Source organism: Parasporobacterium paucivorans DSM 15970 (genome assembly GCF_900141895.1).
GTDB classification, from domain to species: Bacteria; Bacillota; Clostridia; order Lachnospirales; family Lachnospiraceae; genus Parasporobacterium; species Parasporobacterium paucivorans.
This window is the reverse complement of sequence record NZ_FQYT01000006.1, coordinates 1-57,671: the sequence shown is the minus strand read 5'-3', so window position 1 is coordinate 57,671 and position 57,671 is coordinate 1. Positions and strand designations below refer to the sequence as shown.

The 57,671-nt window shown below is 45.7% G+C and carries 60 protein-coding genes and 1 riboswitch (1 of these 61 running past the window's edge); of the genes, 7 read left to right on the top strand and 53 right to left on the bottom strand.

Annotated elements, in window-relative coordinates; translation table 11 throughout:
• From BUA79_RS03780 to gap, 12 genes are all read right to left on the bottom strand, one after another.
• Positions 1-830, bottom strand: partial view of a cation-translocating P-type ATPase gene (locus BUA79_RS03780; RefSeq protein ID WP_073993033.1) — the start only. The gene continues 1,828 nt to the left of window position 1, outside the view; only the first 830 of its 2,658 coding nucleotides appear in the window; the start codon lies at positions 828-830; its stop codon lies beyond the left edge, outside the window.
• A 267-nt stretch (positions 831-1,097) separates the two neighbouring features.
• Complete coding sequence (locus BUA79_RS03775; protein WP_073993032.1) at positions 1,098-1,532, bottom strand: amino acid-binding protein; 435 nt, start codon at positions 1,530-1,532, stop codon at positions 1,098-1,100.
• A gap of 16 nt (positions 1,533-1,548) precedes the next feature.
• Positions 1,549-2,847: a phenylacetate--CoA ligase family protein gene (locus BUA79_RS03770; protein ID WP_073993031.1), complete on the bottom strand. Its 1,299-nt coding sequence runs from the start codon at positions 2,845-2,847 to the stop codon at positions 1,549-1,551.
• A gap of 18 nt (positions 2,848-2,865) precedes the next feature.
• On the bottom strand, positions 2,866-3,444 hold the full coding sequence (locus BUA79_RS03765; RefSeq protein ID WP_073993030.1) for an indolepyruvate oxidoreductase subunit beta: 579 nt from the start codon (positions 3,442-3,444) through the stop codon (positions 2,866-2,868).
• 1 nt (position 3,445) lies between these two features.
• Positions 3,446-5,185 carry an indolepyruvate ferredoxin oxidoreductase subunit alpha gene (gene iorA / locus BUA79_RS03760; protein ID WP_073993029.1) on the bottom strand — a complete coding sequence of 580 codons (1,740 nt, stop codon included), beginning with the start codon at positions 5,183-5,185 and terminating at the stop codon, positions 3,446-3,448.
• A 174-nt stretch (positions 5,186-5,359) separates the two neighbouring features.
• Complete coding sequence (smpB, locus tag BUA79_RS03755; RefSeq protein ID WP_073993028.1) at positions 5,360-5,827, bottom strand: SsrA-binding protein SmpB; 468 nt, start codon at positions 5,825-5,827, stop codon at positions 5,360-5,362.
• Positions 5,808-7,961 (bottom strand): ribonuclease R, encoded by a 2,154-nt coding sequence (gene rnr / locus BUA79_RS03750; protein ID WP_073993027.1) that lies wholly within the window; start codon positions 7,959-7,961, stop codon positions 5,808-5,810. The genes smpB and rnr overlap by 20 nt, the downstream gene beginning before the upstream one ends.
• Positions 7,962-8,027: 66 nt before the next feature.
• Positions 8,028-8,291 carry a preprotein translocase subunit SecG gene (gene secG / locus BUA79_RS03745; protein ID WP_073993026.1) on the bottom strand — a complete coding sequence of 88 codons (264 nt, stop codon included), beginning with the start codon at positions 8,289-8,291 and terminating at the stop codon, positions 8,028-8,030.
• Between the two features lie 56 nt (positions 8,292-8,347).
• Positions 8,348-9,886, bottom strand: coding sequence for a 2,3-bisphosphoglycerate-independent phosphoglycerate mutase (gene gpmI, locus BUA79_RS03740; RefSeq protein WP_073993025.1), 1,539 nt, complete (start codon positions 9,884-9,886; stop codon positions 8,348-8,350).
• A 23-nt stretch (positions 9,887-9,909) separates the two neighbouring features.
• Entirely contained in the window at positions 9,910-10,653 is a 744-nt protein-coding gene (tpiA, locus tag BUA79_RS03735; protein WP_073993024.1) for a triose-phosphate isomerase, read from the bottom strand.
• 11 nt (positions 10,654-10,664) lie between these two features.
• Positions 10,665-11,855 (bottom strand): phosphoglycerate kinase, encoded by a 1,191-nt coding sequence (locus tag BUA79_RS03730; protein WP_073993083.1) that lies wholly within the window; start codon positions 11,853-11,855, stop codon positions 10,665-10,667.
• A gap of 81 nt (positions 11,856-11,936) precedes the next feature.
• A complete protein-coding gene (gene gap / locus BUA79_RS03725) occupies positions 11,937-12,950 on the bottom strand; it encodes a type I glyceraldehyde-3-phosphate dehydrogenase (protein WP_073993023.1) in 1,014 nt (337 codons plus the stop codon).
• Between the two features lie 164 nt (positions 12,951-13,114).
• On the opposite strand from gap, the gene BUA79_RS03720 reads away from it, so the two are divergent.
• Entirely contained in the window at positions 13,115-13,915 is an 801-nt protein-coding gene (locus BUA79_RS03720; RefSeq protein ID WP_073993022.1) for a histidinol-phosphatase HisJ family protein, read from the top strand.
• Positions 13,916-13,920: 5 nt separating this feature from the next.
• Here BUA79_RS03720 and BUA79_RS03715 read toward each other — a convergent pair whose 3' ends face one another.
• Positions 13,921-14,523, bottom strand: coding sequence for a histidine phosphatase family protein (locus tag BUA79_RS03715; protein WP_073993021.1), 603 nt, complete (start codon positions 14,521-14,523; stop codon positions 13,921-13,923).
• A 104-nt stretch (positions 14,524-14,627) separates the two neighbouring features.
• Here BUA79_RS03715 and BUA79_RS03710 point away from each other — a divergent pair, with 104 nt between their 5' ends.
• A complete protein-coding gene (locus BUA79_RS03710; protein WP_073993020.1) occupies positions 14,628-14,816 on the top strand; it encodes a ferredoxin in 189 nt (62 codons plus the stop codon).
• A gap of 46 nt (positions 14,817-14,862) precedes the next feature.
• Here BUA79_RS03710 and BUA79_RS03705 read toward each other — a convergent pair whose 3' ends face one another.
• The 3 genes from BUA79_RS03705 to BUA79_RS03695 all read right to left on the bottom strand — a co-directional run bounded on the left by BUA79_RS03705 (position 14,863) and on the right by BUA79_RS03695 (position 18,682).
• Positions 14,863-16,038 carry a cation diffusion facilitator family transporter gene (locus BUA79_RS03705; RefSeq protein ID WP_073993019.1) on the bottom strand — a complete coding sequence of 392 codons (1,176 nt, stop codon included), beginning with the start codon at positions 16,036-16,038 and terminating at the stop codon, positions 14,863-14,865.
• Between the two features lie 220 nt (positions 16,039-16,258).
• Positions 16,259-17,899 (bottom strand): hydroxylamine reductase, encoded by a 1,641-nt coding sequence (hcp, locus tag BUA79_RS03700; RefSeq protein WP_073993018.1) that lies wholly within the window; start codon positions 17,897-17,899, stop codon positions 16,259-16,261.
• Positions 17,900-18,022: 123 nt separating this feature from the next.
• Positions 18,023-18,682, bottom strand: a complete 660-nt coding sequence (locus BUA79_RS03695; RefSeq protein WP_073993017.1) for a Crp/Fnr family transcriptional regulator — start codon at positions 18,680-18,682, stop codon at positions 18,023-18,025.
• 114 nt (positions 18,683-18,796) lie between these two features.
• On the opposite strand from BUA79_RS03695, the gene BUA79_RS03690 reads away from it, so the two are divergent.
• Positions 18,797-19,417, top strand: coding sequence for an NUDIX hydrolase (locus tag BUA79_RS03690; protein WP_073993016.1), 621 nt, complete (start codon positions 18,797-18,799; stop codon positions 19,415-19,417).
• Here BUA79_RS03690 and BUA79_RS12195 read toward each other — a convergent pair.
• A complete protein-coding gene (locus tag BUA79_RS12195; protein ID WP_094757287.1) occupies positions 19,414-20,262 on the bottom strand; it encodes a L,D-transpeptidase family protein in 849 nt (282 codons plus the stop codon). The two genes, BUA79_RS03690 and BUA79_RS12195, sit on opposite strands and share 4 nt — an antisense overlap.
• A gap of 85 nt (positions 20,263-20,347) precedes the next feature.
• On the opposite strand from BUA79_RS12195, the gene BUA79_RS03680 reads away from it, so the two are divergent.
• The gene (locus BUA79_RS03680) at positions 20,348-21,070 is read left to right on the top strand and encodes a M15 family metallopeptidase (RefSeq protein ID WP_207647309.1); all 723 of its coding nucleotides are present in this window, start codon (positions 20,348-20,350) and stop codon (positions 21,068-21,070) included.
• Here BUA79_RS03680 and BUA79_RS03675 read toward each other — a convergent pair.
• From BUA79_RS03675 to BUA79_RS03650, 6 genes are all read right to left on the bottom strand, one after another.
• Positions 21,060-21,872, bottom strand: coding sequence for a lantibiotic ABC transporter permease (locus BUA79_RS03675; RefSeq protein WP_073993015.1), 813 nt, complete (start codon positions 21,870-21,872; stop codon positions 21,060-21,062). The two genes, BUA79_RS03680 and BUA79_RS03675, sit on opposite strands and share 11 nt — an antisense overlap.
• Before the next feature lie 95 nt (positions 21,873-21,967).
• The gene (locus BUA79_RS03670; RefSeq protein WP_073993014.1) at positions 21,968-22,303 is read right to left on the bottom strand and encodes a hypothetical protein; all 336 of its coding nucleotides are present in this window, start codon (positions 22,301-22,303) and stop codon (positions 21,968-21,970) included.
• A 107-nt stretch (positions 22,304-22,410) separates the two neighbouring features.
• A complete protein-coding gene (locus BUA79_RS03665; RefSeq protein ID WP_073993013.1) occupies positions 22,411-23,466 on the bottom strand; it encodes an NAD(P)H-dependent flavin oxidoreductase in 1,056 nt (351 codons plus the stop codon).
• A 21-nt stretch (positions 23,467-23,487) separates the two neighbouring features.
• Entirely contained in the window at positions 23,488-24,720 is a 1,233-nt protein-coding gene (fabF, locus tag BUA79_RS03660) for a beta-ketoacyl-ACP synthase II (protein ID WP_073993012.1), read from the bottom strand.
• A gap of 24 nt (positions 24,721-24,744) precedes the next feature.
• The gene (locus tag BUA79_RS03655; protein WP_143147870.1) at positions 24,745-24,951 is read right to left on the bottom strand and encodes a hypothetical protein; all 207 of its coding nucleotides are present in this window, start codon (positions 24,949-24,951) and stop codon (positions 24,745-24,747) included.
• On the bottom strand, positions 24,944-25,525 hold the full coding sequence (locus BUA79_RS03650) for an RNA polymerase sigma factor (RefSeq protein ID WP_073993010.1): 582 nt from the start codon (positions 25,523-25,525) through the stop codon (positions 24,944-24,946). Before BUA79_RS03650 ends, BUA79_RS03655 begins: the two co-directional genes overlap by 8 nt.
• Positions 25,526-25,747: 222 nt before the next feature.
• Here BUA79_RS03650 and BUA79_RS03645 point away from each other — a divergent pair, with 222 nt between their 5' ends.
• Positions 25,748-26,644 (top strand): LysR family transcriptional regulator, encoded by an 897-nt coding sequence (locus BUA79_RS03645; RefSeq protein ID WP_073993009.1) that lies wholly within the window; start codon positions 25,748-25,750, stop codon positions 26,642-26,644.
• A 133-nt stretch (positions 26,645-26,777) separates the two neighbouring features.
• On the top strand, positions 26,778-28,148 hold the full coding sequence (locus tag BUA79_RS03640) for a GntT/GntP/DsdX family permease (RefSeq protein WP_073993008.1): 1,371 nt from the start codon (positions 26,778-26,780) through the stop codon (positions 28,146-28,148).
• 64 nt (positions 28,149-28,212) lie between these two features.
• Here BUA79_RS03640 and BUA79_RS03635 read toward each other — a convergent pair whose 3' ends face one another.
• The 11 genes from BUA79_RS03635 to BUA79_RS03585 all read right to left on the bottom strand — a co-directional run bounded on the left by BUA79_RS03635 (position 28,213) and on the right by BUA79_RS03585 (position 38,807).
• Positions 28,213-28,575, bottom strand: coding sequence for a DUF6954 family protein (locus tag BUA79_RS03635; protein ID WP_073993007.1), 363 nt, complete (start codon positions 28,573-28,575; stop codon positions 28,213-28,215).
• Positions 28,576-28,602: 27 nt separating this feature from the next.
• Positions 28,603-29,220: an ECF transporter S component gene (locus BUA79_RS03630; RefSeq protein WP_073993006.1), complete on the bottom strand. Its 618-nt coding sequence runs from the start codon at positions 29,218-29,220 to the stop codon at positions 28,603-28,605.
• A 15-nt stretch (positions 29,221-29,235) separates the two neighbouring features.
• Positions 29,236-30,912: an ABC transporter ATP-binding protein gene (locus BUA79_RS03625; protein ID WP_073993005.1), complete on the bottom strand. Its 1,677-nt coding sequence runs from the start codon at positions 30,910-30,912 to the stop codon at positions 29,236-29,238.
• Positions 30,885-31,781, bottom strand: coding sequence for an energy-coupling factor transporter transmembrane component T (locus BUA79_RS03620; RefSeq protein WP_073993004.1), 897 nt, complete (start codon positions 31,779-31,781; stop codon positions 30,885-30,887). The genes BUA79_RS03625 and BUA79_RS03620 overlap by 28 nt, the downstream gene beginning before the upstream one ends.
• Before the next feature lie 9 nt (positions 31,782-31,790).
• On the bottom strand, positions 31,791-32,321 hold the full coding sequence (locus BUA79_RS03615) for a DUF4430 domain-containing protein (RefSeq protein WP_073993003.1): 531 nt from the start codon (positions 32,319-32,321) through the stop codon (positions 31,791-31,793).
• Between the two features lie 59 nt (positions 32,322-32,380).
• Complete coding sequence (locus BUA79_RS03610; RefSeq protein ID WP_073993002.1) at positions 32,381-33,556, bottom strand: hypothetical protein; 1,176 nt, start codon at positions 33,554-33,556, stop codon at positions 32,381-32,383.
• A gap of 113 nt (positions 33,557-33,669) precedes the next feature.
• A riboswitch (cobalamin riboswitch) is annotated at positions 33,670-33,886 on the bottom strand.
• Positions 33,880-36,351: a CoA-disulfide reductase gene (locus BUA79_RS03605; RefSeq protein ID WP_073993001.1), complete on the bottom strand. Its 2,472-nt coding sequence runs from the start codon at positions 36,349-36,351 to the stop codon at positions 33,880-33,882. Its footprint overlaps the riboswitch before it by 7 nt.
• A complete protein-coding gene (locus BUA79_RS03600) occupies positions 36,344-36,643 on the bottom strand; it encodes an ArsR/SmtB family transcription factor (RefSeq protein WP_073993000.1) in 300 nt (99 codons plus the stop codon). Before BUA79_RS03600 ends, BUA79_RS03605 begins: the two co-directional genes overlap by 8 nt.
• A gap of 104 nt (positions 36,644-36,747) precedes the next feature.
• Complete coding sequence (locus tag BUA79_RS03595; protein WP_242941633.1) at positions 36,748-37,194, bottom strand: DUF1893 domain-containing protein; 447 nt, start codon at positions 37,192-37,194, stop codon at positions 36,748-36,750.
• Positions 37,157-37,699 carry an ECF transporter S component gene (locus BUA79_RS03590; protein ID WP_073992998.1) on the bottom strand — a complete coding sequence of 181 codons (543 nt, stop codon included), beginning with the start codon at positions 37,697-37,699 and terminating at the stop codon, positions 37,157-37,159. Before BUA79_RS03590 ends, BUA79_RS03595 begins: the two co-directional genes overlap by 38 nt.
• Positions 37,700-37,703: 4 nt before the next feature.
• On the bottom strand, positions 37,704-38,807 hold the full coding sequence (locus BUA79_RS03585; RefSeq protein WP_073992997.1) for an aldo/keto reductase: 1,104 nt from the start codon (positions 38,805-38,807) through the stop codon (positions 37,704-37,706).
• A gap of 148 nt (positions 38,808-38,955) precedes the next feature.
• On the opposite strand from BUA79_RS03585, the gene BUA79_RS03580 reads away from it, so the two are divergent.
• Complete coding sequence (locus BUA79_RS03580) at positions 38,956-39,138, top strand: ribbon-helix-helix domain-containing protein (RefSeq protein WP_073992996.1); 183 nt, start codon at positions 38,956-38,958, stop codon at positions 39,136-39,138.
• A gap of 82 nt (positions 39,139-39,220) precedes the next feature.
• Here BUA79_RS03580 and BUA79_RS03575 read toward each other — a convergent pair whose 3' ends face one another.
• The 19 genes from BUA79_RS03575 to BUA79_RS03485 all read right to left on the bottom strand — a co-directional run bounded on the left by BUA79_RS03575 (position 39,221) and on the right by BUA79_RS03485 (position 57,289).
• Positions 39,221-40,141: an AEC family transporter gene (locus BUA79_RS03575; protein ID WP_073992995.1), complete on the bottom strand. Its 921-nt coding sequence runs from the start codon at positions 40,139-40,141 to the stop codon at positions 39,221-39,223.
• Positions 40,142-40,224: 83 nt separating this feature from the next.
• Entirely contained in the window at positions 40,225-41,028 is an 804-nt protein-coding gene (locus BUA79_RS03570; RefSeq protein WP_073992994.1) for an arylamine N-acetyltransferase family protein, read from the bottom strand.
• Positions 41,029-41,053: 25 nt separating this feature from the next.
• Positions 41,054-41,281 (bottom strand): hypothetical protein, encoded by a 228-nt coding sequence (locus BUA79_RS03565; RefSeq protein WP_073992993.1) that lies wholly within the window; start codon positions 41,279-41,281, stop codon positions 41,054-41,056.
• Between the two features lie 19 nt (positions 41,282-41,300).
• The gene (locus tag BUA79_RS03560) at positions 41,301-42,005 is read right to left on the bottom strand and encodes a demethylmenaquinone methyltransferase (RefSeq protein ID WP_073992992.1); all 705 of its coding nucleotides are present in this window, start codon (positions 42,003-42,005) and stop codon (positions 41,301-41,303) included.
• Positions 42,002-42,928, bottom strand: a complete 927-nt coding sequence (locus tag BUA79_RS03555) for a prenyltransferase (RefSeq protein ID WP_073992991.1) — start codon at positions 42,926-42,928, stop codon at positions 42,002-42,004. The genes BUA79_RS03560 and BUA79_RS03555 overlap by 4 nt, the downstream gene beginning before the upstream one ends.
• 13 nt (positions 42,929-42,941) lie before the next feature.
• Positions 42,942-43,790, bottom strand: a complete 849-nt coding sequence (locus BUA79_RS03550) for an FAD/NAD(P)-binding protein (RefSeq protein ID WP_073992990.1) — start codon at positions 43,788-43,790, stop codon at positions 42,942-42,944.
• The gene (locus BUA79_RS03545; RefSeq protein WP_073992989.1) at positions 43,783-44,781 is read right to left on the bottom strand and encodes a 4Fe-4S dicluster domain-containing protein; all 999 of its coding nucleotides are present in this window, start codon (positions 44,779-44,781) and stop codon (positions 43,783-43,785) included. The genes BUA79_RS03550 and BUA79_RS03545 overlap by 8 nt, the downstream gene beginning before the upstream one ends.
• A 10-nt stretch (positions 44,782-44,791) precedes the next feature.
• Positions 44,792-45,655: a 4Fe-4S dicluster domain-containing protein gene (locus tag BUA79_RS03540; RefSeq protein ID WP_094757282.1), complete on the bottom strand. Its 864-nt coding sequence runs from the start codon at positions 45,653-45,655 to the stop codon at positions 44,792-44,794.
• Entirely contained in the window at positions 45,648-46,103 is a 456-nt protein-coding gene (locus BUA79_RS03535; RefSeq protein ID WP_073992988.1) for a hydrogenase iron-sulfur subunit, read from the bottom strand. Before BUA79_RS03535 ends, BUA79_RS03540 begins: the two co-directional genes overlap by 8 nt.
• Positions 46,094-48,076 (bottom strand): CoB--CoM heterodisulfide reductase iron-sulfur subunit A family protein, encoded by a 1,983-nt coding sequence (locus BUA79_RS03530; protein WP_073992987.1) that lies wholly within the window; start codon positions 48,074-48,076, stop codon positions 46,094-46,096. The genes BUA79_RS03535 and BUA79_RS03530 overlap by 10 nt, the downstream gene beginning before the upstream one ends.
• Positions 48,073-48,966: a CoB--CoM heterodisulfide reductase iron-sulfur subunit B family protein gene (locus tag BUA79_RS03525; RefSeq protein ID WP_073992986.1), complete on the bottom strand. Its 894-nt coding sequence runs from the start codon at positions 48,964-48,966 to the stop codon at positions 48,073-48,075. The genes BUA79_RS03530 and BUA79_RS03525 overlap by 4 nt, the downstream gene beginning before the upstream one ends.
• 11 nt (positions 48,967-48,977) lie before the next feature.
• Positions 48,978-49,538 (bottom strand): 4Fe-4S dicluster domain-containing protein, encoded by a 561-nt coding sequence (locus tag BUA79_RS03520; RefSeq protein WP_073992985.1) that lies wholly within the window; start codon positions 49,536-49,538, stop codon positions 48,978-48,980.
• A gap of 39 nt (positions 49,539-49,577) precedes the next feature.
• Positions 49,578-50,597: a polyprenyl synthetase family protein gene (locus tag BUA79_RS03515; RefSeq protein WP_073992984.1), complete on the bottom strand. Its 1,020-nt coding sequence runs from the start codon at positions 50,595-50,597 to the stop codon at positions 49,578-49,580.
• Positions 50,594-51,016: a hypothetical protein gene (locus tag BUA79_RS03510; protein WP_178138524.1), complete on the bottom strand. Its 423-nt coding sequence runs from the start codon at positions 51,014-51,016 to the stop codon at positions 50,594-50,596. The genes BUA79_RS03515 and BUA79_RS03510 overlap by 4 nt, the downstream gene beginning before the upstream one ends.
• A gap of 4 nt (positions 51,017-51,020) precedes the next feature.
• Positions 51,021-51,866 carry a 4Fe-4S dicluster domain-containing protein gene (locus tag BUA79_RS03505; protein WP_073992982.1) on the bottom strand — a complete coding sequence of 282 codons (846 nt, stop codon included), beginning with the start codon at positions 51,864-51,866 and terminating at the stop codon, positions 51,021-51,023.
• The gene (locus tag BUA79_RS03500) at positions 51,866-54,868 is read right to left on the bottom strand and encodes a molybdopterin-dependent oxidoreductase (protein WP_073992981.1); all 3,003 of its coding nucleotides are present in this window, start codon (positions 54,866-54,868) and stop codon (positions 51,866-51,868) included. The genes BUA79_RS03505 and BUA79_RS03500 overlap by 1 nt, the downstream gene beginning before the upstream one ends.
• A gap of 158 nt (positions 54,869-55,026) precedes the next feature.
• Complete coding sequence (locus BUA79_RS03495; protein WP_073992980.1) at positions 55,027-55,371, bottom strand: diacylglycerol kinase family protein; 345 nt, start codon at positions 55,369-55,371, stop codon at positions 55,027-55,029.
• A gap of 17 nt (positions 55,372-55,388) precedes the next feature.
• Positions 55,389-56,984 carry an ABC1 kinase family protein gene (locus BUA79_RS03490; protein WP_073992979.1) on the bottom strand — a complete coding sequence of 532 codons (1,596 nt, stop codon included), beginning with the start codon at positions 56,982-56,984 and terminating at the stop codon, positions 55,389-55,391.
• Positions 56,985-57,010: 26 nt separating this feature from the next.
• Complete coding sequence (locus BUA79_RS03485) at positions 57,011-57,289, bottom strand: phasin family protein (protein WP_073992978.1); 279 nt, start codon at positions 57,287-57,289, stop codon at positions 57,011-57,013.
• Positions 57,290-57,671: the final 382 nt, after the last annotated feature.

Genomic DNA, 57,671 nt, shown 5'->3' with positions numbered 1-57,671 from the left:
GCCAGCGAAATGGCTATCATAAACATCTGGAATATATCCCTATGCTGGAAAACAGCAATCAGGAACATGGCAAGGCAGACCCCAAGAGCAATGAATCCAAGAATTTTTCCAATATCGGCAAGTTTTTTCTGCAGGGGAGTCTTTTGATCCGGCTGCTTCAACATATTTGCTATATGTCCAATTTCCGTCTCCATACCGATGGCAATCGCAACACCCATACCTCTTCCGCTTGTTACCAGAGTGGAAGAAAACGCCATATTCTTTTTGTCGCCCAGAGGTATATTCTCATCACTGATTACGAGCTTTGCGTTTTTGTGGACAGGAACAGATTCCCCAGTAAGTGCAGATTCTTCCACCTGCATATTGATGCTTTCTATAAGCCTTATATCGCAGGGAATATATCTTCCGGCGTCGAGCACAACAATATCGCCGGGTACGATTTCAACAGAATCCACTTCTACTGTCTCCCCATCCCGGACGACGTAAGCTTTTGGAGATGTGAGTTTCTGGAGAGCTTCCATGGCTTTTTCCGCCTTTGCTTCCTGTGACAAGCCGAGTATCGCATTTAATATTACTACGAGGGCAATAATAATTGTATCATTCAGCTCTCCCAGTATACCCGAAACAATTGCAGCGATAATCAGGATGAAAATAAGCGGATCGTTCAGCTGTTGTAGAAAAAGTACGACAAGGCTTTTTTTCTTGCCTTCCTCAAGCTTGTTGGGTCCGTACTTTTCTTTTCTAGTCTGTACTTCAGCGTTACTCAGGCCCTTCGCAGCGTCTGTCTGCTGCTGCTGTATTACTTCTTCGATTTCCTGATTGTAAAACATAATTAGCTCCTTCCTTGTCCTGATTACATGCCTGCCATTATTTATTTGTAAATAATAAAAAAGGGGACAGCCATTATACGGGGCTGTCCCCAATCCGGCATGCTAATCTAAAGACCTTTAGTTTTTCTTTTTACAGTCTAAAAGTCTGGCAATTTAATAATTATCCGGGATTTCTCCGTATTGACGAATAATTAGCGTATTTAACGCATGCTACTCCCTTTTATTAACCTTAGTATTATATAACGGTTTTTGTCAATAAATCAATCTCTATTTTCCAAGGTTCATTATTTCCTCAAAAGTATATACTGTAATATTATTCGAATCCAGAATCTGCAACGCCTTTTGTGCATCCGAGAACTTGGTTATAATAGCTGAGCCACCCTTAACCGTGGATAAAACATACATATATTCAATATTAAGTCCGGCACCTGAAACCGCTTCCAGCAGTTTGTTCAGATCTCTGAAATAGTCGCTCATCTTGACCGCAAGAACATCTGTAAGCATGGAGGAAAATCCATTTTCTTTAAGGACAAGTCTCGCTTTTTCCGGATCTGATACTACCATCCGGAGCATTCCATACTCTGTGGTATCCGCCAGGCTGAAGGATATGATATCTACCTGGTTTTCATGAAGGGTCTTAATGACATTGTCCAGTCTGCCTTCTCTGTTTTCCATGAATACGGCTAATTGTTTAATACACATTTTCCTTCTCCTCCCGCTATATAAGTTTTCTCTTGTCTATAACGTGTTTTGCCTTGCCTTCACTTCTTTCGAGTGTTTTCGGTTCCACAAGCTTAACCTTTACCGCAAGTCCCAATGCCTGCTGCAGAGTGTGGGCAATCCGTTTTGTCAGACCTTCCAGATTCTTGATTTCATCTGAAAAGAATCTCTCCTCCACCTCTACCCAGACCTCCAGGGAATCCCAATTGTCAATCCTGTCAACAATCATAAGATAGTGAGGACTCGTCTCCGCCATCTCCAGAAGGGCTGTTTCAACCTGAGATGGGAACACATTGACTCCGCGGATAATCAGCATATCATCTGAACGCCCTTTAAATCTGGAGAGACGGGCAAGGGTCCTCCCGCATTCGCATTTATCGTAAGTGATGCTTGTCAGGTCCTTTGTGCGGTATCTGAGCAGTGGAAGGGCTTCCTTGGTCATGGAGGTGAATACCAATTCTCCTGTTTCTCCCGGGGCAAGGGGCTCCAGAGTTTCAGGGGATATTATCTCCGGAATAAAATGGTCTTCGTATACGTGCATTCCACTGTGGAACTCACAATCCGCGGCAACACCCGGTCCCATAATCTCACTCAGTCCATAGATATCATGCGCTTTGATATTGAGCTTCTGTTCAATCTCTTTACGCATATTTTCCGTCCAAGGCTCCCCGCCTAAAATAGCAGACTTCAGCTTGATCTTGCCGATAGCACCTTCATCTTCCAAAGCTTCTGCAATGTGCAGAAGATAGGATGGTGTACAGGCCATACAGGTCACTCCAAAATCCTGCATCATGGTAATCTGTTTTTTTGTATTGCCGGTGGAGATAGGAACCACGGTTGCTCCAAGGTTTTCGGCTCCATAGTGCATACCGAGGCCTCCTGTAAAAAGCCCGTATCCATATGAAATCTGTATTATATCCTTTTTGGTAACACCAGCCATGGCAATAACCCTTGCCACACATTCCTGCCAGATTTCAATATCCCTTCTGGTATATCCAACAACTGTAGCTTTTCCGGTCGTTCCGCTCGATGCGTGCAGGCGGACCACTTCGGATTGAGGTACGGCAAACAAGCCAAAAGGATAATTATCCCTCAAATCGTTTTTGTTCGTAAATGGCAGTTTTCTGAGATCTTCCAGGCCTTTGACGTCACCTGGCTCTATCCCCATTTCCTGCATTTTTTTTCTGTAAAATTCAACATTATGGTAGACTCTTTTCACCATCTTTTTAAGACGTTCACTCTGCAGCGTATACATCTGGTCTCTGCTCATGCATTCTTTCGTTTCATTCCAAATCATGATATGCCTCCGGTTCTATTACAATTGAAGTCCCGAATACCCGGTTTCAAATGCTTTCTTATTTATTTCCACAGTCTTTTTGGGTACCATTTCCTCAATCACCTGAAGCCAGTCCTCTTTCTTGAAGTCCATAAACCTTGCAGCCAGTCCCAGTATGATAATATTGAAAACCTTTGTATTTCCAAGTTTTTTGGACTCTTCCAACGCATCTGCCGCCAGAACCTTGTATTTTTTCTTGAGAGTTTCAACAATACCTTCCGGATATTCCCTTGCTCCGGTGACCACGGTAATCGGATCAATCCGCTGGTCATTCAGGATAATCACTCCGTCTTTTTTCAGGTAATGCGCATATCTTAATGCTTCCAGTCTTTCAAACGCAATCAGCACATCTGCCTGTCCTTCTTCCACGATTGGTTCATAAACTTTTTCGCCATATCGTACAAAAGTAACAACACTGCCGCCTCTCTGGGCCATGCCATGCACTTCAGACAGTTTTACATCGTATCCGGCCTTAAGGGTAATTCCGCCAAGGATCCGGCTCGTCAGCAGTGTGCCCTGTCCGCCCACACCAACAATCATAATATTCTTTGTCATCATTTTACACACCTGCTTTCTCTAGTGCCCCAAACTTGCACAGGTCCACGCAGAGACCACAGCCATTGCACATAGTATCATTTATTGCAACCGTACCGTCCGCCTGTTTTGTAATGGCAGGACATCCGGGTTTCAGACATGCTCCACATTTCTTGCATTTTCCCGGAACAACCTTTGCCTGTACAGTACAAGGGGATTTATCCAGCAGGACACAAGGTGCAACTGCTATAATAACGGAAAGCTCTTCTTTTGCCGTTTCTTCCTTCAACGCAGCCTCCAGCCCCTTCAGGTCAAAGGCATTCACAACCATGACATTCTTAACGCCTATGCTTCTGCAGAAATCCGGAATGCTGATAGACGCAGTCGCTTTTCCTTTAAGAGTCTTCCCGGTGGCGGCATTATCCTGATGGCCTGTCATAGCTGTGATGGAATTATCCAGGATCACAACTGTTCCGGTCCCCTGGTTATAAACCATGTTTATGAGGGAATTGATGCCGGTATGGAAAAAAGTGGAATCGCCGATTACGGCTACCCAGTTCTTGACATAGTCCTTTCCTTTTGCTTTTTCCATTCCATGTAAGGAACTGATACTGGCGCCCATACAGATGCTGGTATCCAGTACGCTCAGTGGAGCCAGGGCTCCCAGGGTATAACAGCCGATGTCGCCTGCTGCATGGATTTTCAGCTTGGACATGACCGAATACACACTTCTGTGGGGACATCCCGGGCAGAGAATGGGTGGTCTTGCCGGTACATCCGCTGGCTGTGTAAGTTCTATCTTCTCTCTAAGTACTGCAGATTTGATCATGTTGGCGCTGTATTCACCCTGAACAGTTAAGATATCTTTGCCGACCGCCTGGATTCCCCAGGACTTGATCTGCTCTTCCATAACCGGTTCAAGCTCTTCCACAATGTAGAGTTTATCCACGCTTGCCGCGAACTCCTCAATCAGTTTTCTTGGCAGAGGATGTACCATTCCAATCTTTAAAACAGAAGCATTCGGCAGGGCTTCTTTCACATAAAGATATGGAATCCCTGAGGTAATGACGCCAATGGATTTATCCCTGTACTCCGTCCGGTTCACCTTAAAATCACAGCCATCCGCAGCAAGAGCCTTCATTCTCTCTTCTACAGCGATATGTCTATTTTTAGCCATAGCCGGCATCATAACCAGTCTGCTGATATCTCTTTCATAAGGCTTATCGTCCACCTCGACCCTGTCCTGCTCCTCAACAAGTCCCTGCGAATGGGAAAGTCTTGTAGTTGTCCTTAACATTACTGGGCATTCATATTTTTCACTGACTTCAAAAGCGAACTTCATAAATTCCTTTGCTTCCTGACTGTCGGCTGGTTCAAGAACAGGTACCTGGCCCGCCCTGGCAACCGCCCTGCTGTCCTGCTCGTTTTGGGAGCTGTACAGACCAGGGTCATCACAGGCAACAATGACAAGCCCTCCGTTGATGCCCATGTAGGCCGCTGTAAACAAAGGATCGGCAGCCACATTTACGCCTACGTGTTTCATGGATGCCATCGCTCTTACGCCGCTGATGGAGGCACCAATAGCCACTTCCATGGCAACCTTCTCATTTGTAGACCATTCCGCATATATTTCATCATATTGTGCGATACTTTCGCTTATTTCTGTACTCGGGGTCCCCGGATAGGCAGCAGAGACTTTGACTCCTGCCTCATAGGCACCTCTGGCTATCGCTTCGTTGCCCAACATCAATTTTCTTTTGACCATTTATCAATATCCGTCCTTTCTGTAACACAGCTAATATTATCATCCGACTATTGTACCAAAAATCTCTATAAATGTCTCCATGATTTATAACTTTTATAATGACATCTTTGATGTACCTAAAGGGCTTCTGCCTGTACATTTATAACAAAAAAGGACCTATCCGGTCCATTTTTGTCAGTTCAGGTTTTTGACTTTAAAATCCTTTTCAGCTTCTCTTTTCTGGTCTTTCTTTGCAATATCCTGTCGTTTGTCATACAGCTTCTTGCCTTTTGCAAGTCCTATTTCCAGTTTTACTTTTCCGTCCTTGAAATAGACCTGAAGCGGCACAATTGTGTATCCGTCCCGATCCATGGAGGATGCGATTTTCCGGATTTCATATTTGTGCATAAGCAGCTTTTTTACCCGCAGGGGGTCTTTATTGAAGATGTTGCCTTTCTCATATGGGCTTATATGCATATTATAAATATACATTTCACCCCTTTCAATTTTAATAAATGACTCCTTTATACTGCATTTACCCATTCTAAGGGATTTGACCTCTGTTCCATGCAGCACGATTCCTGTTTCAAAGGTTTCCTCTATAAAATAGTCAAATCTCGCTTTTTTATTATTGGCAATGAGTTTAAACGATTCCTTCGCCACTGTCCTCTCCTCCTTCTGTCAACTCAAAATCAATGTTGCGCAGAAGCTTGTCCGCTTTGACCAGCTTCACCCGGACATTTTGTCCCAGTTTATATCTTTTGTTGGTGGCTTTTCCCACCATTTCATAATGTTCCTCATCGTAGTCAAAATAATCTCCTGGGATGGCCGAAATGTGAACCATGCCTTCCACCGTGTTGGGCAGTTCCACGTACATTCCCCATTTGGTAATCCCGGATACGACACCATCAAACTCTTCTCCGACAAACTGCTGCATATATTCGACTTTTTTGAGTTTGATTGTCTCTCTTTCAGCTTCTTCTGCCCTTCTCTCCGTAACACTGCACTGGGAGGCAACAGTCGGCAGTACAAATTCATAATGGGTTATCCGTCTCTCATTAAGCCTTCCCGAGAGATTTTCCTTGATAATCCGGTGTATCTGCAGATCCGGATATCTCCTGATGGGGGAAGTAAAATGACAGTAGTATTTTGTTGCCAGGCCGAAATGAGTGGTCTCAGTGGTAGAATATCTCGCCTGTTTCATGGATCGAAGCATCAGGCGGCTTATCATCATTTCTTCATCGGATCCCTCAATCCGGTCAAGAAGTTTCTGCATTTCTTTGGGATGCATCTCCTGCTGTCCCACATGGATGCTGTGTCCGAAATTATTTATGAACATCCCCAGTTTCAGCACTTTATCCGGATCCGGTGCCTCATGGCTTCTATACACAAAGGGCAGTTCCTGCCAGAAAAAATCTTCTGCCACTGTCTCATTGGCAATCAGCATAAAGTCCTCGATGATTTTGGTTGCAATGTTTCTGTCATACGGCTTGATTTCGATTGGCTTTCCGTTCGGATTGAGGATAATTTTGGTCTCCGGAAAATCGAAATCAATGGAGCCTCTGTCTCTTCGCACCTTTTTCAGAATCTGTGCCAGGCTTCTCATCTCCTTAAACATGGAAACGAGATCGATGTATTTTGAAATCTCCTCAGGATCTTCATCCTCGAGTATCTTCTTAACGCTGGTGTAGGTCATCCGGCGGTCCACATGAATCACGGTTTCCGCAATTTTATGGGAAGTAACCTTTCCCTCGCTGTCGATTTCCATTATGCAGCTCAGGGCCAGCCTGTCCTGTCCTTCATTCAAAGAACAGATTCCATTGGAAAGCTTATGGGGAAGCATAGGGATAACTCTATCTGCCAGATATACGCTGGTTCCGCGGATCAGAGCCTCTTCATCCAGGGGAGAATTTTCTCTTACATAATGGGTTACATCCGCAATATGGACGCCCAGAGTGTAGCGGCCGCCCTCACTGCTGAGTGTTATGGCATCATCCAGGTCCTTTGCATCTTCTCCATCAATCGTAACCGTTTTCCAGCTCCGGATATCCATCCGTCCAGCATATTCTTCCTCTGTCACTTTCTCCGGCACATCTTTGACCTGTTCCATGACCTCCTGAGGGAACTCCATGGGAATGTTCTTGTCCAGGACAATAGAAAGGATATCCACCCCCGGATCATTGATATGGCCAATAATACGGATGATTTCGCCTTCCGGATTCTGCCCGGATTTTCCATAATCGATAATTTTCGCGATTACCTTGTGCCCATTAATCGCTCCCATGGATTTTTTCCTCTGGATAAATATGTCTTTAAAGATTTTCGGATTATCCGCCACGACAAATCCGAAATTTTTACTTTCCTGATAGAGACCTACGACTTCCGTGGCAGACCGCTCCAGTACCTTGATAACTTCCCCTTCCTGCCTCTTCCCATTTCTTCCGGGTCTTACGACAACGATTACACGGTCATTGTTCATGGCAGTTCCAGTAGCATTTTCAGGTATGAATATGTCCTCTTCTTCCCCTTCGATGGACACAAATCCGAAGCCTCTTGCATTTCCGGTAAAGATTCCCTCTTTTTTATTTTCTTCGGGTTTGCCGTATTTTCCTTTTTGGGAGAGGCTTATCAGGCCTTCCTTGACCAGGAGTTTCAGGACGGCCTCCAGGTCCTTTCTCTCATCTTTCGGAATATTGAGAAGGATCGCTATTTCCTTTATTTTCATTGGTACATACTTTTCATTATTTACCAGATCCAGAATCAGTTTCTTCCTTATCTGTATCAATCTCTCATCCATATTATCCACCTTTTCTTTACGGATTAAAAAACACCCTCATTAAAGTCTGAGAGTGTTTAAAATTTCTTATTGCAGAAAGCCCATGCTTAACACTATCGCTAGAACCATGAAAGCCAATGCTAAAAACTTTGTTGATTTTTCTACAGCTCCTTCTACGGAACGACCCTTGTTCTTACTCCAGTAGGTATCAGAGCTTCCTGTAATGGTTGACGTCAGCCCGGCGGATTTTCCCTCCTGCAGCAGGACAATTACTATCAGAACGATGCTTACAACAACTAAAATAATGCTTAAAATTAATTTGAGCAAATTAACACACCTCCAGGCCCACATTTATATAATATGGTAACATACAAAACCACACTTATCAATAGTTTTATTAAATACGACTATCTGACCAGCAGGGATCTTCCCGTCATTTCCTCCGGCTTTTCCAATCCCATCAGGTCAATCAGAGTCGGTGCAATGTCGCACAAAGCTCCGCCTTCCGCCAGTTTATAAGTTGGATTGGCATTGCATAATATAAAAGGAACTGGATTGGTGGTATGGGCTGTGAAACATTCCCCTGTTTTTTCATCTATCATCTTTTCAGCATTCCCATGATCTGCACAGATAAACAGGATTCCCCCTGCCTCCTTGATGGAATCGAAGGCTCTTTTCACACAGATATCCACTGTTTTCAGGGCTTTCCACACGGCAGACTGTACACCGGTATGTCCCACCATGTCCGGATTTGCGAAGTTCACGATAATCACATCATACACATTAGACTGTACGGCTTCCACCAGTGCATCGCAAACCTGAACTGCACTCATCTCCGGCTGCAGGTCATATGTGGCAACCTTAGGGGAACTGATCAGAATCCGGTCTTCTCCTTCGTTAGGCACCTCTTTGCCTCCATTGAAGAAAAAGGTTACATGGGCGTATTTTTCCGTTTCAGCAAGTCTCAGCTGTTTCAGATGGTTTTCTGCCAACAGCTCTCCAAAGGTATTCGTTATGTCTTTGTCCTTAAAAGCGACCAGTTTGTTTTGAATGGTGACGTCATAGTCCGTAAAACATACGTATGTTGTCCTGACCCTTGCAGCCCTCTCAAATTCTGAAAACTCCTCATCACAGAATGCCCTCGTGAGCTCTCTCGCCCGGTCAGGACGGAAGTTGAAGAATATGACCGAATCATCATCCCGGATGGATGCCAACGGTTTTCCATTCTCCCATATGATCACCGGCTTGACGAATTCATCCGTCACGCCCGCATTATATGATTTTTCAACTGCTTCTGCTGCAGACACGTCTGGAATCCCTGCACCCAGGGCAAGGGCATCATAGGCCAGCTTCACCCTATCCCATCTGTTGTCCCGGTCCATGGAATAGTATCTTCCCATCACAGTTGCAATCCGTCCTGTTCCCAGCTCAACCGTCTTCTCTTCCAGCTCTCTGACAAATGAGATGCCGGACGAAGGGGATGTATCACGTCCGTCTAAGAACACATGAATAAATACTCTGTCAAAATTCTCTCTTTTTGCCAGTTCCAGAAGTGCATATACATGTGTATTATGGCTGTGCACGCCTCCATCGGAAAGAAGTCCCATCAAATGAAGATTGCTGCCTTTTCTTTTGCAGTTGTCAATGGCTTCCAGAAGCTCCGGAGTTTCAAAAAAACTGCCTTCATCTATTTCCTTTGTTATCTTGGTAAGATCCTGATATATAACTCTTCCGGCTCCAATGTTCAAATGTCCAACTTCAGAATTACCCATTTGTCCTTCCGGAAGACCGACCGCTTTTCCGCTGGCATACCCTTTCACAAAAGGATATGTTTTCATAAGTTTGTCAATTTCCGGAGTATCAGTTCGTTCCGGAAAGTCTGTTTTTTTATTTTCCGCCAATCCAAAACCATCTAATATCATAAGGACCACTGGTTTGCTTTTCATTCGGTTTTCTCCTCGCCGCTATTTTAAGAATTTACGATTTTTGCGAAATCAGCTTTCAGGGATGCCCCTCCAACAAGACCTCCGTCAATATCCGGCATGGAAAAGAGTTCCGCCGCATTGGCTCCTGAAACGCTTCCTCCATACAGTATCCTTATTTCCTCTGCGACAGACACATCATAGATTTCTTCGATACATTCCCGTATTTTCCTGCAGACTTCTTCCGCCTGCTCTGTGGTGGCTACCTTTCCGGTTCCAATAGCCCAGATCGGCTCATAGGCAATAACGGCCAATTTTGCCAGTTGTGGCGTAACTTCCTGAAACGCAATTTTAACCTGCTGTCTGATCCAATCTATAGTAATACCTTGTTCTCTCTGTACAAGGCTTTCCCCACAGCAGATGATCGGCGTGATTCCATGCTCATAAGCCTTCAGAACCTTTTTATTAACATCTTCATCCGTTTCCCCGAAGTACTGCCTTCTCTCCGAATGTCCGATTATTACATGCTTTACTCCAGCATCTGTCAGCATATTCGGCGCGATTTCACCCGTATACGCGCCGTTTTCCTCAAAGTACATATTCTGGGCTCCTATGGAAATTCCGGTTCCGGCAACTGCCTGTACCGCAGGTATAATAGAAATAAAAGGTACACAGAATACGACATCCACATCCGTATTAGCCACTAATGGCTTAAGTTCCTCGATTAAAGCTCTTGCTTCGGTAGCTGTCTTGTTCATTTTCCAGTTTCCTGCCGCCATTCTTTTTCTCATTTTATTGCTCCTTATTTTTCATTTACCGCTGAAATACCGGGTAGTACACGTCCTTCAAGAAATTCCAGGGAAGCTCCGCCGCCTGTGGATATATGTGTCATCTTGTCCCCATATCCCATCTGGTTGACAGCTGCCGCAGAATCTCCTCCGCCAATGATGGTGATGGCATCCATTTCTGAGAGTGCTTTTGCTATAGACTCTGTACCTGCGGCAAAAGGCTTCATTTCAAATACTCCCATAGGGCCATTCCACAATACGGTTTTTGCATCACGGATTGCCTGCGTAAAGAGCTCTCTCGTTTTCGGCCCTATATCCATACCCATTTCATCTTTGTCCATGCTCTTTTCTATGACTCTGCTGGGTGCATTTTCCGCATACTCCTTTGTGACTACGACGTCCACGGGGAGATACAGCTTGACTCCCTTTTGTTTTGCTTTTTCCACCATTTTCTTTGCATATTCCAGGTAATCGTCTTCAACCAGGGATTTACCGATTTCTTTGCCCTCCGCCTTAGCGAAAGTGTAGGACATACCGCCTCCTATGATAAGAATATCCACCTTATCAAGAAGTTTCTCGATTACGGAAAGCTTGGATGAAACCTTGGATCCCCCGAGTATTGCCGCAAATGGTCTCACTGGATTTTCAAGGGCATTTCCCAAAAACATGATTTCCTTCTCCATAAGGTACCCGATAACGGAAGTTTCCATGAATTTTGCTACGCCTGCCGTTGAACAGTGTGCCCTGTGGGCGGTTCCGAACGCATCGTTCACAAAAACATCTGCCAGAGAAGCCAGTTCCTTGCTGAATGTATCTTCGTTTTTTTCCTCTTCCGGGCGGAATCGGGTATTTTCCAGGAGGACGACATCCCCCTCTTTCATTGCGGCAACAGCCTTTCTGGCCATTTCCCCAACCACCTCATCATCTGCTGCAAAGACAACCTCTTTGCCCAGCATTTCCGAAAGCCTTTTTGCTACTGGAGCCAGAGACAGGGCCGGATCCGGTTTGCCCTTGGGTTTTCCCATATGTGAACAGAGAATCACCTTCGCGCCGTCCGCTGTCAGCTTCTCTATTGTGGGAAGTGCCTGTGTCAGTCGGTTTTCATCCGTAATTCTGCCGTCTTGTATGGGCACGTTAAAGTCACACCTGACGAGAACTTTTTTACCTTTAACATCAATATCATCCAAAGTTTTTTTATTAAGCATTTTCCTGCTCCTTTCCATTCAACGCAAAAAACCGGGGCCTCCTATATTGCTATAGGATGGACCCCCATTATTTTCAATCAATTATGCCAGTTCTGCGAAATATTTTATCGTTTTAACCATTTGGCTGGTGTAGGAATTCTCATTGTCATACCAGGAAACGGATTTGACCAGAGTCTTTCCGCCTTCCAGAGGGGTAACCCTTGTCTGCGTACCATCGAACAGAGAGCCGTATGTGATTCCAATAACATCAGAAGACACGATCTCTTCTTCTGTATATCCGAAAGAAGGAGAAGCTGCCGCCTTCATAGCTGCATTTACTTCAGCAACCGTTACTTCCTTTTTTACAACACTGACTAATTCTGTAAGTGAGCCGGATGGTACCGGAACCCTCTGTGCTGCGCCATCGAGTTTTCCAGCCAATTCAGGAATTACGTTTCCGATTGCCTTGGCTGCTCCGGTAGTATTTGGTACTACGTTAATAGCTGCTGCGCGGGCTCTCCTCAAATCGCCACCTCTATGTGGACCATCCAGAACCATCTGATCCCCAGTATATGCGTGGATTGTGGTCATGAATCCTTTTTCTATTCCAGCTAATTTATTAAGGGTGTCTGCCATTGGAGCCAGGCAGTTTGTTGTGCAGGAAGCCGCTGATATAACGGTGTCTTCTTTAGTAAGGATTTTCTCATTCACTCCAAATACGATTGTTGGAAGATCATTTCCGGCCGGTGCCGAAATAACCACTTTCTTTGCTCCTGCATCGATATGGGCCTGGGCTTTTGCTTTTGATGTATAGAAGCCGGTACATTCCAGCACGACGTCTACGCCAATCTCTCCCCATGGCAGATTCTTTGCATCTGCTTCTTTGTAAATAATAATCTCTTTTCCCTCCACCTCAATGGATGACTCTTTTGCAACAACTGTTTCCCCTTTTTCATATCGCTTCTGTACCGAATCATATTTAAGCAAATGCGCAAGCATCTTAGGATCTGTCAAGTCATTTATTGCAACAACCTCATAACCTTCTGCACCGAACATCTGTCTGAATGCCAGGCGCCCAATGCGTCCAAACCCGTTAATTGCAACTTTTACTGCCATAATAATTTTTCCTCCTGATATTGAATTACTTATTTTTTTAAAACCTATTGACATTCTACAGTTTTTAGTTGAAAATTTCAAGGTATTCTTTGCAAGTTGTTTGACAACTATTTAACGTTGCATTATTATTTTTATATATTGAAATATTTTACCAGGAGGCTGCCATGTATTCCGACACACATATCCATACCCGCTTCTCCCCTGATTCCGATGCAGATCTGGAAGAGATTATACAAAAAGCTCTTTCATTGGATATGAAGCATATCTGCATCACGGATCATCAGGATTTTGACTACCCCGTTCCACATCTTTTTTTCGACCTTGATTTACCCGAATATTATGAGACACTCTGTAAGTTTCGCAAAAAATATGCCGGGAGAATCGAGCTTCTTATCGGAGTGGAAACCGGTCTGGAGCCAGGACTGCAAAAGAAAATCAGGGATTTTACAGGACTCGTCCCTTTTGATTTCATAATAGGCTCTTCCCATCTGGTGAACGGGCACGATCCTTATTATCCGGATTATTTTGACGGAAGAACAGAGCGGGAAGCCTTTGCAGAATACTTCACGTCTATTTTGGATAATCTGAATGCAAACAAGGATTTTGACGTCTATGGCCATTTGGATTATATCGTACGATATGCTCCCCAGAAAAATGCCAACTACAGCTACGCCGATTATGCAGATTATCTTGATGAAATACTAAAGACCTTGATTCGCATGGACAAAGGAATCGAAGTGAATACGGGCGGATACCGGTATGAGCTCAATGACACCAATCCATCCCAGGACATAATCAAAAGATACCGCCAGCTTGGAGGCGACATCATAACAATCGGCTCAGATGCCCATACCCCCGATTACATAGGATATAACTTCGACCTGGCAGCTGCCACCCTGAAAAACAGCGGATTTAGACACTATAATATATTCAGGCAGAGATCGCCCGTGTTCATAGGACTCTAGAGCCACTAATCCAGGACGAGTCCTTCATCCAGGATAATATAGCCTTCTTCTCCATAAACGGCTCTGGTGACGGACCCGTTCACAATCGGGACCAGCCATAAATCCTTTAAAGGTGTTTTCTTTATGTAGGCAAGCATTGCATGTATGCTGGTGGCATGGGATACCAGCAGAATCTTCTGGTCGGGATGGCTTTTGGGGAGATTCTCCAGAAATTCTCCCGTCCTGGCAAGAAGATTCTGGTAGCTTTCCCCACCCTCTGTGGGAATATATTTATCCGGACTCATAAAGAAGGCCTGAACTGTTTCGTACAATTCCCCGCCAGCTTTTTCCAGGTTCCGGTATACGAGTCCTTCCAGTTTCCCCAGTGCGATTTCATATATTCTCTCATCCACAATTATGTCGTTATGTCCCGCTATTATAGAGGCCGTGTCCAGGGCACGCTGCAGTGGGCTGGCAAATACCGCATCAAAATTAATATTTTTCAAAGCCCGACCAACCCTTTCAGCCTGTGCCCTTCCTTCTTCGTTAAGGGGCATGTCTGCCCTTCCCTGCATTTTCTTTTCTTTATTCCAGTCCGTTTGACCGTGTCTTACAATATATAATTCCATTTTTTCTCCTGATCTATAAATTGAATTTCACACATTATCGCATATTGACTATAAGTTTTCAAGATGTTAAGCTTAAAACAGAATACTGACAAGGAGGAACTCCAATGAAGGCAAGTGTCAATAAAGATGAATGCATTTCCTGCGGATTATGCACGGAAACATGTCCGGAAGTATTCCAGATTGGGGCAGACGGAAAATCAGAGGTTTTTGTGGAAGAAATACCGGCAGAATTAGAGAGTGCTGTTCTTTCAGCAAGAGATGATTGTCCAGTCAGCGCCATCACCGTGGAATAATATCTACAGACGAAAGAGAAACCTGCTTCAATCAGGTTTCTCTTTCCTATTCAGCCATAAAACTGTTTTCAATCGTAATTACACAGCAGCATCCGGGGTGTGTCCCCAAAAGACCCACCGTAATATTTTCCACCAGCTCCTCTTTATCTGTTTCGCTGAAGGAATGCGGAACAACCAGATCAAATACAAATTTGATGTTCATATCCCTCTCAACAGCCCGAAAATCATGTATGGTTGCCTCTGGCTCCAGTCCTTGTATCAGATGTCCTACCATATCTTTTCTTTCCATATATTTTTGATCCTGCACCTCCACGGGGTCCATGTGAATGACAAGAAATATACCCTGCTCCCGCAGGACATCCCTCTCAATACAGTCAACAACATCATGAATATCCTCCATATCCATATTGTTGGGAACCTCGGCATGGATTGTAGCCATTATACGGGATGGTCCGTAGTTGTGGGCTATAAGGTCGTGGGTGCCGAGTATTCCTTCGTAGCTTTCCACCTTTCGGATTATTCGTTCGGAGACATCCTTGTCAACAGCCTCTCCCAACAGCGGCATCAGTGTCTCTCGGGCAATATTGAAGCCCGAAAACAGCACAAATATGGACACTGCCAGACCCGCCCAGCCATCGATTGTAATCCCGGATATCTTTTCGAAAACTATGGAAAGTATCGTGACAGATGTTACGACTACGTCATTCCTTGCATCCGTGGATGTCGCCTTCAGGACATTGGAGTTAATACGGTCCCCCAGCATCCGGTTAAACAGGGATAACCACACCTTAACCAACGCCGATATACACAGAACCAGAACGATTACCCAGTTGAATCCAAGTTTCTCCGGATGGATTACCTTAGCGAAGGATGTCTTCAAAAGGGTTATTCCCACATAGAGTATAAGGAATGCCACAATAAGCGCAGAAATATACTCGATCCTGCCGTGTCCAAAGGGATGCTCCTTGTCCGGAGACCTCCCCGCTAGCTTCGCGCCCATTACCCCGACAACGGATGAGGCAGAATCCGACAGATTATTAAAAGCATCCGCCATAACAGAAATACTGTTGATAAATATTCCGATAAAAAGCTTTACGGCAAATAATAATATATTACAGATGATCCCCACCATACCTGCCAGCATTCCATAAGCGGTACGTACATCACTGTTTTGGACTTCATCGTGATTTCGAATAAATAGTTTAACCAACAAACCGGTCATGTCTCTCCCCCGTAATAACCGTTTTATAAAACGTTCATGCTTTCCAATAAAATTTCCAATGGACAAATTCACTTAGAAAAAAATCAAGTGCATTTCCGCACCTGACTGATGTTCCGAATATTTTATCATAGTAATTTCGTTTCTTCAAGTTTTTATCACACTCATACAGCAAGCCATCCGTAACCGGTCAAAATTCCGGATATAGATGGCTTGCTCATAATTATTCTCCCATGAATAACTGGATATCGTCTTCCACGGTACCGATTCCAGCAATACCGAATGTCTCTACCAGTACATTAGCCACGTTCGGAGAGAGGAACGCCGGCAGCGTTGGTCCTAAATGGATATTTTTCACTCCCAGGTATAACAGGGAAAGAAGAACGATGACTGCCTTCTGTTCATACCATGCTATATTGAAAGCTATCGGAAGGTCGTTTATATCCTCCAGTCCGAATACTTCCTTGAGTTTCAGTGCAATCACTGCCAGAGAATATGAGTCATTGCATTGTCCCGCATCCAGCACTCTCGGAATTCCATTGATATCTCCCAGGTTCAGTTTATTATATTTATATTTGGCGCAGCCTGCCGTAAGTATTACCGCATCAGCAGGAATGGCCTGTGCAAACTCCGTATAGTATTCTCTGGATCTCTGACGTCCGTCACAGCCTGCCATAACAAAGAATTTCTTAATGGCTCCGGTTTTGACAGCATCAACCACCTGATCCGCCAGCGCCAGCACCTGATTGTGGGCAAATCCTCCAATGATTTCTCCTTCTTCAATCTGCTTTGGAGGTTCACATGTTTTTGCCAACTCTATGATTTGAGAAAAGTCTTTTTTACCGTTCTCGGCTTTTTCGATATGAACGCAACCTGGAAATCCGGATGCACCCGTGGTGAAAACTCTGGATTTATAGGAATCTTTCGGAGGGACAATACAATTTGTGGTCATGAGTACGGGTCCGTTAAAACTTTCAAACTCCTCTTTCTGTTTCCACCATGCATTTCCGTAGTTTCCAACAAAATTATCATATTTCTTGAATGCCGGATAATAATGGGCCGGAAGCATCTCAGAATGCGTATATACGTCTACGCCAGTTCCCTTTGTCTGTTCGAGCAGCAGCTCCAAATCTTTCAAATCATGGCCTGATATTAATATGCCTGGATTTTTACCTGTTCCAATATTTACCCTTGTCAGTTCAGGGTTTCCATACGTTCCGGTATTTGCGGAATCCAGCAATGCCATTCCGTCCACGCCGAATTTTCCTGACTCCAGCGTCAGAGCAACCAGTTCATCCGCACCCAGTGAATCATTCAGGGTAGCTGCAAGGGCACGCTGTACAAAAGCATTTATATCGTCACTGTCATACCCCAGTTCATTTGCATGTTTCATATAAGCAGAAAGACCTTTCAGTCCATATGTGATCAATTCTCTGAGGCTTCTCACGTCTTCATTTTCCGTAGCAAGAACCCCCACGGCCGGAGCTTTCCTCTCCATTTCATTTCTGTCGGACGCAGTCCATACAGCAGCCTCATGAAGCCCTTCTTTATTCTCAATCTTCTGTAATAATTCATCTTTGATGCGGAGTGTATCCAATGCCCTCTGATAAATGACATCATTATCAAAGTTTGCATTCGTTATAGTTGTAAACAAATTCAAAGTGATATGGCTGTTAACCTCAGGCAAAACTGTTTCACCCTGCTTCCTGAGCGCCGTTGTAACCTCGCTGAGCCCCTTTGTCACGTAAATAAGCAGATCCTGACCATTAGCGACCTCCGGTGATTTCCCACAGACTCCTGATACTGTGCAGCCCTGACATCCTGCTGTTTCCTGACACTGATAACAAAACATTTTGTTTTCCATAATTATCCTCTGCTTTCCTGATTTTCATGATATTCAATTTCAATTTCTTGAATAAACTCATTCTAATCGACAGCGCCAAATATGTATGTTGCATACGCAACATTTTGTTGTTGCCAGCGTTTCTTACAGCAGCCGGAAAGTATTTTTGTCGTAGTCAATTATTCCTTCCTGCTGCATATTGGTGAGCTCCCGGGTCAGAGCGCTCCTGTTCGCACAAAGATATTCCGCCATTTCCAGCCTTCCCATCGGAACCGTAAAATAGGATGTCCCCGCGGCCTGTGCCTGCTGGGAAAGAAATGTCAGAATCTTTTCCCGAAGTGTCATTTTGGAAGTGATTTCCAATTTATCAATGAACTGGAGATTTTTTTTTGCAATCAGCATAACCATGTTTTCGATAAGCTGTTGATGAAAAGCACAGGTTTTAGAACACGTATGCATCAAGGCTCCAAAGGACAGATACAGCACCCGGCAGTCCACTGGGGCAAAAAAGGAAACTGTCGTGGCAGCCGTTTTACTGAAAATGAAGCTTTCCCCAAACAGATCGCTTTCGTTCATTACGGCAAAGATAGCTTTATTTCCCCAATGGTCTTCCTTTATCATCTGGATTTTTCCTTCTAATACCAGCCCGATGCTTTTAATTATCTCGCCATTAAGCGCTATGAAGCTCCCTTTTTTGTAGAAAACTTCATGGGCCTGCATGCAGGTCAATAACCCTCCCATGTCCCCGCTGTCTATCTTTTCAAAAATCGGATACTTTGTTATTTTGTCAAAATCAATTCCCATGTGGCAACCTCCATAAATTTGTACTATAATTATTATACCAAAAAAATCAAATGTTGCAACTGCAACATTTTACTGTTGCACTTAACCAAAGCCACAGGAAATAAAGGAGTAATTATGCCGCAAATAGAAGAATTCCAACGGAGAATACCTGGGATAATCGGAAGTGAACGCAACAAGGAATATGCCGTTCTTATCCCGATCCTGGAAACAGATTCCGGACCTGCGCTCCTCTTTGAAAAACGCGCCAACAACCTCAACCACCAGCCGGATGAAATCTGTTTTCCAGGTGGGAAGCTGGAGCCGGACGAGTCCCTTCTGGAATGTGCCGTCCGGGAGGCGGCGGAAGAGCTGCTCATAAGTGAGGATCAGATTGAAATCCTCGGTCCCGGCGACCTCTACATATCCCCTTTTAATCTGGTGATACATCCCTATATCGGTTATGTTAAAGATTACAAAAAAACGTTCAGCAGAGACGAAGTGGCAGAAATCCTGCTTGTGCCTCTGCAGTATTTCATGACAACAGTGCCCGAAATATATCATAACTGTCTTATGAATGTTCCTACGGAAGACTTTCCCTACGAGCGCATTCCGGGCGGAGAAAAATATCCCTGGGCAAAAGGCATCTACGATATAATGTTTTACATGTACGAAGACCAGATAATTTGGGGAATGACTGCTCATATCGCCCGTTCCGCTGTTGAACTGATTGCCCAGTATGACCTGATCCGGAATTAGTAGTTCAAAATGTTTTCCTGCCGGTCAATCAGGATGATGCATCCACTGTGGATATTCTGAAGAATGAACAGCATATCGCTTTCTGGAACGGATACGCATCCTCCCGTAGGCTCCCCTGTGGACACGTGGAGGAACATGGCAGAACCATTCCCTGGTACACGTTCCAGATTGTAGTCTATTGGAATCACATAATTATACGCCTTTCCGCATTCGATTATGTGTTCCGCGCTGTCCCAGTCCTTCACCACTTCATTCAAGGACACAAACTTGTTGTAGAAGGACGAATCCACATCATCCACCCAGTAATAAGAATCATCAACTTTTGTATAGAATAATTCCGTTACCGGCTTTTCCTTGATTCCAAATGCAAAGGATAACGAATAAATTCCCGACGGCGTTTTGGTATCATATTCGCTTGCCTGGCCTACACCGTTTTCGCCTACCCAGCCATTGGTGCTCAGTATTTCTTTCCAGGAACCATCAACAGACTTTTCGTGCATACTTATGACTGCACTGCTCCCCTGGGCTGATACCACGATCATCTGGGATACGGAGGCAGCAATTCTCATATTCTCCACGAAATCCTTTTTTTCTGTTTCGGAAAACGCCTCCGCCACGGACGTGGTCTCTGCAACATAAAGCTCTTTCGTTTCAGACGCTATTTCCTGGCTGACCGGAGTTGTCTCCTCCGTTTGCTGCATGCTTTCCTCAACCAAAGAGGTCTCTTTTTGTGCGGAACTTTCCCTGGGGCTTTCCTTCCCGTTTGTGTTCAGAGCATATAATACCGCCAGACCCACAGACAGCGCTACGCCGACCGTTATGATCAAAACGATTATTTTATTCATCCCCATCAACCTCCGACAATTTTCTGATATTATAGCACGCTTTATTCCTGTGTGCCATATCATGACCACTTTACAAAGGAGCCTTATGAAAAAAGCATTTACCTTGTGTATAATATTGATGATACTTTCTCTTTCCGCCTGCTCAGGAACCCTGACCAACCCGAAAGAATCCACCAGTCAAGAAGCCGAAACACTATCCACCACGGCAACTGAACAAATTCCTTCCGAAACCACCAGCCTGCCGCCTGCCACAACTACCTCCTCTCTTCCCGGGGACAGTGAATATGTCAAAGTCACAGAGTATGTTTCGTCAATTTTTATTGATTTGAAATATGCCACAGTAGATAATTTCACCGGACAGGTCATCTACGGCTTTTCGGATGCCTACCTTCGTTATGGAACTGTACAAAAAACAAAAAAGGCCCAGGAAACAGCCAGATTGCAGGGATATTCCCTGAAAATCTGGGATGCTTACAGGCCTTTGGACGCACAATACGCCTTATGGACAGCCGTTCCTGATCCAACCTATGTGGCTGATCCGCGCAAAGGTCCCTCCGGACATAACATGGGCAACTGTATTGATGTCACCCTTGTAAATACGGACGGAACCGAAATATATATGCCCACGGCATTTGACGATTTTTCGTTGCTGGCAGACAGGGATTACAGCGATGTCAGTTATCAGGCTGCCCAGAATGCCCTTTTATTGGAAAGCATAATGTACAGTTGCGGGTTCACCGGATATAAGGGAGAATGGTGGGATTACACCGATTCCCAATCATATGAGTATACAGATTTTATCCCTTGAATATTTTTTTCTTTTTCAAAATGGAAACCAGAGTATAAAGTTCAGCTACGATGAATAATACGATGCAAATAACAACCACTGTTATCACGGACAGATACCGACCCGCGAATCCACTGCTGGACACATGTTTGATCAGTATCCCAAAATATGCCCAAATAAGAACAAGCCCATAAGCTATATCCTTGTTTACAATCATGGCAGCACACCCGATCAGCATACCTACCAGAAGGATTATTATTGCCCATACGGACTCTGGCAGGCCATAATCCTTCGGTTCAAGACTTACAAGCAGGGTTGTCGCGTTTGCGATGGTGGCCACTGTGATCCAGCCGAAATACACGCTGAAAGGAATCCTTATAAATATTTTTTCAATATTGGAGAATTCCTTATTGCGGGTCATCATATTGATCACGATTAAACATATCAGAATGATTGCCATTAAAAACATGGAGAACTGAATCTGCTTGAAATGCCAGGCAAAAATCCAAACAGTATTTGCAACAGAGGATATTGAATAAAATATTCCTATCCTGCTCATAAGGCTTCCCACTTCCGGATTTTTCACTACCCCGAAGAGTTCAAATTGGTAAACCGTATACATTGCCAGAAAAAGATAAATCACACCCCAAATGGCAAAAGTCAGACCAGCCGGAGCGAAAAGATTCGGATAAGAGTCCGACACGGCGCCGGTCGTAATCCCGTTCAGTGGAAGGGCGTTTGCAAGAGCATTAACAATAACCATCACAAGAAATGTTACGGCTGTAATTACTTTCAACATTGTGATATTCACTTTTCCCGACATAGACTACCTCCTGGTATTGAGTCGTTTTTTTGCAACAGACCCCCGGCACAATGCACGAATCAACGCACACCATCTCAGGGGTCTGTTATATAATATTATTCCGTTTTATCTTTGACGGCGCCGGCAACATCTCCCGCTTTGTCCTTGGCAGCATCCGCTAAATCTTCGGCTTTCTCCTTGGCAGTGTCTGCAACATCTTCAGCTTTGTCATCTTCATCACGGTCCAGAATCTTATCTTTCAGGTCTCCCGCTTTTTCCTTGGCAGCTTCAGAAATATCCTCAACTTTGTCTCCCAGCTTTTCTTTCAGGCTTTCCGCTTTTTCCTTGATGTTCAATTCTTCCGCCTTATCTTCCACCTTGTCCTTGAGTTCTTCCGCTTTGTCCTTTGCGGAATCGAAAATTTTACCGAAGGTATTCTTGAATTTATCCATTTTACAAGCCTCCAATCTTAATGCAAGGTTAACGGTACTGTTCCTTTATCTCGTTTTATTATACCACAATTTTAACATTTCCGAAATAGCGGTGTCAATTTGATTTATCAGAGAATAAAGTCATTTATTACATCTTTAACATGCCGGATTTCAGTTTCCTCGTAGGCCTTTGCCCCGCAAAATATCAGAGCCTCATCCATATTTCCACGGGCTGCGTTGATAAGGGCATCTGTGATGCAGTATCTGGTAGTCGCCGGATTACAGGTAATGATGCAGTCCCGGCATTTCTTTATAGGAATTTTTTCTTTGCTGACCAGTTCTGTGAATTTGTTCCTTATGGCACGCCCAGGCATTCCGACAGGACTTTTCACAATAATAATATCCTCTTTTTCACATTCCAAATACGCTTTTTTGAAATTCTCATGGGCATCGCATTCAAAAGTCGGCACAAATTTCGTGGAAATCTGCACCCCGGAAGCTCCCAGTTCAAACTGTCTCTGATATTCCTCTTTTGTACTGATGCCGCCGGCTGTTATGACCGGAATGCTGCTGTTGTGCGTTCCGGCAAATTCATTTACGTATCCGATGATTTTACGGATTTCCTCTTCATATTCACTTGTCTCGATTCCACGCGTAAGTTCCTCTTCTTTAAATCCCAGATGCCCGCCCGCTAATGGTCCCTCAATAATAATGGCATCCGGAAGCACACCGTCCTTCTTCATCCACATTTTCAGGATGATTTGTGCAGCTCTCAAAGAAGAAACGATTGGAATGAGTTTTGTGCCGGTACCTTTGACAAGAGACGGCAATTCAAACGGAAGGCCGGCTCCCGATATTATCAAATCGATCCCCGCTTCAATGGAAGCCTTCACATACTGGGCATAATTTTTCGTCGCCACCATGATATTGACTCCGATTATCCCGCCAGGGGCAATATTCTTTGCCTTGGCAATATGTTTTTTCAAGGCCCTCAAGTTCGCTCCCAAAGGATTTGTACTGAAATCCGATTCCATAAAGCCAATCTGCGCAGCGGAAATCACTCCGATTGCACCTTCCCTCGCAACGGCGCCCGCCAGGGAACTTAATGAAATTCCAACTCCCATGCCTCCCTGAATGATGGGGATTTTTGCTGTAAGATTTCCAATAGTTAAAGTTTTCTGCATATAGTTCTCCTGTCCCTTCCTTTAGCCGATATATTTTTTTACCAGCAGGCTCCCATTATGTCCACCAAATCCGAAGGAGTTGCTTATAGCGTAGTTCACAGTTCTTTCTACCGGATCTTTTGTGTAATTCAGATCCATTTCATCATCAGGTACCTGGTAACCAACCGTTGCATGGATGTAATCCTCCATAATGGATTTCACACAGACTATGAATTCCACTGCACCGGCAGCTCCCAGCATATGTCCTGTCATGGATTTTGTTGAATTAATATTCAAGTCATATGCATGTTTGCCAAAAACCTTCTTTATAGCCCTGGTTTCGAATAAATCATTATGCTTCGTACTGGTTCCGTGGGAATTGATATAATCCACTTCTTCCGGCCTGATACCGGCTTCCCTGACGGCCGCATCCATAGCGCGCGCAGCACCTTCTCCATCTTCCGCAGGCGATGTGATATGGTATGCATCACAGGTCGCACCATATCCTGCAAGTTCTCCAAGAATTTTGGCCCCTCTGTTCAGTGCATGTTCCAAAGACTCCAGGACCACAACCCCAGCTCCTTCACCCATTATAAATCCGCTGCGCTCTCTGTCAAATGGAATAGATGCTCTCTTTATCTCCGTTGCGGTACTAAGTGCTGTCAGGGCTCCAAACCCTCCGATGCAGGTGGGGGTAATGGCTGCTTCCGTTCCTCCGCAAACCATTACATCCACCTCGTTGCACTGAATATAACGGCAGGCATCCCCTATGGAGTGCGTTCCGGTTGCACATGCAGTTACAATGTTGGTGCATTTTCCTTTTAATCCGTATTGAATAGCTACGTTTCCCGCAGCCATATTGGAAATCATCAGTGGAATCAAAAGAGGAGCTACTTTCCCAGGTCCCCTCTCTTTCAATTTATCATATTCCCGTTCGATGGCTTGCAGGCTTCCGATTCCGGACCCTACCGAGACACCGATTCGAGTCAGATCCTCCTTCGAAAGATCCAATCCGGAATTACCTATGGCCTCTCCGGCTGCCGCCACCGCGTACTGACAGAACAATTCCATTCTCTTGGCTGATTTAAAATCCATGTACTGCAATGGATCAAAATCCTTCACCTGGGCAGCCAGCTTAACCTTGAAATCGCTTGTATCAAAGCGGTCCAGCAGATCAATTCCGATCTTCCCCTGTTTTATATTATTCCAGAAGGTTTTCATATCATTTCCAATGGGTGTGATGACTCCCATCCCCGTAATCACTACTCTCTTCAAATTATCACTCCATTTCCATGTTTTCTAAGCTTTACTTTTCAGTAACGGATTCAAAATTCCTTTCCCTTGCAGTTTCAGGGCAAGGAATATCCCTCCTGCAGCAATTATGGAACCGGCAGTAATCCCTGCAAAGAGCCTGACATGTGATCTGTCCCTGTGAATTTCTAAATCCTCTTCAACATAATCATCATCCAGCATTGCAGCGTCTAACATTCCTATTAAATCAGCCACGAACCCTTCCCTCATCATGTTCTCTCCTTTCATATTCTTTTTTAATTTTCTTCCTTAACCTGGACAGACGGCTGTCGATAGCTGTTACGCTCATGTCCATAAGCTGCGATATTTCTACAGACCCCTGAAAATAGAAATAACGTCTGACAACCAGTTCCTTATCTACAGAATTCAAATCATGTATAATGGATTCCAGAAGCTTCACACCTTCTCTGTCCATGATTTTCTTCTCAGGATTCTGGTAATAATCAATATAATCCATCAGCACTTCATCCATATCGGCATTGAGCATCACCTGCTCTGTCCGGCTTATATCCCTGATTCTGTTTAATGCCGTATTACGCACAATAATCTTCAGATATGTCTTAAAAGACGCTTTTTTAAAGTCATATCTTTCAATATTATTCCAGATTTTAAAGTACGTGTCATTTACGCACTCCTCAATATCGAGGCTCCGGCTTCCCAATATGGAAGAGGCAATATAGGTCAGTAGTCTTTCGTATTTTTCAGAAATAGCCTGTAAGCCCTTTTCATCTCTTTTTTTCAGCAATTTGATGATTTTTTCATCCTTCAAGTCTATTGCCTCCTTTCTGAAACATACTTCGATAACTTATACACCTGATTTGGCTGTATCTTGCATCTTTTTATTATTATAACTTCTTTGCGTATAACTTGACATATATTTTTCATTTTATTATAATATATTATATATAATGCATTATACTTAACTTCCCGGCAGACATACTAATATTTGAACTGCCGGTTTATTTTTTTAAAAATCCAAAAGGAGGTCACAATGACTTCAAAACAGATTGAATATTTCCTGACAGTCGCAGACTGTTTGAACTTCACCCAGGCCGGAAAACTTTTATTTGCATCCCAGCCTACGATCAGCCGGCAGATCAGTCTTCTGGAAGAGGAGTTGGGCTTTGAACTCTTCGACCGCAGCAACAACCAGGTGCGCCTTACGCCTGCAGGCCTGATAATGCATCCAGCCTTTCGGAATATGCGCAGGGTCTATCTGGAACAATTAAAGATTGCCAGGGCAACGAGCCTTGGCAAGAACGGTTCTCTCTCCATCGGTCTGCTCAAAGACATGAAACTGGATCTTTTCCTGACGCCTCATCTGGAGGCCTTCAAAAGAGCCTATCCGAATATTGAACTGCTGTACAACTGCTATCCTACCGGAGACTATTCCCAGGGTTTCGAAAAAAACGACATCGACCTGGCCATATTTTACGCCTTCGATCTTCCGGATGCATCCCTTTTTGATTTCGTAAAAATTCACTCAACGAACATTCAGGTGATGTTCAGCAGCAACCATCCCTTGTCCTCAAAAAAAGACTTAAGCTTCCGGGATTTCCAAAACGAGACCTATATCACCACCAACAGTGCCATAGGTGATCCGCTTAAACAAATGCTTTCAGACATAACAGACCATTATGAAATCCCGGATTTCCGAATAGCCACTTACAAATATTTTGAATCCGTGCAGCTGAACGTCCGGCTGAGCAACGGGTTTGCATTTGTGGATCCTCTGATATTCACCCCCTCCGAAAACGATGGATTTGAAATTCTGCCTCTGGATAAGGAAGTGTCTTCCCTGGATATCTATGCCGTATGGAAAAAAGACAATTTGAATCCAGCAGCCCCATTATTGACGGAATTTTTCAACAATTTATATAATGAATAACCTGGATGCAATTATCAAATTGGACATTATATATAATATATGATATTCTTTCCATATAAATATAGACAGAAAGGAGTTCCGTTCATTTTTTTACTATTGTTTTCTGCTATTAAAAATAGGGAGGTTTTTTGAAATGTCAATTGGTTTAATTGGTATCATTATTGCTTTGGTTATTTTCCTGTTACTTACTTACAAGGGATTTTCGACTTTTTACGTCTCCGTTATATGCGCAGTCATTGTTGCAGTGACAAACAGCATTAATCCTCTGACGGCTTTTTCCACTAACTATGTCACCGGACTTGTTGAAATTATCACATCATTGTTTGCAATCATTTTCCTGGGTGCAATCCTCGGAAAACTCTTCACCGATACTGGTGCCGCAGCTTCCATAGCAAATACTCTGATTAAAACATTTATTAAAGACGGCCAGTCAGAAAAGAAGAAAGTCGTTATTGGATTGTTAATTCTTCTCATCTTTGGCGGTTTGTGCACGATGGGCGGAATCGATGCTTACATCCAGGTATTCACTCTATTCCCGGTTACCCTCATCATCGCAGAGGCCTGCAACATCCCAAGGCGTTTTGTCCCTGGAATGATTACATTGAACTGTGCCTTTGTTGCTGCACCCGGTGCACCTCAGATTATGAACGTTCTTGCCGTACATGCAATGCAGGGTGCAGGCTTCACCGAAGTGTCCTCTACCTCTGGACTCATACCGGGTCTTGTTGCCTTAGTCATCATCGCGGTCGGCGGTTACTTCACATTGCTCGTCATGATTATGAAAGACAAAAAGAACTCACTTGGCTTTGAAATGGGAGATGTTCCTGCTATCCCGCATGAAGAAGGACGTAAACTGCCTCCTTTCATCCTGGCTCTTCTTCCACTGATTGCCGTTTTTGTATGCTATACAATCATTCACTGGAATATCGCCATTGCACTCACTATCGGAATCCTTATAAATCTCGTTCTGATGCAGCAGTACATCCCACGTACGGAGCGCGGACAGAAAATCACCGGCATCGCCGCTATCAGAAACTCATTGAACTTCGGTGCGGATAACTATCCTGGCGCGATGATGATGATCGGTACACCTGCAGCATTCGCCGGCGTAATCACAGCCACGCAGGCATTCGGTTCCATGGTTCATGGACTGAGCACGCTCCAGATAAATATCATGATGCTCGCGTTTGTTGCTGTCGCAATCATTGTATTATTTACATCTTCCCCACCCGCTGCCCTCATGATTTCCCTGCCAATGATTGTAGGCATTGCCGCAGCAAAGGGTCTGGATATCAATCCACACCTTATCCTTCGTATCGCAGTATTAACGTCCATAACATTTGAATCGCTTCCATGGAACGGAACAATCCTGCTGATGCAGAAAATCAATCATACAAACCACAAACAGTCCTATATGCCGTATTTCTGGCAGACTGTCGTCTGGACAACCGTAGCTGCCTTAGCAGCCGTTGTAATAAGTATCGCAGCTCCAGGGCTAAATTAATTATCAGTTTTTGCGCAAAAAAACAGGGGGACGTCTTCGCATGATGAAGATGTCCTCCTGTTTTTCAGTTCTCTTTCGTTCTGTTCCGGTAATAGCTGCATCCCCAGGTGCTCCCGATGGAAAAAACCGCGATTCCAATCAGATACAGAAGGTAGAGGGGATTAAATTCCTTTATCATATACAGAACCAGAATTATGAAACCGGGTCCGCCCAGCGCAATCCCCCATTTCCAGGAATACTCCGGAAAGATGAGTCCCAGAACACATCCCAGAAGCCAGTAAATAAACAATATCACCGCGATGGTAATGGTGCGTTCCCTTGTTCCCCCGTCCGCAAAAACCGACACGAAAACGCCAAAAAATCCCAGTAAAATCCCGATGATAATCGTCAGTACAAGGGTCAGTACCCGGGCTTTGCTTCTACGCATACTTAGTTCCTCCTATTAGGGACACGTCTATTTGATCTCTTTTTCCAATATACCGTATTTGCTTCTCAATCGCAAAAGTTTTTTTGAGAGCGGCTTATATAAAAGCACAATGAACACGGCATTTCCAATGGCATGCCCGATATTGTACAACAGCCCGGCGCCGTATACCGAGAGGACTATCGGCAGGGTAAGTCCTGATGCCAGCGTAGAAACCGTCCAGATATCCATAATCATGCTGTATAAAAAACCGGCCAGGACTCCATACGCAGCCAGGACATACGTTTTTCTCCCCCATCTGAAGTGGGCTATTCCGGCACCGATTATCCCAATGAGGCCCCACGCCAGCATCTGCCAGGGCGTCCATGGTCCGTGACCTATGAATACATTTGAAATCAGCGCACAGAGGGCTCCTGTAACAAATCCCGTCTGGGGTCCGTAGCACACCCCCATGATAATGACGATGGCCGTTACCGGCTGTATGCCCGGCAGGAAGGAGAATATGACCCTCCCCACAGAAGCAATGACACACATGATCACAATAGGAAGAATATCCCGGGCGCTTGGTCTTTTCCTCTCAAACGCAAAGAGAAACACAGCACAGATTGCCAGAGCAATGAGCGCGGTAATCAATATATAATTTGACATTCTGATCCCATCCTTCTATATGTACATTAGCTCCCGGACATCATCCACCGTGATGGTATTTTCCAGTATCCTCTTGGTTACTTTGGATGTAGCAGTAGTGTAAAAATGATTGTTGGAGAAAAATCTCTCCGGTATATCGACGGATACTATTTCCCCATTAAACATCAGGGCACACCGGTCGGAATGCCTTGCAGCAAATTCCAGATCATGAGTTACCATAACGACGGAAATCCCTTTTCCCGTGAGGGTATTCAGAATATCCGCCAGATTTTTCTTGGAAAATGCATCCAGGCCCTTAGTGGGTTCGTCCAGAAGAATGATTTCGGGATCCAGCAGCATCAGCTTCAGGAAAGCCATCTTCTGCTTCTCACCCCCGCTTAAATCCAGTGGATTGGAATCAAAGAATTCCGGTACATTTGCAAAAAAATCATATTTGTTCACGGTCTCTTCAATTATGCTGACTGGAAGGTCGTTCGTTTCAGCCAGAAATTCCAGGTCTTCCCGAATGCTGTCCTTTACAAACATTATCTCCGGATTCTGCGGCAGATAGGCGATTTTCTTCCTGGAATCCGTCATGAGGCTCTTCACCTTGCCCCGGTATGGTTTATTTATACCGCTTAGTATTGAAAGCAGTGTCGTCTTCCCCACCCCGTTACCGCCCAAAATGGAGAAAATTTCACTTCTGTATGTCCTAAAGCTTATATTCTTTAAAATATCCGGCGATGCTTTTTTATAACGGAAATAGATGCCCTCCGCTTTAAGCGCTGTATCTTCGTCCTTTCGTTTCAAGCTTTCCAAATCGGCTCCGGGCTTCACCAGTCTCTCCGGCCCAATTTCGTTCTTTTCCACATAATACTTCAGGCAGATTCGCCCGTCACGTACATTCAGCGGAATACTCATGGGATCCATCTCTGCAATATAATCTCTGGTCAATTCAGTGAAAATCCGGGTAGGAGTCGGCAGTGCGTACGTCATATTGCTTCCACTTACGATGATTTTCTTTGCCACATTATTGGGATTGTCGAAGGCAGCCACCCTGCCATTTTCCATATAGCAGACCTTGTCCACAATGGGGTAGATGGCTTCCAGCTGATGTTCACATATGATTACAGTAAGTCCCAGCTCTTTGTTGATTTTATTCAGAATGGAGAAAAATTCTCCCGTTGCTACCGGATCCAGCATGGAGGTAGGTTCATCTAAAAGCAGGACGCTCGGCTGCATCACCATGATGGATGCCAGATTCAGAAGCTGCTTCTGGCCGCCGGAAAGGGTGTGGATATCCTTTTCAAAATATTTTTCTATGCCAAAAAAGCTGGCCATTTCCGCGACCCTGCGTCTTATTTCGTTGGAAGGGAGTCCGAGGTTCTCCAAACCAAACGCCATTTCTTCAAATGGCTTATCACAAACAATCTGATTCTCCGGATTCTGGAACACGAATCCAATTTCCGATACGAGGCTTCTTTCCGGCACTTCCTTAATGTTGACACCATTAAAAAATATATCCCCACTCAGGTCGCCTACCGGGGCAATCAGATGCTTTAAATGCTTCAGCAGCGTCGTCTTCCCACAGCCGGAAGGGCCGCAAAGCAGTATAAAATCTCCCTCGTAGATATCCAGGGAAATATCATTCAGAATGGATTTTGGATTATTTCTATACTGAAATGTTAAATTTTTCGTCTTGATAACTTCCATCTGACTTCCTCCACAATATTAACAATAATCGGCAGCCCCATAAAAAGGCAATTCACAACCAGAATCAAGATGGTTATGGAATTAAAAGATACTTCCGTCAGACGCGGATAAAATTCAAATGCGTAGCTTCCGCGAATAACGACAATTGCAAAAAATATATCTAAAATCACAGTGGATACCAGAAGTACAAAATCCCTGGATGTGTATACAAAAGTGTTGTAATGCGTCTTTCCCTTCAGCTGGTACCCTCTGGCCTTCATAGAATCGGCCGTATCAATGGTCCCTTCCAGTGAAACGGAAATAAGTATGGACAGGATATTCGCCCCGCTTTGGAGACGTTTTTTAATTCTTCCTTCATTCACAGACACGCCTAATGTTGCCTGGGTCTGGCTTATAGCACTGAGTTTTCTTTTCAAATACGGCATAAACCGCATGACCATCGTAATCATAAGGGAAATCGTCGGCAGAATTTTTCCGAACAGATAAATAAACCGGTGGGAGTCGATACACCGGCTGAAGCTTTTGAACAAAAATATGAGACCGATAATCAGGACTCCCGTAAAGACTCCAAAAAGAAGGGCTTCCAGGGTTACCGGCCTGTTATTCATATAAAAAAGGGGTGTTTCGCCGTAATGGTTGAAAAAGGGATTGATGACCGCTATGAACAAAACCATCGGAATCATGTAGACCAGTGATTTCAAAAGTGATTTTATCCCATCCAGCAGCAGGGAGTACAGCAGAAGAACAAAAAGACTCACCAAAAGAAATGCCGGATGGGTTATAGTAATCAGCAACACAAATATGGACATGTAATAGATAAACACGACTACCGGATGATAATCGCCAAAAAAATTGGAGTATCTGCTCATTTGGACCTCTTAATTCAATGTGTCATTAGCGGTTATGGCATAGAACCAGACAATTTCATCACCATCCTTGACCTTCACTTGTTTACAACCCATTGGTGCCAATTCACCATTTATTGCAAATTTCCAGCCGCTTTCCGGACCGCATTCTTTTTCAATCAGATTATTAATATTGGATATGTATCCAGTTGTGTGACCACCGTTGCTTCCATCCTTAAAATCAAGAAGTTCCAAATATCTGGCCGCAATCATTACATCATATACACTGCTTGCTTCTTTGACAACTATCTTCTTTTCATTTATCCAGAAGCCATCATCCGGAATGACTGCATCTGTATTGAGTGATGGGTGTTTCATTACCCTATCACACCGGACTGTCAGTGTTATAGAAATATTCCCATCCGTTCCCGGTGCTTCCTGCATATCTCGAATTTTTTGTGCTTCATCTTCAATTTTTGATTCATATTGGTCCACAGACTCTAAACCACATGCTGTCATACAAAGAACTAAAAACAGGACAACCGCTAAAAATAATTTTTTCATAATATTTCACCTGTAAGAGTATGTTCCAGTCCCATGTACATGGAACTGGAACATACTTTTTATTTGTTTTTCTTTTTCTTTGTTTTAACCAAAAGTGTAGCAAGTATTACGATAACGACAACCACTATGGCAACGATGACTACCGGGTCTATGCCTGTCTTCTGGACTTCGTCATCCGCTACTACATCATATGAAGACAGGTCATAAATTGACTCATTTCCTGTCAGCATCCTTTCAAAAGAAATAAGACCTTCCAGTGCATCCCTGGTTGCATAAACTGCATCTGGTTCCGTTGAAACTTCATCGTACAGATACGCCCCCTGTACGTCTGGAGACTCGAATTTCAGAAGCCCATTATAATAATTGGCAGCTTCCTGATCCCCGTATATTGAAAGTGCGGAAAGCACAAGTCCAGTTGAATCTGAATTGTATCCAAATCCATAACCATCCACCTGATATTGTTCATTTGCAGATTTCTTCATGTTTGCAATAAGCGTATCTACAATAGCTTTGATTTCACTATCGGATTCATAGTACATCTTTAATGCGCTTATCATTTTTGCGTTTGTATCATCACTAAAACCATAGTGATAAAAACCAGTGCCCTGAACTGTTACATCCTGCATAACCCAGTTGCCGCTTCCAACAGGATCTTCCACATAATCCTGTCCTGAATATTCGTCTTCATAATAAAAGGACATTATGGCTTCCTTAACAGATTCAATATATCCCTCTGCACCTTCAATGTCGGTTTTGTAATACTGAAGAGTGCTCATAAGATAAACTAATTCATAAGGATTTCCTGTATACTGGGTAAAATCAGATGACGCAAGACTCTCCGTTAAATCTGTCAGGAGATTCCTTCCGGCCACATTCGTAGGATCAATCCCACAAGCTTTTAATGTCATGATGATGCTGCCATAAAACTCAGGTGTTTCTGTCGGATTATCTCCTACAGTCATCAATTTTCCATTAGTATCAATATTATTTTTCACAGAATCTAAAAATTCCTGAGAAATAGTACTAGAATCGATTCCTGACGCAGCAATTAAAAATACATATAAATACTGGTCTGGAGTAACCGTTCCGGCATATGTCGATGTCAAATACTCAGCTGCTGTCTGAGCTTTTGCGTCAACCTCCCCTTGTGTCGGTTCCGCAGCCATTACGTTAACCGTTGATGTTCCCACCAAAAGAAACATGGCTACAAAAAATGCAAGTAACTTCTTTTTCATAAACTTCCTCCTTCAAAAAAATACCCCCGTGAAATCATCACGGGGGTTACATCTAATGGATTTGGAACCTGAATATAAGTGCCAAATATTTTCATATAGACAGTTCCTCACCGAATGATAAATCATACCTGACAGATATCCTGACTCTTAGCTTCAAGCCTACTCCCCGACCTTCCCGGCCAAAATATGATACGCCAGTGGTTCTTCAGGTTTCGTAACTAATTACAGTAGAGTGAGCTGTTATGGACTTTCACCATATTCCCCGCCGATATTTACATTACTATTATAAAACATTACAGAGAATAGTCAACCTGATAATGTTTTTAGATGAAAAAGTTCACATCGGAATCCTCAGCTTCACCCAGCATGTAGCCGACTCCGCCCAGCTTGACTCCGTCAATCAATTCAGACTCCGTAATTCCCATCAGGTCCATAGACATCTGACAGGCAACCAGTTCCACACCGCTGTCTATTGCGGACTGAATCAATTCCTCCAGAGACAGTACATTGTTGTTCTTCATGATGCCGCGGATCATCTTTGCTCCCATTCCCATCATGTTCATGTTCGATAATTTCAGCTTCCGGCTGCCTCTTGGCATCATGGCACTGAACATCTTTCCAATAAAACTCTTATCTACATCAACTTTTTCCGGCCTTCTCAAAATGTTGAGGCCCCAGAAGGTAAAGAACATGGTCACTTTTTTGCCCATGGATGCCGCTCCGTTGGCTATTATGAAGGAGGCAATAGCCTTGTCCAGCTCACCGCTGAATACCACCATGGTTTTATTATCTTTTGCGGATGTTTCGGTAATCGTTGCTTCCGTTTTCGGATTATCTCCCATGCCTTTTCGGATAAATGCGATTATTTCTCCCGGAGATTTATTAAGACTCATCAGCTCGTTGTTGGTACGTTTGCACCAGGCCTTGATATCCTCAAAGAATCCGGCATCCGTTGCAGTTACTTTCAACACCTGTCCAGCTTCCAGTTCATCCAGGTTTGCCTTTACCTGCATAAGCGGTCCCGGGCAGCACAGTCCGCAGGCATCCAGTGCCCTGTCGTAGCTGTCATCCTTATTAGTATCCGGTCTGACCGCCTGTGTATCCGGCTCCAGGATAACCCTCTGCTTAGTCGCACTGAGTACTTTTTCCGGCTTGAAATTCAGGGCTGCTGCTGATCTGTATCCGCCCGTCACGTTCAGGACATCAAATCCATTCTGTTTCAGAATACGCTCAGCAACATAGCCTCTCAAGCCGACCTGACAGTATTCAACAATCTTCTTATTCTTATCCAGCTCTCCAAGCCTGTCTCTCAGCTCATCAACCGGAATATTAATGGCGCCCTCAATATGTCCATTTTCATATTCAATTTTACTGCGGACATCGACAAGCACAAAATCGCTTTTATCCATGCGCAGATAACCAAACCAGGTTACTGTGCTGCTTCTTCCTTCCAGAACATTCTGGGCTGCATAGCCGGCCATGTTCACTGGATCCTTGGCTGAAGAAAACGGAGGTGCATAGGCCAGTTCCAGTTCCGTCAGATCTTCCACGGTACCATTTAAACGCAATACAGTGGCAATAACATCTATTCGTTTATCCACACCATCATACCCGATTATCTGGGCTCCGAGGATTCTGCCTTCCTCATTGAACAGTAATTTCAATGTCATCTGCAAGGCTCCCGGATAGTATGAGGCGTGAGAAGCAGGATGAAGCGTTAATACCTTATATGGAATGCCTGCTTTTCTGAGATTCTTCTCGTTGCTGCCCGTGCTTGCGGCAGTCAGACCGAATATTTTCAAAATGGACGTTCCCTGAGTGCCTTTATATTCAGTTTGGAGTCCTGCAACGTTGTCAGCCGCAATTCTTCCCTGCTTGTTGGCCGGACCCGCCAGAGGAATCGCCGTTTTCTGCTTCGACACGAAATCCACTACTTCCACAGCATCGCCGACAGCAAAAACGCCCTCTTTATTTGTTTGCATTCTCTCGTTGACAACAATATGTCCTTTCGGTCCCAGTTCAATGCCGCTGTTCTTAATAAAAGCGGTTTCTGGAGAAACACCGATTGCCAGAATCACCATATCTGTTGTCAGTTTTGTATCACTTGCCAGAGTGACTTCAATCTGGCTGCCAATTTCTTCAAATGCTTTGATTCCATCTTTGAGTATCAGCTGGACTCCGTTATCAGAAAGTTCTTTCTCAGCAAGCACAACAGTATCTGAATCGAATGGAGGCAGGATATGAGGAGCCGCTTCCACCAGTGTAACATCCAGTTCTCTTTCTTTCAGGTTTTCTGCCATTTCGACTCCGATAAAGCCCCCGCCGACAACTATGGCACTCTGTACACCTTTTTTATCTACATAAGATTTGATTGCATCCGTATCAGGGATATTTCTCACAACAAACACTTTGTTGCTGTCAATTCCTGGGATATTTGGCCTGATTGCACGTGCACCTGGGGAAAGGATCAGGTAGTCATACGTCTCTTCATAAACACCTTTTTCTCTGCTACGGACGGTAATCTTCTTGTTTTCGGTATCCACAGCCGTAACCTCACTGTTGATCCTTACGTCGATGTTAAACCTTTCCTTCATTGCCTGAGGGGTCTGAATCAGCAGTTTGCTTCTATCCTTAATATTTTCTCCGATATAATAAGGCAGTCCGCAGTTTGCAAATGAAATATATTCGTCTCTTTCGAACATAATGATCTGGGCTTCTTCATCCAGTCTTCTGAGTCTTGCCGCCGCAGACGCACCGCCTGCCACACCGCCTACAATCAATACTTTTTTACTCATCTTCTGTTTCCTCCCTATCAATAAGAACTTTTATAAATTTTTCCATTTTTCGGTCAACAATTCTATAATGAATTTCCAGGCCATCTCTTCTGCCCTCTATAATTCCCGCAGCTTTAAGTTTCTGAAGGTGCTGTGAAACCGTGGACTGCGGGATATGCATGCACTCCTGCATATATGTGACATTGCATTCGCCTTTTTTCAGAAGACCGTTCACAATGCACAGTCTCACCGGATGTGCCAAAACTTTCAGCATTTCCGCAGTTTCACTATATTTTTGATAATCATTTTCCATTCGGAATCTCCTTTCATTTGTACGATTCTATATTTATATATTACGATATTGTGATTTATATGTCAATCTTTTTTTGACAAAAAAATAACAGTCCGCTGATTGAATCAGAGGGCTGTTTTCTTTGCCTGCATCAGCCTGGAAATGGTTCTCTCCAGCGCATCAAAGGCCTCCTCGGGATTTCCGATATCCCAAACCGTTTCCTCCATGGGGCAGCACCCTGTCTGAGTCCGGTTTTCAATAAAAGGTACGAGCGTCCCATACTCGTACAGTATGCCGTGCTTCCGGAATACCTCCACAGCTTTTTCGCTCATAAGCTCCCCATAAGCGGCCTCGCCTCCTCCAAGCACTATCAGAAGTGCGGCGGCCTTTCCAATGACCCTGTCCGCAACGGCTCCGCCTGCAAATGCGTTTTTATCCTTTCGCAGGCAATTCATAAGCGTTTTGATTCCTATTTCATTTTCGACTAAAGCCTCCTGATCGTTCCAACATATCACGCATCCGGCGTCCTGATCCTTAAGTATTCTGATTGCCCGATTTAATTTTTTCTTCAAACAGATATCCTCCCTTCTTAAGTACCCGGTATAGAACAGGAATCAGCATTATCTGTATGACCATTCCCGGGATTCCTGTGATTATCCCCGTCAGGAAAGCCGCCCTGTTCGCAAAGGGTGCCTGAAAGAGAAACAGGCCGATACTCGCATAAAGTATACAGGCGTAAACAATCCTGCCCAGTATCATGGATAAAATCAATGCAATATACACGTTGAATTTTTTTATCAGAATTCCTGCAAACAGTCCGTAAGCCGCCAGTTCAAAAACCATGAAATACAGTCTCGGGATGGCGGGCATTCCTGTCAGAAGGCTGCCCAACAAAGGTACAGCCACTCCAAGGGCAGCCCCATACCACGGCCCCAGCATAAGTCCGGCCATCAGTACAGGCAGGTGTATTGGGAGGAACGTCCCTCCGGAGGCCTCCCCAAAGATATGAAATGCCTGCGGCAGAACGATACCGATTGCAGTGAGCAGGCCTGCATAAACCATTTTTTTCGTATTCATATAATCATTTACCCGCTATTTCTTTCAGTCTTGATATGATGGGCAGGTGCTGGGTGCAGAGCTCCTCGCATTTGCCGCATTCGATACAGGTTCCCGCAGCCTCCGGGGTTATATCCCAGTGCATATACAGACGGTCTTCGATGGCACCGTCCTTCCCGGTAAGAATCTTCTGGTTATAGGCATCCATATATTTCGGTATTTCAATATCCTGCGGACATCCTTTGCAATATCCGCAGCTGGTACACAGACTATCCAGAGACACTCCCTTGTTCTGGTAATTCCGGACAATTTCTTCTGCAGGAAGCTCATGCAATCCCTCCACAGCCCGGACCGCATCATCCACATGTTCCTTGGCGGTGCATCCCACCAGCGTTACTGTAATTTCTCTGTGGGAGGCAACAAAGCGTATGGCTGCCTGCGGAACGGTCAGACCTGTACCTTCCGTCAAATACGAGAATGCCTCCTGGTTCAGGGGAATCATGCCGCCTCCCAGGGGGTTCATGACCACTACTCCCATCCCCTTCTTGTAAGCTGCCTCTATTCCGCTTTGTCTGAATTGGTAATTCAACGCATTATAACCGATAAGCATACCTTTGAATTTATCTGAAGCCACTACCTTTTCTATCTCATTTCCCTGCATGTGAGAGGAAAACACTATATTCCGTATGAGACCCTGATTTCTGGCTTCTTCAAAAAAGCCATAAATGGTCTCCATATGTTTCTCCCAGGAATCAAGGCTCAGCATACACCACATATGATAAAAATCCAGATAATCGGTTTTCAAACGGCTTAAAGAAAGATCCAGACGCCTGAAAAAAGCATCACGGCTCACATCGTTTTCCAATGTATTTAAATTGGTTTTGGAAGTAACAAATACCTCACTTCTCTTGACCTGCGACAAGGCAATACCCGTCACGATTTCACTTTTATCCTCACAATAAAATGGAGCCGTGTCCCAATAATTTATCCCTTTCTCCAGGGCATACAACGGAATCTGTGCGCACTTTTCAAATCTTCCGGCCGCTATATCCTCTTTATCATACCGCATTGTGCCCAGCCCAATGGCAGAAACCTTCATGCCTGTGTTTCCATATTGTTTATAATACATAGAGTACCTCCTGCAAACTGCTTCCTCCATAGATTCTTTAAAGAATTATACCATAGGAACAAGAATAAAATACACCCTTTTCTTATCCTTGAATTGCCTGTAATTCCAGGATATGTTATCATAAAATAAGATACAGGAGGTGATTAATATGTCTGCTGACAAAGATCATGAAAACAGGGTGTCATTCTCCACTTCGATTGATTTCCGTCTGTCGGAACAGCTTAAGGATCTATCCGAACGAAGCAAAATCCCTATGTCGCGGCTTATTGACAGGGGAATCGAACTAGTGTTGCAGGAATATGACGGAGATACTGAACAGCCGACGGATTAATTCCAGACAAACTTCTCCAGTACGAAACCTAAGGCCCCCCGCGTCACCCGATATCAGGTGATGCGGGGGGCCTTGTGTCCGTTTACACAATGACAGCGGTGAAAATCCAGATCATTACGGCCATTGTTACCAGGGACAGCAGATTTGAAAGCACCACAACCTTGCTTGCAAAGTAACCGTCTCCACCGTAGTTTCCTACGAAAGCACCAGCTGTAAGGGGTGCCGGGGTTGCAAATATGATTACAAGAATACTCATCAGGAAAATATCCGTCTTCAAAAAAAGTAATGCTGGTATCAGTATGACCGGAAACAGAATAAGCCTGATCAAGGAAGTAGTCCACACACTGGCCGGCCTGATAATCTCACTGAGTTTATTCCTGCTGATAATACTTCCTGCAACAATCAGTGCAAGGGGTATCGTCATGCTTCCGCACCATTCCAATGGCCTGAATATAACGTAAGGAAGGGATATTGGAGTAATAAAGATAATAAAGCCAATAAGCGTTCCAATAAAGCCCGGATTCAGAAATATCTTACGGAAGTTTGCTTTCTCATTTCGTGACAGAATAAATACCCCATAGGAAAACATAAGGAAATTAAAGACAATACTCATCATTGAAATGTAAAAAACTCCGTCATTTCCATACAAGGCATTTAAGACAGGGATTCCCATAAAACTGGTATTGCCAAAAAGCATGAGAAAGTGTCTTGCCGTCATTTCCTTCTCGGGATTCTTTCTGACCCTTACTTCAATTTCAATAAATATAATAATGATAACGCTGAGAATTATAGTGGCAGTCAGCAGATATGCGGAATTCTTAAGCGTGTCTATGGCAAAATCCCTGTCCATGGATGTAATGATCAGCGCCGGAAATGTACCTGATAAAACAAACGTGCTCAGCTTATTTGACATCTTTTCGTCTACAATATTAACCTTGCCCAAGATGAATCCAAAAAACATAATGATAAAAAGTATAACAATTTCAACTAAAGCTTTCTGCATGCTAGCTCTCCCTTTAAAACAAAAAGTCTGATGTGTGATGTCTGACAGCACACAACAGACTCTAGCATTTTTCTCAGGTCATGTCAATCCAGGTCTTCCATTTCAATGTGAAAATAATCATTGAGAATCTGCACTAATTCTTGTTTGGATTTAATGAGGACCTCGTCACGGATTCCGTTGACTTTTTTGATCAGAACGTCGTTATTGATAGAATAATGTCCATTTGGCACCCGGATGTTGGCCATAAGATTATCTGTGAATACATTGAAATCCCGCTGGGTATGGCAGGAACAGTAATGACTTAACGCCACGAAATCCTCCAGTTCAGCTGGATTCGGGTTTACGGAAATCAAAGTTTCCACATCTCCCAAATTGGTTATGCGAGACAGTTCCCACCAGTTCCCCTTTTTGATAAAGCGAAACTTTTCCCCGTGAATATTCTGCAGGACATCCTCTTCCAGCCTTACTGCTCCGCCCGGAACAGGTCCGCCAAAACCCACATCACAGTAATACAGGTCTCCGTCCAGGTTAACTATACTGCCTCTGTGCAGAGCCGGTACGTTAGCTGCCCCTTCCTTCCATACCTTTGCCAGACAGGCGTGGGCATCATATCCGAGGGCTTTGAGGAACGCAAGAAACAGATTGTTCATCTCAAAACAGTATCCGCCCCTTTTTTTTAATATGATTTTATTATATAAATCGTTGATTCCCAGGCTGATTTCCTTTTTATAAAGGCACACATCCAGATTTTCAAAGGGTATGGCGCACTGATGTGCATAGATAACCCTGTCCAGATTATCTTTATCCGGTTCCAGAGGGCCGATAAGATTGATACGCTTCAGGTATACATCGACATCTGGGATTGGATCATATAAATGTTCGTTCATTCCACTCATTTCCTCTCAAAATATACTATTTTGCTGAAGCTGCCTTGATCTTCTTCTCCAAATCCTCTTCCTCATCGAACTCATCGAATACTCCATCGTCATAAATATCATCAAATTCTTCATATTTATCTTCGCTGGTAAAATATTTGTAGGCAAAATGAGCCACAGCAGCAAGCACACTGAGTACGGCAAGAATGCCTATGATTATTCCCAGTTTGTTTCTTCTCTCTGGAACTTCTAAGTTTTTCTTCATGGTGGTATCCTCCTAAAATTTAAGTTTTTGTTCCCCGGTGGCAAGCAGCCACCCCAAACAGATGGGAATAGCAGCCTGTATCACTAAGACCGGATTGTGAAAATATTTTACAGAGCCGGCCCTTTGAAACAAATCTTTCCGTAGATTCATTAAGCCACTTATACTCATTTCTGCTTCCTGCAATTATCCATCCCAGAAACGGCATGATGGATTTGAAATACAGTCCGAACAGAGGTCTGATGCGGGAGGATTCAGGATACGAGGAATCCAGGCAGTATACCCTGCCGCCCGGCCTTACCACCCGGGTCATTTCCCGGATTACCCGGCCATAGTCAGACACATTTCTGAGCCCGAAAGAAATAACAGCTGCATCAAAAAACCCGTCCTCGAAAGGAAGATTCATTGCATCCCCTTTTTGAAACCTAACACTATGGGTATTCTTCCGGTCTGCTTCTTTCTTGCGCCGGTTTGCGATTTTCAGCATATTTTCCGAAAAATCAAGACCATAAATGCTGGCATTCGGATTCATCCGGGCCGCCAGCAGGGAAATGTCTCCCGTTCCGCAGCAGACATCCAGAATCTTTTCGGGATTTTGCCTTGTCACCTCAGAAATAAGACGCAGTTTCCAAAGACGGTGCATTCCAAAACTGATTATATCGTTCATTATATCATATCTGGAACTGATGTTTTCAAAAATTTTGTGGACTTTTGTTTCTTTTTTCACATCTGTCCTCCCAACATCGCATGGACCGCAATCATGATTATGAAAAATGCATTTGATATCGTGTGCGTCCGAACAACGGCTGCCATTGACCGCATCCTCGCAGCCGGATCCACCGGATTTTTAAACAAAGGAAAGGCGGCTCGCGCGGTCATGAAAAGCATCAGGGGAACAAGGAACATTCCTGACCGGAACCAGACATATGCCGCAATAAGAATAAGCACAATAGCTGCAAGGATGGCTCCCCGGATCAGTTTCTGGGCAGATGACCTCCCCAGGATGACCGGAAGCGTCCGCCTTCCGGATGTCTCGTCCTTCTCGATATCCGAGGTATTGTTCACCATCATAATCAGCGCGATCGTCAGGAATGCAGGCAGGGAAAACAGAACCACACGCATATCCAGCCGGGATGCCTGCACGTAATGGCAGGCCACGGTGATCAGAATACCCATGGTGAATCCTGAAACCGCTTCCCCCAGGGGCAGGTGGGATATAGGCAGTTTCCCCAGGGAATACAGGGCAAGGACCGCCACGCCCACGGCCCCGAACAGCAGGGGTGTCCATCCAGCCATCCATAGCGTGTAGATCCCAGACAGGGCAGCCAGGACGATGAATCCGATTCCAATCTTCAGTGCCGTCTTCGGATTCATGTTGTTGTATACCAGGGAGGCATCCGTGGGATCGATGGAGTTTTCCACCGTATCCGTCCCCTTGACGAAGTCTGCATAATCATTGATGGTATTGACCGCACACTGCAGGAAAACGGCTACAAGAAGGGTGGAATAGAAAATTCCGGCATCAAATCTTCCTTCCAGTGCGTAGGCCAGCACCGTTCCCAGAACGACCGGTACAACGCTTGCCGGCCAGGTATGGGGTGCTGCCAGTTCCATGACGGACTTGATGGTTGGTCTGCTGTATTCCTTCATATCCTGCCTCTTTCTAATTCTCGTCCGGCAGCTCGTCCAGCTCCGCCAGAGTGAATACCGGGCCGTCCAGGCACACATATTTGCTTCCGATGTTGCAGCGTCCGCACTTTCCGATACCGCATTTCATGCGCATCTCCAGGGTTGTGATGACGTCTTCTTTGGCAAATCCCATTTTCATCAGCGACTGAGAGGCGAACTTGATCATGATGGGAGGACCGCACAAGATCACTTTCCGGCCGACCGGCGAAAAGGCCAGCTCCTCCAGGTAGGCCGGCACGAAACCGACGTTGCCTTCCCAAGTCTCATTCCCCCGGTCGACGGTCACATGGAGCGTGGTATCCTTTTCTTTCGGCCAGTTTAGGGACAGGTCTTCCTTGAATACCAGGTCCTCCGGAGAGCGGGCGCCGTAGAGGATATCGATATGGCCGAAATCCTCCCGGTTCGCAAAACAGTAGCGGATCAGGGAGCGGACCGGGGCCAGCCCGATGCCGCCTCCGATAAAGAGCAGGTCCTTTCCTTTGAGGTCATCCACCGGGAAGTGGTTTCCGTAAGGACCCCGCACCCCAATCTGCTGGCCGGGAGTCATTTCATGAAAGGCCTGTGTCAGCTGGCCTGCATTCTTGATGGCGGATTCTATATAGTCTTCCCCCTGGGCCGTTATAGAGAACATGGCTTCCCCCACATCCGGCAGGGAAATCATGGCCAGCTGGCCGGGCATCGGAGAAAAGGGCTTCTGGCCATCCAGGGTCTGGATCCGGTATGTCTGCACATCCGGGGTTTCCTGTTTGATGGCGGTCACCTGGCAGACATGGGGAATCAGCGGGTTGCTGCTGCAGGTGCATTCATGGTTTATACTATGCATTTTCCATTTCCTCCTCTGCCACCCTGTCGATAAAGGCGGTTATATCCATGTGGGCCGGGCATTTATCCGCACACCTTCCGCATCCGGCACACAGGGAAGTTTCATATCTTTCATTGAAATAGGACAGCTTGTGCATATAGCGGTTGCGCACCCGCTCCTTTTTGCCCGGACGTGGATTGTGGCCTCCGGCCATCCTGGAATAGTCCGAAAACATGCAGGAATCCCAGCACCGGAACTTGGTGCCTTCACTGCTGTGATTGTCCGAATTCATGTCAAAGCAGTAGCAGGTAGGGCAGACATAGGTACAGGTGGCGCACCCGATGCAGGGCCGGGAGACCTCCTCCCAAATGGGATGTTCGAACATCTTCGACAGCTTCACGGAAATCTCCGGACTCATCTTTACCTTAAGCGTACATTCTGGGGCAGCGGGCTTTTTCCCGCCCTTCTTCAGCAGGGGCTTCCAGGCTTCCATCACCTGTTTGCCCTTGTCTGTATAGGCTTCCACCACGAAGGTATCGCCGGTATCATTCATCATTACATCCGCTCCCGGTGCGTCCGAAGGGCTCAGACCCATGGAATCGCAGAAGCAGGTCCTGTCAGTCTGGGTACATCCCACGGATATCACCGTCAGGTTCTCCCGTTTTCCCGCATAGAAGCTGTCCACATAGGTCTTCTCCAGGAATACCTTGTCCATGCAGCCGATGCTCTTCACATCGCATGGGCGGATTCCGAAGACCACCTGCTTCGGGTTGTCTATTATTTCTTTGATCTCTATATTTTTTCCCATCTTATAGGAGTACATCTTCTCCGTCTGGGGAAACAGGATATCCTTAGGCGGAAGCTCCGTATTGACCCGGGAAAGATCGATGCTGCTTTCCCCATCCCACAGTGCGAACCTGGATACGCCCTCCACCACGGAGGGTACGAAGACGCCTGCCTCCGCGGACAGGATCCGCAATGCCTCCTGTAAATCCGATTTATCTAACTGCATCCTGTACCTCCTACATAAATTCGTCCCTGTCTGTCAGGTCATATTCACCCAGAACCGGCGCCCGTTCGCTCTCCACGCCGCACTCATAGTTTCCAAACAGGTCATTGATATCCTTGAGCATCTTCTTGGTCTGGCGCATGATGGGCAGCCCCATGGGGCATACCCGTTCGCACTCGCCGCATTCGATGCAGCGGTCCCCCACGTGATAGGCTCTGGTCAGACCGTACACCTGGCTTTCGGCCCGGTTGTTCTGCTTGCCCTGCCATCCTACCATGTACTGGTCTGCGTAGCATTCCTTGCAGCTGCAGGCCGGGCAGATGTTGCGGCATGCGTAGCAGCGGATGCATTTGTCATACTGCTTCGCCCAGAATTCATATCTTTCATCCGGGGACATCTTTTCAAACTCCTCGATTTCCCGGAATCTTTCTGCGCTGGCCTTTTCCTCTGTGTTTTCTTCTACCGGTTCCCCAATGAGGATGTCATAGACGACCGGGTTCTTATGGGAACAACCCTCACACACACTGTTTTCCTTGCCGGAACAGGGCATCCCGATCAGGAACAGGTTCTCCCTTTCGATCTGTTTGTCGTTGACCAGGCGGTTCACGGCCCGGGAGTCGCATCCCCGCACGCAGATGCCGATCTTCTTCTCCGGGTACTTGTCATCCAGGGAATATTTGGCCAGGCTGTTGATGCAGTATTCATTCCATACCAGTCTGTCCGCCTCCTCTGGTTTTGCTGCGAACAGGGGGGCCGTTTTGTCTTCAAAGCGGGTCGTTCCCCAGCCGATGATATAGCCTACCGTTCCGTCTTCGAGAAGCCTGCGGGCCGTTTCCCTGAGCTGTGCTTCCCTTTTTATCTCCAATGTGTCATTCATTCTCCGGGCCTCCTTCCTGATACCACTTCTCCTGGAACTTGCTGTTTGGTCCAAGCTCCCGGATCTGTGCCGTAACCTGTGTCATGGTATCCCTGAATTTGGCCGCTTCAGAGCCGGAAATCCACCGGGCCTGGAAACGCTGTGGGTCGATTCCGTTATATTCCAATAATCTTTTCATGAGCATGAACCTTCTTCTGGTAAAATAGTTGCCCGTGGCATAGTGGCAGTCTCCCGGATGGCATCCGCACACCATTACGCCGTCACAGCCCTTCTGGAAGGCCCGCAGGATGAACTGCGGATTGACGCGGCTGGAGCATGGCACACGTACCAGGTGTACGTTTTCCGGATATTTCATCCGGTTCAGGCCGGCCAGATCCGCTCCGGTATAGGTGCACCAATTGCAGGTAAAGGCAATGATTTTCGGTTCCCAGTTCTTTTCTACAGACATAGTGCATCCACCTCCTTGAGTATCTGGTCATTGGTATATCCCAGAAGATCGATGGCGCCGGTGCGGCAGGCTGCCGTGCAGGCTCCGCAGCCCTGGCAGAGTCCGGAATTGACAGTGGCTACCATTCGTTTGATTTTTCGGTTGCCTTCCCTTCCGTCGATTTCCTTCATGGCAATCGCGCTGTAAGGGCAGCATTTTACGCAGAACTCGCATCCGCAGCATTTTTCTTCGTTGACCCGGCTGATCATCGGGGAGGTTTCCATCTGTTCCTTGCTAAACACCCCGCAGACCTTTACGGCTGCCGCAGAGGCCTGGGCTACGGTATCCGGGATATCTTTGGGGCCCTGGCAGGTGCCTGCCAGGAATATTCCGGCTGTCTGGGTCTCCACCGGCCGAAGCTTCGGATGGGCTTCCTGTACCCAGTGGTCCCCATCCATGGAGATGCCCAGTTTGCTGACGATTTCCTCCACTCCCCTGGCAGGCACCATGGCCGTTTCCAGGATGACCATGTCCGCTTTTACGGTTACCGGTTTTCCAATCAGAGTGTCTTCTCCGGTGCAGATGAGCTTGTCCCCCTCTTTGTAGATCTTGGCCACACGACCTCTAATATAGGTTGCTCCGTCCTCCCGGGTCCGGTTGTAGAATTCCTCGTATCCTTTTCCGGGGGTTCTCACATCCATATAGAATATATATACATTCGATCCGGGGATCTTCTCCAGGATCTGATGGGCGTGCTTGGCTCCGTACATACAGCAGGCACGGGAACAATAGCTTTTCCCTTTTTTCTCATCCCGGGAACCCACGCATTTGACGATGACTACATCCTTGGGTTCCTTCTGGTCAGAAGGCCTCAGAATATGGCCTTCCGTAGGACCGGAGGCGTTGACCAGGCGTTCGAACTGCAGACCGCTGATAACGTCCGCATAGCGGCCGCTTCCGTATTCTCCGTACAGCTTCGTCCAATCAATCAGTTCATATCCGGTAGCTACCACGATGGCTCCATAGGTTTCCGTGATTAGCTGGTCCTTGTCCTCAAAATCGATGCACTGCAGGGGGCAGACGATCTGGCAGACCCCGCACTTGGCTGAGCCATTCAGTTTCCGGCAGTTCTGTGCGTCGATGACCGGTTTGGCCGGCACCGCCTGCGGAAACAGCTTATAGATGGCTTTCCGTTCTCCGATTCCCTGGTTGAATTCATCGGATATTTTGGAAGGGCATTTTGTCTCGCATAATCCGCAGCCGGTACAGATGTCATGGTTCACATAACGGGCCTTCTGTCGGATGGTCACCTCGAAATTCCCCACGTATCCGGTTACCGCTTCCACCTCACAGGAGGTTTTCAGCGTAATGTTGGGGTGTGCGCTGACGTCCACCATTTTCGGGGTGCTGATGCAGGCAGAACAGTCCAGGGTCGGAAAGGTCTTGTCCAGCATGACCATCTTGCCTCCGATGGATGGCTCTCTTTCTACAAGCGTCACTTCATGTCCTGCATCCGCAATATCCAGAGCCGCCTGGATGCCGGCAATTCCGCCGCCGATGACCAGGGCCTTCTTATGGATTGGGATGAAGGAGGTGAACAGAGGCTTATTGCTGCCTACCTTGGCAACGGACATCCGTACAAGGGAGATGGCCTTTTCGGTGGCTTTTTCTTTATCGGTATGGACCCAGGCGCACTGCTCCCGCAGATTGGCAATCTCCAGCATGTAGGGATTGATTTTCGTCCCTTTGAGCATCTTGCGAAAGGTTGTCTCATGCATCCGGGGGGTGCAGGCTCCAATCACGATGCGGTCCAGGCTGTGTTCCTCGATGGCATCCTTGATCATCTGCTGACCCGGTTCGGAGCAGGTATACTTGTTCGTCACGGAGTAGACCACGCCCGGTATTTTTCCTATTTCTTCCGCTACTTTTTCCACATCCACCATGGAGGCTATGTTTGTGCCGCAGTGGCAGATGATTACTCCTGTTCGGCTCATCCGTTCTCACCTGCTCTCTTTGCGTATTTTTTCATCAGCTCGAAAGCTGGAAAGAAATGCTTGTGGAGGCCTATTTCCTTTGCACCGGCTCCCATGGCCACAGCCAGCAGCTCCGTGAACTGATATACCGGCAGATTATATTTTTTTTCCATTTTTTCGTTGATTTCCGCCTGACGCATGTCCAGGTTCATATTGCACAACGGACAGGCCGTCACGATGGCCTGGGCCCCGTTTGCCTGGGCATTTCTGAGTATCCTGTCCAATAAGGGTCTGGCTTCCTTCGGCACATCCACCTGATGGCTGGCTCCGCAGCACTCTGTCTTGAAGGACCAGTCCACCGGCTCCGCTCCCGTCAGGGCGACGATTCGGTCCATATCCATGGGGTTCTCTGTATCTTCCCCTCCGGTGACCTCATGGGGACGGGAAAGAAGGCAGCCGTAATAGCACGCGACCTTGAGGCCGCTTAAGGTGCGGACCATCTTGGACCGGCAGGCCTCCATGGCCTCCTCGGTACTGAAGATATCCAGAAAAGACAGGACATCATTTTTGCCTTCATACGGCATCTCAATGATTTCCTGGATCTGCTCTTTCTTCTCCTCATCGGTGCGTACGGCATGCAGGGAATATTTCATCCGGGAATAGCAGGCCGCACAGGGAATGGCGATATCCAGGCCAAGATCCTCGCTTTCTGCCAGGGCCAGATTCCTCGCCGGCAGGGCCAGGGCCATCATTTCATCCTTCGTGTGGGCTGCGGTGGCGCCGCAGCAGTTCCAGTCCTTGATCTCCCGCAGATCCAGTCCGATCTTTTCCGCCACGAATTCGATGGATTTTTTATAGGTAGCTCCGGTCGAGTCCATAGAACATCCCGGATAGTATGCATATCTGAGCATCAGCCCTCACCTCATTTCTTCTTTTTATCCTTCATTGTTTTCCGAATGATCTTCTGCACAGCACCTCTGTCCCTTATCATGACCGGCTTGATCCCGATCAGCTTATGGCTCAGCATATGGGGCACATTCTCCATATCCTGAATGAAATGCCCAGTGGAGACGTTATACAGCCCTTCCAGGATGACCTCCTGGGACTTTCCGAACAGCTTCACGTTTTCCATGAAGATATCATTGAACCGGTCCACTTCCTTCACGGCAACCAGACCCCGCCTCTTGGCTTCCTGCCTGGATTTCTCCATAAGGGAAGGTATATCGATATCGTTGGGGCACCGGTCCACACAGGTGTGGCAGGTGGCGCACAGCCATATGGTCTTCGATTTCAACACCTCATCCATCATGCCCAGCTGCATATAATGGACCACCTCCCGAGGCATCAGGTCCATGGCATGGGCCATGGGGCAGCCTGCACTGCATTTGCCGCACTGGTAGCAGTCGTGCAGAACCACGCCGGTCTCCCGGGTGATCTGCTTTATAAGATTTTTTCCGCTTTTTTCGTTCAAGCAATCATCCATTTTGTTCCTCCTTCACACTGCCGGATGTGGCTTCATCCGTCAGAGTTTTCTTTCTGCCAGACCCTCTGCCAGGTCGGTAAGGGCCGCTTTTTGGGGACTCTCCGGAAATGTTTCCAGGTCCCATATTGCCTTCTGGCTGTATTCCCTGACCTTGTTTTCGGTATAACCGATACTGCCTGTACCGACCACAAAACGTATCAGCCTTTCTATATCCGTCTCCGATTTTTCTTCCGCACAGGCGAGCTTCAGCATTTCTGCATCCTGTTCCGCTTCCAATGCCTTCATGAGGGGAAGGGTGAATATTCCCTTGCGCAGATCCTGCCCCAAAGGTTTTCCCAGCTTCCGGCTGCCTTTGAAATCCAGGATATCGTCCTTGATCTGGAAGGCTATCCCTATATTCTCCCCATAGGAGCGAAGGGATTTGGCTTCTTCCAGTGTAAATCCGCCGGCGACAGCTCCCGTGTAGCAGCTTGCCGCCAGAAGATAGGCTGTCTTTCTCTTTATCTGAAGAATATAATTCTCATAGGTCTGTTTTTCTCTGCTGAAAGCCGTCCGCATCTGCTGGACTTCTCCCAGGCACATCTGGGCAGCGGTATCCGCCAGCACCTCACTGATGCCGGTACCATGATAAGCCGGTATATGTTCCATGGCTTTTGCAAGGAGATAATCCCCGCTCTTGATTGCGGAGTGCCTTCCGATGACCTTGTGTATGGTGATGACCCCTCTTCTCTCATCCGAATGGTCGATCACGTCGTCATGGATCAGGGAGGCGGTATGCATCAGCTCCAACATGCACATCAGGGGAAGGATTTCCCTTTTCTTCCGGTCTCCACCGGCGTATCCGGCCAGGCCGTGGCAAAGGTACGCAAGGGAAGGCCGCAGGCGCTTGCCTCCCGACAGGATGATCCGTTTCAGGTTCTCTGTCAACATGGCATTATCGCTGCCACAGGCCTTCACAAGAAGGGCTTCCAGCCGGTTCAGCTCCCCGGTCAGTTCCTGCAGGGCTACGTTCTCTTTTATTTTCTTTCGGACTTCCAATCCGGCAATTGTCTCTGTCATACTTCCACCTCGGAGGAAATGTGGTTCAGGAATATCCGATATTTTTCTGTATCGAAGATCCGGTTGCCGTCTACCCCGTCCTTGGACTCTTCCTGCAGATAAAGGGAAAACTCTTCAATCAGCTGGCGGCTGTCCAGGGGAATCAGGAAATGGGAAAAGCGGCTGAAGAAGTAATCTCCCAGCAGGGTCGCCGCCGTTTCATTCTCCTCGATCCGGTTATGCAGGCTGCAGAAGCAGTAGAAGCACTGCCCGGCAGCCGCCAGGTTCAGGCCCTTTTCTATATCCGGATACGTACAAAATATCTCTGCCGTCAGGCTTCTCTCCTCTTCTCCGAAAGGCTCCATGCCCATCTCCGCCATCATCCCGTAGCCGTCTGACAGCAGAGCTTCCAGCTTTTCCTGCAAATTCCTTTTGTTCATCATATTATCTTCCTTCGAAAGTCATCAGTTCCATCTTTACGCATTCATTTCCCACGGTTACTTCCTGGCGGATTGGATTATACCCTTCCATAAGGCATTCCACTGTAAACGTTCCGCTGTTTTTCGGCAGCTTGTCGAATTTGAATTCCCCGAAGAAATCCGCTTTTTGTTCCAGCAGCTTCTTCCCGTTGAGGCTCAGGGAAATCCGGGCATCCACGGCCGCTTTCTCGATGTCCCCGTCCAGGAATGCCAGGGCGCCTGCAACGAATACCTTGTTGAATTTATACAGGTTTTTATACAGCACCCGGGGCTGATTGCTCCCATTCGTGATTGGTTTGAGATTCTGTTTGTCCGCCAGCTTTTCGAACTCCGTATCCTCGCAGTGTACAATGCTTAGGGCCCTGAGCGGACAAGACTGTACGCACCGGGGCTCTGTCCATCCATCATCCAGCAGATGGGCGCAAAGGGTGCATTTCTGGGCCGTCTTTAATTCCTCGTTCCAGACAATGGCTCCGTAAGGACATGCGTCTGCCAGCTCTTTTTTTCCTTTGGCTTTTTTCACATCCAGAAGCACGATACCGTCCGGTCTTTTCGTCACCACATCCGGGAATTTCTTCTCGCAGGGTGCCTCGTCGCAGTGCTGACACATATGGGGAACAAAACAAATTTCCGTAAAGGGAACGGATCCCCTCTCATGCTTTTCGGGATTGATCCATTTATTTTCATGTTTCTGCTGCTCATCCGTGTAGGGAAGCCATTTGTTGCCTACATGTTCATCCTTACAGGCAAGCATACAGTTAAAACAGCCAACACATTTTTCAATATCTACTACGATATGCCACTTTTCCATTATTTGTTTTCTCCTTCCCATTTCCGTACTTCCACAAGACAGGAATTGACTGCCAGTCCGTGTGCGTTCTTTGTAATGAAACGGCTAGGTGTCAGGTTATTGATACAGCCATTTTTTTCAACCGCATATCCGGGTTCTCCAAGTGGTTTGTAATCCGCACAGGCTTCAAAGGAATGTACGATTCCTTTTGGCAGCCTCTGGGTAACCTCCAGAGCGCACAGTACGCTTCCCCGGTCGTTGTATACTTCAATAACATCATTTTCCTTTAATCCGCGTTTCTGGGCATCCTCTGGGTTCATTCTGAAAATCCAGTACCGGAATCCATCCACCAGTTTACGATGCTCTTCAATGTCATTGATATTGGAGTCTTTTCCGTCTCCCATGGTATGGAAGCTGTACTTCACATGCGGAGATATGAGCTGCAAAGGAAATCTGCTATACAATTCCTTTGCGTCCCTTCCCTCCCAGGAAGGAATGTAGGTGCAGATTGGAAGACGTTCTTCATCATTTGGATCAAACATTTTCAAAGTCTGTGCTTCAAATTCAAATTTTCCGGATGGCGTCTGAAGTCCTTCATTGTACCTTCCATAATGCTCTGATGGAAGTGGGGAAAGCTCCGGCGTATCCTTTTTGATTCCCTTGGCAAACCAGTTAAATGCTACGGGATCCCTGCGGTTTTCAGGCAATGGTGGAACCACGTAATATCCTTTTTTCAAAAGTTTATGCCAGGATATTTTTTTCGGAAGATCCGTACACTCAAAGTATCTTTTTGCCCAGTCATACTCAGAATTTCCTTCCGAGAACACCTGCCACAGTCCCAGTTTATTGGCAACCGCCTGGAATATGTCAAAATCGGATTTTGACTCGCCTAATGGTTCAATACATTTATGCTGCACAAAAACTACCCTGTGGTTGTTCTGCAGGTAGGTTTTGTCGATGTAACCGCCGGAATTGGCCGATTCTGCAATATCCCATCTCTCGAAGTTGGTGCAGGCCGGAAGGATAATATCGGCAAATTTGGCTTCGCCTTCCATCCAGATAGACTGGTTCACCACGAACTCCAGGCTGTCACAGCGGTACATTCTGGCAAATCTTTTGGAATCAGGCTGTGTTCCGATATGGGAACCTCCATATTTATAATACATCTTGACGGTGCTGTGTCCCGGCGCCGGATATTTGATTTTGGCAAACTGCGCTTGTACAGAATAAACGCCCATATGGTTGGCCTCCGTCTTTCCATCCATAATGGCCTCAGGTATGCGAAGTCGTGGAATCAGCTGCGTTTCAGAATTTACGGAAGGGGACTGAGGCATACGGTTATATATGTTTACACCTGCACCGGTTCCCATATAGTCGCCGGAAAATCCTCCGTCTGCATAGCCAGGGAAAAAGAATCGGGTATCCAGCGGCGTTCCATACTGCAGTCCGCCAAAGTTTACCCCTGGTTTTCCAAGACCCTGCATTGCTATAAGGCACACCATGGCACGCGCCCATTCTGTTCCGAAGGCTGTCCTGCCGGCACAGCCGAATGAAGTAATGCCGCCACAGGCCAGATAGGTTTTCTTTCTTCCCCACTCTTCTGCCAGCGCCCTTACGGTTCTTGCTGCAACTCCGGTATGCTCTTCCTGCCACTCTGGTGTTTTAGGAACTCCATCAGTTTTGCCCATGACATACTCTTCCCATTTTTCAAATCCTTTGGTACGGTCAGCTACGTATTCCTTATCATAGGTTCCCTGATTCATCCAAACGTTTGCAATGGCCAGCGCAAGGGCAGCATCCGTTCCTGGATAAGGAGCTATCCATCTTCCGCCCATAAAAGCTGCTGTGCTGTTAAAGTAAGGATCGATATGCACTACAGGAATTCCAAGCTTTTTAATCCATTCTCGTCGGATGGTACCTTCCTGGGCTCCGTACACGCCGGCAGTGGATTCCGGATCGGATGACCAGAATACGATCATTTCAGAATTCTGCATGCAGTCTTCCACTGTTGAATATGGCTCACATCCTCCGTTACGTGCGCTTCCGCCATAATGATGGGTGGCACCCCAGGCAAAACCTTCCCAGCTGTCCGGATTCAGGGCTGCATTAGTAGCGCCAAGGCAGTTGAAGAACCGCTTTGCCGCACTCAGATAGTATCCGCAGTTACCCCAGGTATGATGGGATCCGGAAGTATGAAATACTGCTCCTGCACCATAGGTCTGCCGTACTCGGATGATTTCCCTGGATACGATGTCCAGAGCTTCGTCCCATGATATTCTCTCATATCCGGAGACACCCCGGTTTTCATAATTCCTTTCTCCGTCTGGATCAAAATCCACACGCTTCATCGGGTAAAGGACCCGGTCCGGTGAATAAACCATGGACTTCCATCCCATGGCGTAGGGAGCAGCTGTAGTTCTTTTCGGAGGCGAGAACTTTTTCCCTCTGGCAGTAATGGTCCAGGGCTCTGCATCTTCTTCGTCAAAATCGATTGGAGTCACCCGCACGATCTTGTCGTCCTTTACATATACAAACAATGGTCCGCCATTGGTTCCAGTCACATAACGCTTCTCACCGTTAGGCATTTTAGTTCCGTAGTTCTTGGCATATAATACGTCGAAAGCAAAAACTTTCAGCAGGAGAGCCGAAAACCACATAGCTTCTTCATCCGGGCCGTTCAGCGCCAGTGATCCGGATTTAGCCGCATTAACGAATTCTGCCTGGTCGCGAATCAGCGCCACGACTTTTCTTGCCACATTCTCATCTTCAAAAACCATCTCAACGTCGGCATCTTTGAAAATACCATTATTGCTGGTCACAAAACCATCCTTGAATTTCAGAAGCCGCCCAAAACTTTCATCCCTGAGCTTCATCTGAACAGTGATATTCTTCTTTCTGAGTTCCATTTTGAATTCCGGGAATGCCAGCGCCAACGCATTCAATGTTTTGTCGAGTGCAAACAGTGTGCCTCCTAAAACTGTTTTGTCAAAAATCTCAAGACCTTTATCAGCTTTCCTACCCATTTCCTACCGCCCTTTCGTAAATATACAATATAGGTGTTTTTTAAATATTCCATTTGTATTCATTTGGTATACCAAAATGATACAACTTTGACAACTAATTGTCAATTATGTTAAGGGATTTAATAAAATGAATTTTTTTCATGTGAAAAACACACGAATTATATAGGCAGAAAAATCAGAATTCCAATCAAAGCGGCTGCAATCGAGACTGTAAGCACTGCCCCGGCAGATACATCTTTTACAAATTTTATCCTTTCGTCCTGCCACGGTATGACAGTGTCCGCCAGTTTTTCAATGGCAGTATTTATTAATTCAGCTGAAATCACCATGCCGAACAGAAGAATGCATACAATCCATTCCCACAGCCGGAGCCTGCAGAAAAATCCGGCAGCAATTACAACGAGCATGGCTGCCACGTGCACCTTCATGTGCCTTTCTGATTTTACGGCAGACAGGATACCTCGAAACGCACATTTAAAACTGGAGGCCTTAAATATTTTCATGATGGTCCCTTCTTGTATTATTTTTTCTTTCTGTCTGATCTGATAATCAGGACAATCATCCACAATCCCATCAGGACTGCAACAAAATATCCGATTAAAGCGATGACAGATACACCATGAAGGCGGGGCCCCGCTTCCATGCCTGCCATCATGGATGATCCCAGTATCATGGAAGCAATTATGATGGCGAATACCAGCCTGTTGACCATGTGATTCAAACGATCCAATGGCTGTTCCAGATTGGTGTGCTCCATCTGAATTTTTGCCTTACCGGTGGAGAGGTTGTTTATTGTTTTGACAATCTGTCTGGACACTTTTGGAAGAGATCTGGCGGACAGGTAAAGGCTCATCATATACTCACTCAGCTCTTCCTTTATGTCTATATTTTTGATCATCTGATTCCTAAAATATGGGATCAGAATATCCATGATTTTCACATCCGGGGCCAGTTCCTCCAGGATAGATTCAATCGTAATGATTCCCTTGGTCAGCATTGTGATTTCTCCCGGCATGGTCAGATGATTATTTCTGCATATAATCAGAACATCCCCAATCAGCTTCCTAAGATTCAGATCGACAAGAGTGTTCTCAATATACTCATTATAAATGGATTCTATATCCGCCTTAAAGGATTGCATATCCAACGGGCCATTCTGAATACAAATACTCCGGACCGCACGGCTCATTTCATCCGGATCAGCAGATACAAAGGCATATAAAAATGAATTAAACTTCCTCTTCATAGGATCTTTAAGGGTTCCCATCATTCCAAAATCTATATAGACAATCTTCCCCTCGCTGACAAAAACATTTCCCGGGTGGGGATCTGCATGGAAGAAACCATCTTCAAATATCTGTTTGAAGTAGTTGTTTGCCAGTTTTATGCAGATCTCGCTGCGGTCATAGCCCTCTTCATCCAGCTTTTTTTTATCGGATATCTTGATTCCATCCACGTACCCGATTACCAGAACGCTGTCTGACGTATATTCCTCAAAAATGGCCGGAGAAGTTATGAATTTTACATCTCGGTTATTTCGCTGAAATGTCCGGATATTCTCTGCTTCATTCAGAAAGTCCAGCTCCTTTTTAGCCGAAATTTCCAGTTCCCCAATAATTTTCTGGAAATCGATCATATTATATTGGGGTGTATGCCTGGCAAACCCCGCCAGTCTTTTCAAAATGGCTATATCGCTCATCATGGACTGTTCAACCATGGGGCGCCTTATTTTAACCGCAACTTTTGTGTTGTCTCTGAGGCAGGCAAGATGGACCTGGGCTATGGAAGCCGTTGCGAGCGGTTCTCGGTCAAACCACAAAAACATTTCTCCGACGGGTTTTCCAAATGCATCCTCAATTACTTTTATTATATCTGTATATGTTTCCGGCTGTACATTGTCCTGAAGCTTCTGCAGTTCCGTGGTGAAAGTGTCAGGCAGCAGATCGGACCTGGTGGAAAGAATCTGACCGATCTTAATAAAAGTGGACCCCAGTTCTTCAAATGATTCCCTGAGACCAACCGGCAGATTTTCTCCTCTGAATCCTCTTTTTATGCCATGGTTGAAAAACACCGAGAGGATTTGCCGCATCCGTTCTTTTTCATTCGATATGCCCATTCTGTCGCTCTACCTCGGATTTTCGATTATTTGTTTTCCAGCTCTGTGATTCTTTTCTCAAGATCTTTAATGTCATCTTTTGTTGCCAGGTTCAGAAGCATTTCCTTTAGCTGTTCTGCCGTGACAGAATCCTTATCGGCCGGTGTTACTTTTTTTCTTTTCAGCTCCTCATTGATTTCCATGCCCTGGGCCACACTGATCTCACCCTTTTTGATCATGTTCTCAATCAGTTCTGTGCCTTTTTCATAGGAATAGGCCATTGAACCAATTCCGGCAAGAATAATATTCTTTAGGGAAATATCCATAATGCACGCCTCCTTTTCATTTGTATCTACAGTTAATTTTAACATACTCAACGTTCATACTCAATCTCAATCGAGTAGGAGGCTAGTCATTAGTTGACTAGCCGACCTCTCACACCACCGTGCGTACCGTTCGGTACACGGCGGTTCTCTAGTTTTCACATATTTTCAGATATTGCTCCGTGAGTGTTATATATCCCAACTCACGGAGTCTTTTGTTGTTAAATGCGGTTTGTAGCACAAAATATCCACTACAATACCAGTTTCCATTTCGCATATTGGCACAGATCCATGCTTTTTCTTCTTCCACATCTAACTTCTTAAGGTTACTAAATCTCGTTTTGACTTTCTTCCATTGCTTCCAATAAATGCACCTAATTCTATG

Coding starts and splice junctions, on each gene's coding strand:
- BUA79_RS03770 (WP_073993031.1), bottom strand. CDS start 2,847: ATGATTTGGAATGAAACGAAAGAATGCATGAGCAGAGACCAGATGTAT.
- gpmI (WP_073993025.1), bottom strand. CDS start 9,886: ATGAAAAGCAAACCAGTGGTCCTTATGATATTAGATGGTTTTGGATTG.
- BUA79_RS03510 (WP_178138524.1), bottom strand. CDS start 51,016: ATGAACAAAAGGAATTTGCAGGAAAAGCTGGAAGCTCTGCTGTCAGAC.
- secG (WP_073993026.1), bottom strand. CDS start 8,291: ATGTGGGCCTGGAGGTGTGTTAATTTGCTCAAATTAATTTTAAGCATT.
- BUA79_RS03515 (WP_073992984.1), bottom strand. CDS start 50,597: ATGACAGAGACAATTGCCGGATTGGAAGTCCGAAAGAAAATAAAAGAG.
- BUA79_RS03705 (WP_073993019.1), bottom strand. CDS start 16,038: ATGACCGGTTTGTTGGTTAAACTATTTATTCGAAATCACGATGAAGTC.
- BUA79_RS03715 (WP_073993021.1), bottom strand. CDS start 14,523: ATGGAATTATATATTGTAAGACACGGTCAAACGGACTGGAATAAAGAA.
- hcp (WP_073993018.1), bottom strand. CDS start 17,899: ATGGAAAACAAAATGTTTTGTTATCAGTGTCAGGAAACAGCAGGATGT.
- BUA79_RS03690 (WP_073993016.1), top strand. CDS start 18,797: ATGCCGCAAATAGAAGAATTCCAACGGAGAATACCTGGGATAATCGGA.
- BUA79_RS03670 (WP_073993014.1), bottom strand. CDS start 22,303: ATGGATAAATTCAAGAATACCTTCGGTAAAATTTTCGATTCCGCAAAG.
- BUA79_RS03570 (WP_073992994.1), bottom strand. CDS start 41,028: ATGAACGAACATTTATATGATCCAATCCCAGATGTCGATGTATACCTG.
- BUA79_RS03525 (WP_073992986.1), bottom strand. CDS start 48,966: ATGCTCAGATATGCATACTATCCGGGATGTTCTATGGACTCGACCGGA.
- BUA79_RS03550 (WP_073992990.1), bottom strand. CDS start 43,790: ATGCATAGTATAAACCATGAATGCACCTGCAGCAGCAACCCGCTGATT.
- BUA79_RS03575 (WP_073992995.1), bottom strand. CDS start 40,141: ATGCAGAAAGCTTTAGTTGAAATTGTTATACTTTTTATCATTATGTTT.
- BUA79_RS03625 (WP_073993005.1), bottom strand. CDS start 30,912: ATGGAAGTTATCAAGACGAAAAATTTAACATTTCAGTATAGAAATAAT.
- BUA79_RS03640 (WP_073993008.1), top strand. CDS start 26,778: ATGTCAATTGGTTTAATTGGTATCATTATTGCTTTGGTTATTTTCCTG.
- iorA (WP_073993029.1), bottom strand. CDS start 5,185: ATGGTCAAAAGAAAATTGATGTTGGGCAACGAAGCGATAGCCAGAGGT.
- BUA79_RS03630 (WP_073993006.1), bottom strand. CDS start 29,220: ATGTCAAATTATATATTGATTACCGCGCTCATTGCTCTGGCAATCTGT.
- BUA79_RS03555 (WP_073992991.1), bottom strand. CDS start 42,928: ATGAAGGAATACAGCAGACCAACCATCAAGTCCGTCATGGAACTGGCA.
- BUA79_RS03615 (WP_073993003.1), bottom strand. CDS start 32,321: ATGAAAAAATTATTTTTAGCGGTTGTCCTGTTTTTAGTTCTTTGTATG.
- BUA79_RS03605 (WP_073993001.1), bottom strand. CDS start 36,351: ATGAGTAAAAAAGTATTGATTGTAGGCGGTGTGGCAGGCGGTGCGTCT.
- BUA79_RS03665 (WP_073993013.1), bottom strand. CDS start 23,466: ATGCAGAAAACTTTAACTATTGGAAATCTTACAGCAAAAATCCCCATC.
- BUA79_RS03545 (WP_073992989.1), bottom strand. CDS start 44,781: ATGCAGTTAGATAAATCGGATTTACAGGAGGCATTGCGGATCCTGTCC.
- BUA79_RS03495 (WP_073992980.1), bottom strand. CDS start 55,371: ATGAAAATATTTAAGGCCTCCAGTTTTAAATGTGCGTTTCGAGGTATC.
- BUA79_RS03535 (WP_073992988.1), bottom strand. CDS start 46,103: ATGTCTGTAGAAAAGAACTGGGAACCGAAAATCATTGCCTTTACCTGC.
- BUA79_RS12195 (WP_094757287.1), bottom strand. CDS start 20,262: ATGAATAAAATAATCGTTTTGATCATAACGGTCGGCGTAGCGCTGTCT.
- BUA79_RS03730 (WP_073993083.1), bottom strand. CDS start 11,855: ATGCTTAATAAAAAAACTTTGGATGATATTGATGTTAAAGGTAAAAAA.
- BUA79_RS03720 (WP_073993022.1), top strand. CDS start 13,115: ATGTATTCCGACACACATATCCATACCCGCTTCTCCCCTGATTCCGAT.
- BUA79_RS03490 (WP_073992979.1), bottom strand. CDS start 56,984: ATGGGCATATCGAATGAAAAAGAACGGATGCGGCAAATCCTCTCGGTG.
- BUA79_RS03590 (WP_073992998.1), bottom strand. CDS start 37,699: ATGAATACGAAAAAAATGGTTTATGCAGGCCTGCTCACTGCAATCGGT.
- BUA79_RS03505 (WP_073992982.1), bottom strand. CDS start 51,866: ATGGAAAAGTGGCATATCGTAGTAGATATTGAAAAATGTGTTGGCTGT.
- BUA79_RS03710 (WP_073993020.1), top strand. CDS start 14,628: ATGAAGGCAAGTGTCAATAAAGATGAATGCATTTCCTGCGGATTATGC.
- rnr (WP_073993027.1), bottom strand. CDS start 7,961: ATGGATGAGAGATTGATACAGATAAGGAAGAAACTGATTCTGGATCTG.
- BUA79_RS03565 (WP_073992993.1), bottom strand. CDS start 41,281: ATGAAGAAAAACTTAGAAGTTCCAGAGAGAAGAAACAAACTGGGAATA.
- BUA79_RS03600 (WP_073993000.1), bottom strand. CDS start 36,643: ATGGAAAATGATTATCAAAAATATAGTGAAACTGCGGAAATGCTGAAA.
- BUA79_RS03610 (WP_073993002.1), bottom strand. CDS start 33,556: ATGAAAAAGAAGTTACTTGCATTTTTTGTAGCCATGTTTCTTTTGGTG.
- BUA79_RS03765 (WP_073993030.1), bottom strand. CDS start 3,444: ATGATGACAAAGAATATTATGATTGTTGGTGTGGGCGGACAGGGCACA.
- BUA79_RS03530 (WP_073992987.1), bottom strand. CDS start 48,076: ATGAGCCGAACAGGAGTAATCATCTGCCACTGCGGCACAAACATAGCC.
- BUA79_RS03620 (WP_073993004.1), bottom strand. CDS start 31,781: ATGAGCAGATACTCCAATTTTTTTGGCGATTATCATCCGGTAGTCGTG.
- gap (WP_073993023.1), bottom strand. CDS start 12,950: ATGGCAGTAAAAGTTGCAATTAACGGGTTTGGACGCATTGGGCGCCTG.
- BUA79_RS03485 (WP_073992978.1), bottom strand. CDS start 57,289: ATGGATATTTCCCTAAAGAATATTATTCTTGCCGGAATTGGTTCAATG.
- tpiA (WP_073993024.1), bottom strand. CDS start 10,653: ATGAGAAAAAGAATGGCGGCAGGAAACTGGAAAATGAACAAGACAGCT.
- BUA79_RS03500 (WP_073992981.1), bottom strand. CDS start 54,868: ATGGGTAGGAAAGCTGATAAAGGTCTTGAGATTTTTGACAAAACAGTT.
- BUA79_RS03680 (WP_207647309.1), top strand. CDS start 20,348: ATGAAAAAAGCATTTACCTTGTGTATAATATTGATGATACTTTCTCTT.
- BUA79_RS03675 (WP_073993015.1), bottom strand. CDS start 21,872: ATGTCGGGAAAAGTGAATATCACAATGTTGAAAGTAATTACAGCCGTA.
- BUA79_RS03775 (WP_073993032.1), bottom strand. CDS start 1,532: ATGTGTATTAAACAATTAGCCGTATTCATGGAAAACAGAGAAGGCAGA.
- BUA79_RS03645 (WP_073993009.1), top strand. CDS start 25,748: ATGACTTCAAAACAGATTGAATATTTCCTGACAGTCGCAGACTGTTTG.
- BUA79_RS03580 (WP_073992996.1), top strand. CDS start 38,956: ATGTCTGCTGACAAAGATCATGAAAACAGGGTGTCATTCTCCACTTCG.
- BUA79_RS03695 (WP_073993017.1), bottom strand. CDS start 18,682: ATGGGAATTGATTTTGACAAAATAACAAAGTATCCGATTTTTGAAAAG.
- BUA79_RS03635 (WP_073993007.1), bottom strand. CDS start 28,575: ATGCGTAGAAGCAAAGCCCGGGTACTGACCCTTGTACTGACGATTATC.
- BUA79_RS03540 (WP_094757282.1), bottom strand. CDS start 45,655: ATGAATGACACATTGGAGATAAAAAGGGAAGCACAGCTCAGGGAAACG.
- BUA79_RS03585 (WP_073992997.1), bottom strand. CDS start 38,807: ATGTATTATAAACAATATGGAAACACAGGCATGAAGGTTTCTGCCATT.
- BUA79_RS03520 (WP_073992985.1), bottom strand. CDS start 49,538: ATGGATGATTGCTTGAACGAAAAAAGCGGAAAAAATCTTATAAAGCAG.